This window comes from Microbacterium sp. X-17, from assembly GCF_039615055.1.
This window is the reverse complement of record NZ_JBDHNI010000010.1, coordinates 1-56,812: the sequence shown is the minus strand read 5'-3', so window position 1 is coordinate 56,812 and position 56,812 is coordinate 1. Positions and strand designations below refer to the sequence as shown.

Here is a 56,812-nt window from a genome sequence, read left to right as displayed (position 1 = left end):
ATCGACGCCAACCAGCGCTGGGACCGCGACCAGGCGATCGACTGGATCAGCGCGCTCGAGCAGTTCGACCTCGCCTGGGTCGAGGAGCCCACCAGCCCCGACGACGTACTGGCGCACGCGGCGATCGCGCGCGCTGTGGCGCCGGTGCCCATCGCCACCGGGGAGCACGGGATGAGCCGCGTGCTGTTCAAGCAGCTCCTGCAGGCCGGCGCGGCCGCGATCGTGCAGATCGACTCCACGCGCGTCGCCGGGGTGAACGAGAACATCGCGATCCTGCTGCTGGCCGCCAAGTTCGGCGTGCCGGTGTGCCCGCACGCGGGCGGTGTCGGCCTGTGCGAGGCGGTGCAGCACTTCTCGATGTTCGACTTCGTCGCCGTCTCCGGCACGCAGGAGGGCCGGATGATCGAGTACACCAAGCACCTGCACGAGCACTTCGTCACCCCCGTCGAGCTGGAGCGCGGCCGCTACCGCGCCCCGCTCGCGCCGGGCATCGGCATGGAGATGCTCCCCGAGTCCCTCTACGCGCACCGCTACGAGCCCACCCTCACCCCAACCCCGTAACCCAAGCCACGAGGGGCACGTTGTTGTCACTTTTCGACGCGAAAAGTGACAACAACGTGCCCCTCGGCGGTTGTGGGAGGGTCAGCGGCGGGGGCGGAGGGAGTACATGCCGCCGTCGACGGCGAGGATGACGCCGTTCGTGGAGGCGGAGCGCGGCGACGCGAGGTAGGCGACGGCGTCCGCGACCTCCTGCGGCCGCACCAGCCGGCCGCTCGGCTGGCGGGCCTCCAGCGCGGCGCGCTCGGCGTCCGGGTCCGCGGCGCTGTCGAGCAGGCGCCCGACCCAGGGGGTGTCCGCGGTGCCGGGCGCGACCGCGTTGACGCGGATGCCGAACGGCAGGCAGTCGGCGGCGATCGCGAGCGTCATGGCGGAGATGGCGCCCTTGGAGGCGGAGTACAGCACGCGCTGCGGGAGGCCGGCCGCCGCCGCGATCGAGCTCGTGAGCACGACGGCGGGGGAGGGCGACGCCTTCAGGTGCGGCATGGCGTGCCGGATGGTGCGGGCGGAGCCGATGACGTTCACGTTGAGGACGCGCGCCCACTCGGCGTCGTCGTTGGCCTCCACGTCGCCCTGCGCGCCGATGCCGGCGTTGGCGATCACCACGTCCAGGCGGCCGGCGTCGGCGACGACCTCCGCGATCGCGGCGCGCACGCTCTCGTCGTCGCCGATGTCGCAGCGGATGCCCGTGTGCGGCGCGGTGACCGTGGATGCGTCGAGGTCGAGCGCGTACACGCGGGCGCCGTGGCTCGCGAGCTCGTCGGCGATGGCCTTGCCGAGCCCGGATGCTCCGCCCGTGACCGCGGCCACGAGCCCTTCGAAATCGGACAACGTCGTCTCCTTACTGTTGAGCCGCAATCGCTTCCGGACTTATGTACGCGACACGCCGGGTGCGGACGTACACAACTCCGGAAGCGATGGCGGGTGGTCAGGGGGTGGGGCGGACTGTGCTGCGCTGCTCGCCGAGGCCGTCGATGCCGAGCCGGACCTCGTCGCCGGCGCCGAGGTACGGGAACCGGCCCGACAGGCCGACGCCCTCCGGGGTGCCGGTGTTGATGAGGTCGCCTGGCTCCAGGACGGTGAACTGGCTGAGCCGGTAGACGATCTCGGCGACGCCGAAGATCAGGTCGGAGGTGTTCGAGTCCTGTCGCGGCTCGCCGTTCACGCTCGACCAGATCCGCAGCCCGGAGCCGTCGCCGACCTCCGCGGTCGGCACGAGCCACGGGCCCAGCGGGTTGAAGGTCTCGAAGCTCTTGCCCTTGCTCCACTGGCCGAGCGAGCGCTGCAGCTGATACTCGCGCTCGGACACGTCGTCGGCGACCGCGAAGCCCGCGATGTGCGCCAGCGCCTCCTCGGGCGAGGACAGGTAGCGGGCGCGGGTGCCGATGACCGCCGCGAGCTCGACCTCCCAGTCGGTCGTGGTGGAGCCGGGCGGCAGCAGGATGTCGTCGTTCGGCCCGACGACGGTGTTGGGGTGCTTGTAGAACACCACGATGTCGGTCGGCGGCTCGGAGCCGGACTCGCGCGCGTGCGCCGCGTAGTTCATCCCGATGCAGATCACGGCCTGCGGACGCGCGATCGGTGCGCCGATCCGGAGACCGGTCGTGTCGACCGGGGGAAGCTCGCCGGCGAGGGCGGCGGCCTCCGCGCGGGCCAGGCCGTCGGCGGCCAGGAAGGCGCCGTCGAGGTCGGCGGTCAGCGGGCGCAGGTCCCACGTCGTCTCGCCGTCGCTGACGACCGGGAACTCCGCTCCTGGTTCGCCGAGTCGCATGAATCGCATGGGGGTCCTTTCGCCGTCTCCCGCCAGCCTATTACTATTTCCTATAGGAATCCAAGATCAGGCTCCCGGAAGGAATCCCATGCGCGTCGCCCTGCACTCCGTCCTCCGCGACGGCCACGAGGCCGCCTACGAGGAGGCGCACGTCGTCATCCCCGACGAGCTGGCCGCCTCGTTCGCCCGGCTCGGCATCCACGACTGGACGATCTGGCGCAGCGGCCGCGACCTCTTCCACCTGGTCGAGTGCGACGACTTCGCGGCGGCGATGCGCGCGCTGGACGACGACCCCGCGAACCAGCGCTGGCAGGCGTTCATCAACCAGCACGTCGACCACTTCGTCACGTCGGCCGACGGGCCCGAGGGGATGATGCTGGGCCGCGTGTGGCGGCTGGAGGAGCAGCGCCAGGGCTGAGCCCGGCCTAGCGCCGCGCCGTGCTCGCCCGCACCACCAACTCCGGCTGATACAGCACCCGCCGCGCCTCCAGCTCCGGGTCGGCGGCCTCCTCCAGCAGGATCTGCACCGCCGTCTCGCCGATCAGGTGGCTCGGCTGGCGGATGGAGGTGAGCGGCACGACCGAGGCGCCGGCGAACTGGATGTCGTCGTAGCCGACCAGCGCGATGTCGTCCGGGACTGCGAGGGTGCCGTCGATGACCAGCGTCTGCAGCAGGCCGATCGCCAGGAGGTCGTTGGCGGCGAAGACCGCGTCGGGGCGGTCGTCGGGAGCGCGGTCGGCGATGGCCTGGCCGGCGCGGCGCCCCTCCAGGACGTTGAGCGCCTCCACGTCCACGACCTCCAGGCTCACCTCGGGATGCCGCTCGACGACCGAGCGGGCCCCGGCGAGACGGTCGGCGACCTGCTGGATGGCGAGGGGGCCGCCCACGAAGGCGATGCGCGTGCGGCCGGTCTCGATCAGGTGCGTGGCGGCCATCGCGCCGCCGGCGACGTCGTCCACCGAGACGGAGCTGAAGGTGCTGTCGCTGCTGACCCGGTCGACCAGCACGGCGGGGATGCCGCGGTCCCGCATCCGTCGCAGCCGCGCCGCCGCGTCGCCGACCGGGGCGAGCAGCACGCCGCGCACGCGGAGCTCCTCGAACAGGTTGAGGTAGCCCGACTCGCGGTCCTGGCGCTCGGTGCTGTTGCCGACGATCACCGAGTAGCCGGCGTCCGCCGCCGCGTTCTCGGCGGCCGTGGCCACGTCGGTGAAGAACGGGTTCGCGCCGCTGAGGCTGATCAGCCCGATCGCCTGGCTGTGTCCGAGGCGGAGCTGGCGGGCGGCCTCGTTGCGCACATAGGAGAGCTTCTCCATCGCGAGGTGGACCCGTTCGACCGTCTCGGCCGACACGATCTCGGGCCGGTTGAGCACGTTGGACACGGTCCCCACGGACACCTGAGCCAGTGCTGCGACGTCCTTGACGCTTGCGGAAGCCATAGTGATTCCCCTCTCGCCGGTCATCGTAACGGATGCTCGGGTTGAATCGAAACAATTTTCAACTCACCACAGGATGAGAATAGTTTCATCTGTTGAGTATCCCGGTTAAAAACCTGGTCAGAGCAATATTATCAAACCGATTCGCAAAACTTGGCGACTTGAACGCACGATTCAGCGCCGGATTCCACCGCCGTTACTGAATCGACACAATTGGTTCTTGACGTAATCCTCCGCAGGACTTATCTTCATGTGAAGCGTTTCAAAACACCCCGAACACCCAGGGGCGGAAGCGTCCCGAATACAAGGAGGTATTTGATGTTCTCTCGCAGGACGACGACCAGAGTCGTCGCCACGCTCGGCGGGATCGCCATCGCGGCGCTCGCGCTCGCCGGCTGCAGCTCGTCGGGCGGAAACTCCAACGGCCCGGTGACCATCTCGCTGCTCGCCGGCGGCAACGACCCGGCCAGCACCAAGTTCGCGAACGACCTCGCGACCTCGTTCCACAAGGCCAACCCCCAGATCACGGTCAAGGTGGAGACCCGGCCGGCGGGCACGGACGGTGACAACCTCATCAAGACGCGCCTCTCCACCGGGGACATGAACGACGTGTTCCTCTACAACTCGGGCTCGCTGTTCCAGGCGCTGCACCCCGACACCCAGCTCCAGCCGCTCACCGACGAGTCCTGGGTGAAGGACATCACCGACGACTTCAAGAAGACGGTCAGCACCTCGAAGGGCACCTACGGCGCCCCGACCGGCACGACCTTCGATGGCGGCATCATGTACAACAAGAAGGTCTACGAGAAGCTCGGCCTGTCCGTGCCGAAGACCTGGAGCGACTTCATCTCCAACAGCGAGAAGATCAAGGCCGCGGGCATCGTCCCCGTCATCCAGTCCTACGGCGACACCTGGACGAGCCAGCTCTTCGTGCTCGGCGACTTCGCGAACGTGAACGCGAGCGACCCGAAGTGGGCCGACGACTACACGGCGAACAAGTCCAACGCGAAGTACTCGAAGCAGCCGGCGCTGGCGGGCTTCACGCACACGCAGGAGGTCTTCGACAAGGGCCTGATGAACAAGGACTACGCGTCGCTGACCAACGTCAACGCCCTCAAGATGCTGGCGACCGGCGAAGGCGCGCAGTACCCGATGATCACCACGGTGATCAGCAACGTGCTGCAGTCCAACCCCGACAACATCAACGACATCGGCTACTTCGCGATGCCGACCGACTCGGGCGAGCCGCACGCGACCGTCTGGGAGCCGGGCGGCGCGTACATCCCGAAGACGAGCACCGGCGACAAGCTGGCGGCCGCGAAGAAGCTGGTCGCGTTCATCAACTCGCCCACGGGCTGCGACATCCAGAACAGCGCAGGCACCCCCGCCGGACCGTTCGCGATCAGCACCTGCAAGGTCCCGGACAGCGCCCCCGCGCTGGTCAAGGATGAGCTGAAGTACCAGGACGACAAGAAGACGGGCCTCGCGCTCGAGTTCCTGTCCCCGATCAAGGGCCCGAACCTGGAGAAGATCCTGATCCAGGTCGGCTCGGGCATCTCCACCGCCCAGCAGGGCGCAGGCCTGTACGACCAGGACGTGAAGGCCCAGGCCCAGCAGCTCGGCATCAAGGGCTGGTGAGCCCGTCCGGGCCGGCGCCACGGCGCCGGCCCGGACACCACACACCCCCAGAAGACTCGACGAGGAGCAGACAATGTCGACGGCAAGCCCCGCGACCGCCAGACAGGCGGCCGACATCATCACCGAGGTGGGGGCCTCGGAGAAGAACAAGCCACGGAAGAGCCGGATGCGCTCGCACTATCCGACCTGGTTCTTCATCCCCGCGATCGTCCTCTACGTGATCTTCTTCGCGATCCCGACGATCTCGTCCTTCTACTTCTCGCTCACCCGCTGGTCGCTGTTCGACTCCCAGTTCATCGGGTTCGCGAACTACGTGCAGTTCTTCCAGGACCCGCAGCTCTACACGAGCTTCATCCACACCCTCATCTACGCCGTGCTTACCTCCGGCGCGAAGGTGATCATCGGCTTCCTGCTCGCGCTCCTGCTGACCTCCCCGGTCGTGGGCCGCGGCTATCTGCGGGCGGTCGTGTTCTTCCCGGTGCTGCTGTCGACGATCGGCGTCGGCATCCTGTGGAAGTCGCTGCTGGATCCCTTCCACGGCATGGTCAACGCGGTGCTCGGCTTCTTCGGCCTCCCGCAGCCCGGCTGGTTCACCGACCCGAACCTGGCGCTCTACACGATCGCCGGCGTCGACATCTGGAAGGGCGTCGGCATCGCGACGCTCATCTTCATGGCCGGCATGGTCGCCATCCCCACCGAGTACTACGAGGCCGCCCGCATCGACGGCGCCGGCGGCTGGAACATCCTGCGCCGCATCACCATCCCGCTGAGCCGCGGCGCGACCGCGACGGTCATCATCCTGTCGCTGATCGGCGGGCTGCGCTCGTTCGACATCATCTGGGCGACGACGGGAGGCGGCCCCGGCTTCACCAGCGACGTGCTCGCGTCGGTGATCTACAAGCAGTACCAGGCGGGCTTCTACGGCCTGTCCACGGCGGGCAACGTCGTCCTCTTCCTCGTGGTGACGCTGATCATGGTGCCGCTGTCGTACGTCCTCAACAGAAAGCAGGTGGAGCTGTGACCCGCACGAAGGTCCGCGCCTGGATCGTCGGCGTCGTCGCGATCCTCGTCTCCGTGGTCGTCTTCCTCGTCCCGTTCGCCTTCGTGGTGCTGCAGGCGTCGAAGAGCCCGGAGGACGCCTCCAGCCTCGCCTTCACCTGGCCGAAGGAGTGGCAGTTCTTCCCGAACCTGATGGCGGTGCTGCAGAGCGGCGACGGCCTGATCTGGCGGGCGTTCCTCAACTCGTTCGTCCTCACCGTCGGCTCGGTGATCCTCATGGTCGTGCTGTCGGCGATGGCCGGTTACGTCCTGGCCCGCAAGCGCAGCAAGTGGGGACCGGTCGTGAACTTCTTCGTGCTGGCCGGCCTGATCGTGCCGCCCGCGGTGGTGCCGACCATCTGGGTGCTGCAGGGCACGGGGCTCTACAAGACCATGCCGGGCATGATCCTGATCGAGACCACCTTCGGGCTGTCGTTCTGCATCCTGCTGTTCCGGGCCTTCTTCAACACGGTGCCCAAGGAGCTGGACGAGGCGGCGGTGCTGGACGGCGCGGGCCGGGTGCGGCTGTTCTTCCAGGTCATCCTGCCGCTGCTGAAGCCGGTGATCGTGACCGTGATCGTGGTGCAGTCGGTGTTCGTCTTCAACGACTTCGCCGGGCCGCTGTACTTCCTGCCCGGCTCCGACAACGCGACCGTGCAGACCACGCTCTACACCTTCTCGGGGCAGAACCTGAGCTTCTACAACCTGCTCTTCATGGACATCCTGCTCATCACCATCCCGCCGCTCGTCGCGTACATCTTCTTCAACCGGCAGATCGTCGCCGGCATGACGAGCGGCGCGATCAAGGGCTGAGCGCCTCCATCCACTGACAACGAACACCGACATCGAATACGAAACCGGAGACACGGAAACATGACTTGGCACGCCCAGATGATCGCCGCCGACCAGGCCTTCGACGGAGCCCCGCTGCTGCGCAGGGAGTTCGCACTGGAGGACGGCCACGGCGCCGTCACGCGCGCGACCCTCACGCTCACCGCCCAGGGGGTGGTGGAGGCCTGGCTGAACGGCCGTCCCGTCTCGGACGACGTCCTCACTCCCGGCTGGAGCAGCTACGAGTGGCGCCTCCGCTACGCGACCTACGACGTGACCGCGCTGGTCGAGGAGACGACCGTGCTCGGCCTCGCCCTCGGCAAGGGCTGGTTCGGCGGCCGCCTCGGCTGGTCCGGCGGCGGCTCGTACTACGGCGACGCGCAGGGCGCGTTCGCACAGCTCGAAGTGGAGTTCGCGGACGGCAGCACGCAGCTCATCGTCACCGACGACACGTGGACCAGTGGCCCGAGCGCCGTGCTGGCGAACGACCTCTACGACGGCGAGACCATCGACGCGCGCCTGCGCGACGACGCCTGGAAGAAGCCGGGATTCTCCGGTGACGGCTGGACCGGCACGCACGCGATCGAGTTCGACACGGCCAAGCTGGAGCCGTACATCGGCCCCGCTGTGAAGCGCTGGGCCGCCCTCCCCGTGCAGGAGATCAGCACCTCCCCGTCGGGCAAGACGCTGATCGACTTCGGGCAGAACCTGGTCGGCTGGATCAAGGTCCGCGTGCAGGGTCCGGCCGGGACGGAGGTGACCATCCGGCACGCGGAGGTGCTGGAGCACGGCGAGCTCGGTGTGCGTCCGCTGCGCTCGGCTCAGGCCACCGACCGCTACCTCCTCAGCGGCGGCGTGGACGAGTTCGAGCCGACGTTCACCTTCCACGGCTTCCGCTACGCCGAGGTCACCGGCTGGCCGGGCGAGCTGACGGCGGAGGACCTGACGGCCATCGCGATCGGCTCCGAGCTGACCCGCATCGGCGAGTTCAGCAGCTCCGACCCGCTGCTCAACCAGTTCCACGAGAACGTGGTGTGGGGCATGCGCGGCAACTTCGTGGATGTCCCCACCGACTGCCCGCAGCGCGACGAGCGCCTCGGCTGGACCGGCGACATCGCCGCGTTCGCGCCGACCGCCGCCTACCTCTACGACGTGGACGCGTTCCTGTCCGACTGGCTGGTGGACCTCGACCTGGAGCAGCGGCACAACGACGGGATCGTCGGCTTCGTCATCCCGGATGTGCTCAAGTACATGCCGCACCCGGAGGACTTCGGAAAGCCGAACACGACGGCGCTGTGGAGCGACGCGGCGGTCTGGGTGCCGTGGGACCTCTACGAGGCGTACGGCGACACCGCGGTGCTGGAACGCCAGTTCGACTCGATGGTCTCGCACGTCCGGCGCGTGAAGTCGCTGCTGTCGCCCGCGGGCGTCTGGGACGGCAACTTCCAGTTCGGCGACTGGCTCGACCCGGACGCCCCGCCGGAGGACCCGGCGAAGGCGAAGGCGGACAAGGGCGTCGTCGCGACGGCCTGCGCCTACCGGTCGGCGCGGATCCTCGCCGACACGGCCGCGCTGCTCGGCCGCACCGCGGAGCAGGCGGAGTTCGAGGCGCACGCAGCCGACCTCCGCGCCGCCTTCAACCGCGAGTACGTGTCGGGCGGTGTCGTGCTGAGCGACTGCACCACCGTGTACTCGCTGGCGATCGTGTTCGGGCTGCTGGACGAGGCGGACGAGGAGTTCGCGGGCGACCGGCTCGCCGAGCTCGCGGCGGAGGCCGGCTACCGCATCTCCACCGGGTTCGCCGGCACGCCGTTCATCGCGGACGCGCTGACGCAGACCGGCCACACCGACGTCGCCTACCGCCTCCTGCTGGAGAAGGAGTGCCCGTCCTGGCTCTACCCGGTCACGATGGGCGCGACCACGGTCTGGGAGCGCTGGGACTCGATGCTGCCGGACGGGACCATCAACCCCGGCGAGATGACCTCCTTCAACCACTACGCGCTCGGCGCCGTGGCGGACTGGATGCATCGGGTCGTCGGCGGACTCGCGCCGTTGACGCCCGGCTACGCGTCGGTGCTCGTCGCTCCGCAGCCGGGCGGCGGCCTCACCGAGGCGGCGACCTCGCTGGAGACCCGGCACGGCCGGGTATCGGTGCGCTGGAGCCTCGACGGCGACCTCCTCACGGTCGACGCCGAGCTCCCGGAGGGCGTCGACGGCATCCTGCGGCTGCCCGGCCGCGAGGACCAGCGGCTGAGCGGCGGGCCGGTCTCGGTCACCGCGGAGGTTCCCTCGTCCGTCGGCGCGGTGCGCTGAGACGGGGGTGAGCGACCATGCGGCGCGAGTCTCTGCTCGACGCGCGCCGCATGGTATGCTTTGAATCGATTCATGTTGAATCGATTCACAACCAATCAACGACGAGAACACAGACGACGAAGGAGTTGGCGTGGAACGGGTGTGCTTCACGATGCGGCTGAAGCCGGAGCGGGTCGCCGACTACCTGGCTGCGCACGAGACGGTCTGGCCCGAGATGCTCGACGCACTGCGCGAGACCGGCTGGTCGAACTACTCCCTTTTCGTCGACCGGGAGGAAGCGCTCGTCGTCGGTGTCCTGGAGACCGACGACTTCGAGGGCGCGATCGCCGCGATGAACGAGCGCGAGGTCAACGCGCGCTGGCAGGCCACGATGGCCGGATTCTTCGCGGAGGAGACCGCTCCGGACAGCACGATGAAGCGGCTGACCGAGTACTTCCACCTGGCTTGAGCAGAGGCAGATAGGACACGAAGACGTGAGAGTCGGAAGCAGCAAGACCACCGGATGGCGGGCCACGAGCTCCGTCGCCATGAGCAACTACATCGAGTCGGGGTCGATCATCGCGATCGCCACCAGCCTCGGGTTCTGGCAGGCGGAGTTCCACCTGACCGACGGGTTCGTCGGCATCCTCGCCGCGTTCAGCGCCAACGCGTTCGGCGCGGCCATCGGCGCCATCCTCGGCGGACCGCTCACCGACCGTCTCGGCCGCAAGTTCATCTACACCTACGACCTGCTGCTCTACATGCTCGGCGTCCTCGTCGCGGTGTTCGCCGTCAACGAGGGGATGCTGTTCGCCGCGTTCCTCATCACCGGCATCGCGGTCGGCGCGGGAGTCCCGGCCTCCTGGACCTACATCGCCGAGCAGGCGCCCGACCACGCCCGCGCCAAGCACGTCGGCATGGCGCAGCTCGCCTGGTCGATCGGCCCGCTCATCGGCTTCGCCCTCGCCGCGGCGCTCGCGCCGCTCGGCCTGCTGGGCAGCCGGATCATCTTCTTCCACCTGTTCGTCGTTGCGGGCATCGTCTGGTGGGTCCGCCAGGGCCTGCCAGAGTCGAAGCTCTGGACCGACGTCAAGACCGGCGCCGTCTCCACCGCCGCCTCGGGGCGCGGGATGCGCGCCCTGTTCTCCAAGCGGGTGAACATCACCGCGCTGCTGTTCCTGTTCGGCGTCTACGGGTTCTGGAACCTCGTCGCCGGCCAGGCGGGCATCTTCATGCCGCGCGTCTACGAGGCCGCCGGCGTGCACAGCGCGGTCGAGCAGGACCTCCTGCAGGTGCTGGTCTGGGGCTGCACTGTCGCTGCGACCTACTTCGGCTTCATGCAGCTCGCCGACCGGATGTCGCGCCGCATCCTCTACGGGATCGGCGCCGTGCTCGGCATCGTCGCCTGGTTCGTGCTCGTGTTCGCGCCTCCCGGCCTCCCGACGCTGCTGACGTTCGCGATCACCTGGGGTGTCGCCTCCGGCATCGGCGCGCAGGCGTTCTACGGGGTGTGGACGGCCGAGCTGTTCGCCACGCCGTACCGGGCGAGTGCGCAGGGCGTCCTGTTCTTCGCGGCGCGTATCGCCGTGGGCCTGCTCAGCTCGGTGTTCCCGGTGCTGCTCGCGAGCACGGGCGTGCCGACCGTCGGCCTGATCCTGATCGGCTTCCTCGCGGTCGCGCTGCTCATCGGCGTGATCTGGGCTCCGGCCACGCAGGGGAAGTCGCTTCGGCAGATCGAGGCGGAGAGATACGGCTCCCCTTCCAACGTTCGCGACGAAGCGCGCGTCTGAACTCCAACCCCATTCCGACCGAAAGGGAGACCATGACCCTCACCGACGACATCCGCTCGCAGCTCGCGCTGCAGGCGATCGAGCTGCCCTCCTGGGCGTTCGGCAACTCGGGGACGCGCTTCCGGGTGTTCGGCACGCCGGGGACGGCGCGCGACCCGTTCGAGAAGATCTCGGACGCCGCGCAGGTGCACAAGCACACCGGTCTCGCGCCGACGGTCGCCCTGCACATCCCGTGGGACAAGGTGGACTCGTACGCCGATCTCCGCACGCACGCGGAGGACAACGGTGTCGAGCTCGGCACGGTGAACTCGAACACGTTCCAGGACGACGACTACAAGTTCGGGTCGGTCACGCACTGGGACGACCGGATCCGCCAGAAGGCGATCGACCACCACTTCGAGTGCATCGACATCATGAACGAGACCGGGTCGCGTGACCTGAAGATCTGGCTGGCGGACGGCACGAACTATCCGGGTCAGGACTCGATGCGGGCCCGGCAGGACCGCCTGGCGGACAGCCTCCAGAAGATCTACGAGCGGATCGGCGAGGGCCAGCGGCTGGTGCTGGAGTACAAGTTCTTCGAGCCGTCGTTCTACCACACCGACGTCCCGGACTGGGGCACCAGCTACGTCCAGACCGCGGCGCTCGGCGAGCGGGCGATGGTGTGCCTGGACACCGGCCACCACGCGCCGGGGACGAACATCGAGTTCATCGTGATGCAGCTCCTGCGCCTCGGGAAGCTCGGGAGCTTCGACTTCAACAGCCGGTTCTACGCCGACGACGACCTCATCGTGGGCGCCGCCGACCCGTTCCAGCTGTTCCGGATCGTGTTCGAGGTCATCCGTGGCGGCGGCTACGCCAACCCGGACGTCGCGTTCATGCTCGACCAGTGCCACAACCTGGAGGCGAAGATCCCGGGTCAGATCCGCTCGGTGCTGAACGTCCAGGAGGCCACGGCCAAGGCGCTGCTGGTCGACACGGAGGCGCTCGCAGCGGCGCAGGCCGCAGGCGACGTGCTCGCCGCCAACACGGTCTTCATGGACGCGTTCAACACGGACGTGCGCGCCGACCTCGCCGCCTGGCGTGAGTCGCGCGGCCTCCCGGCCGACCCGATGGCCGCCTACAAGGCCTCCGGCTATCAGCAGAAGATCGAGACCGAGCGCGTCGGCGGCACCCAGGCCGGCTGGGGCGCCTGAGCGTCCGCACCATCCCCAGACCTCCACGCAGAAGGAACCACGCAGAATGACGAACGAGACCGTCGCGGCCCTCCTGGCCCGCTCGAACCGCCTCGGCGCCGACCCGAAGAACACGAACTACGCCGGCGGCAACACCTCCGCCAAGGGCGTGGAGACCGACCCGGTGACCGGCGAGCCGGTCGAGCTGCTGTGGGTGAAGGGCTCCGGCGGCGACCTCGGCACCCTGAAGGAGGCGGGCCTCGCGGTGCTGCGGCTGGACCGGCTGCGCGCCCTCCAGAACGTCTACCCGGGTGTGGACCGCGAGGACGAGATGGTCGCCGCGTTCGACTACACGCTGCACGGCAAGGGCGGTGCGGCCCCGTCGATCGACACCGCGATGCACGGCCTGGTGGATGCGGCGCACGTGGACCACCTGCACCCGGACTCCGGCATCGCTATTGCGACCGCCGCCGACGGGGAGGCGTTGACGGCGAAGGTGTTCGGCGGGCGCGTGGTGTGGGTTCCGTGGCGCCGTCCCGGCTTCCAGCTCGGCCTCGACATCGCCGCGATCAAGGCGGCGAACCCGGACGCGATCGGCACCGTGCTCGGCGGCCACGGCATCACGGCGTGGGGCGATACGTCGGAGGAGGCCGAGGCCAACTCGCTGTGGATCATCCAGACGGCGGCCGACTACATCGCGGCCAACGGCCGCCCCGAACCGTTCGGCGCGCGCATCGCGGCGAACGAGCCGCTCTCCGCCGCGGAGCGCCGCGCCAAGGCGGCGGCTCTCGCGCCGACCATCCGCGGGCTGGCGTCGACGGACAAGCCGCAGGTCGGCTCGTTCACCGACGACGACGTCGTGCTTGACTTCCTCGCCGCGGAGGAGCACACGCGCCTCGGCGCGCTCGGAACCTCCTGCCCCGACCACTTCCTGCGCACCAAGGTGAAGCCGCTCATCCTCGACCTCCCGGCCGACGCCTCCATCGAGGACTCGATCGCCCGCCTGACGGAACTGCACGAGCAGTACCGTGCCGAGTACACCGCGTACTACGAGCGGTATGCGACGCCCGAGTCGCCCGCGATGCGCGGCGCGGACCCGGCGATCGTGCTCATCCCGGGCGTCGGGATGTTCTCCTACGGCAAGGACAAGCAGACCGCCCGGGTGGCGGGCGAGTTCTACATCAACGCGATCAACGTGATGCGCGGCGCCGAGGCCCTCTCGACCTACGCGCCGATTTCCGACGCCGAGAAGTTCAATATCGAGTACTGGTCGCTGGAGGAGGCGAAACTCCAGCGCCTCCCCAAGCCCAAGTCGCACGCGGGCCGCATCGCGCTCGTCACGGGCGCGGCCTCCGGGATCGGCAAGGCCATCGCCACCCGGCTCGCGGCCGAGGGCGCGTGCGTCGTCATTGCAGACCTCGACCTGGAGAAGGCGCAGGCGGCGGCGGCCGAGCTCGGCGGCACGGACATCGCGATCGGGGTGGCGGCGAACGTCACCAGCGAGGCCGACATCCAGGCCGGCATCCAGGAGGCGCTGCTGCAGTTCGGCGGCCTCGACCTGATCGTCAACAACGCCGGCCTGTCCATCTCCAAGCCGCTGCTGGAGACCACCGAGGCCGACTGGGACCTCCAGCACGACGTGATGGCCAAGGGGTCGTTCCTGGTCTCGAAGGCGGCGGCGAAGGTGCTCATCGAGCAGGGCCTCGGCGGCGACATCGTCTACATCTCCTCCAAAAACTCGGTGTTCGCCGGACCCAACAACATCGCGTACTCGGCGACCAAGGCCGACCAGGCCCACCAGGTGCGCCTGCTCGCGGCCGAGCTCGGCGACTACGGGGTGAAGGTCAACGGCATCAACCCCGACGGCGTGGTCCGCGGCTCCGGGATCTTCGCCGGCGGCTGGGGCGCCAAGCGCGCCGCGGTCTACGGGGTGCCCGAGGAGGAGCTGGGCAAGTACTACGCGCAGCGCACCCTCCTGAAGCGCGAGGTGCTGCCGGAGAACGTCGCCAACGCGGTCGCGGTGCTCACCTCCAGCGACCTCGACCACACCACCGGACTCCACATCCCCGTTGACGCGGGCGTCGCGGCGGCCTTCCTGCGATGAACGCGGTGCGGGCGGGTGCGGTCGCCGCGGTCGACCTCGGGGCGACCAGCGGCCGGGTGATGCACGCCCGCGTCGGAGCGAACACCCTGGAGCTGTCCGAGGCGGCGCGCTTCCCGAACACGCCCGTGCGGGTGCAGGAGGACGGCCGCGAGGCGCTGCACTGGGATCTGACCGGACTCCATGCCCGTGTGCTGGAGGGGCTCGGCGTGGTGGCGCGCTCCGAGCCCGGCCTCCGGAGCGTCGGCGTGGACGCGTGGGCCGTCGACTACGGCCTGCTGCGCGCCGGCCGCCTGCTCGGCGAGCCGTACCACTACCGCGACGAGCGCACCGCCGCGGGCGTCGACCTCGTGCACGCGCGCGTCTCGCCGGAGGAGCTGTATCGCGAGGGCGGCCTCCAGTTCCTGCCGTTCAACTCGCTCTACCAGCTCGCCGTCGACCAGCAGTCGGGGGCGCTGGAGGCCGCGGACGGGCTCCTGCTGGTCCCGGACCTGATCACCTACTGGCTGAGCGGGCAGGCCGTCGCCGAGCGCACCAATGCCTCCACCACCGGGCTGCTGACCGCGGATGGGTCGTGGAACGACGCGCTCATCGGGCGGCTGGGCCTGCGCCGTTCGCTGTTCCCGGCACTCGTGGACGCGGGCACGACCGTGGGCTCGCTGCTGCCGTCGCTCGGCCTCCCGTTCGCCGGCGCCGGTCCGGCCGTGACCGCTGTCGGCTCGCACGACACCGCGTCCGCCGTCGTCGCCGTGCCGATGGACGCCTCCCGGGCCGCCTACATCTCCTGCGGGACGTGGGGCCTCGTCGGCGTCGAACTGGAGCGGCGGGTCGTCAGCGACGAGGGCCGGGCCGCCAACTTCACCAACGAGGGCGGCGTGGACGGCCGCGTCCGCTACCTCCACAACGTCATGGGGCTGTGGCTGCTGAGCGAGTCCATCCGCGAGTGGCAGCGGCGCGGCCTCCCGGTGAGCCTGGAGAGCCTGCTCGCCGAAGCCGCCGAGCTGCCGCGGCCGACCGAACTGTTCGACGCCGACGACCCGCGCTTCATGGCGCCGGGCGACCTCCCGTCGCGCATCGCGGACTGGTTCGCGGAGCGCGGCCTCCGTGCCCCGGCGAGGCCGGCCGGGATGGTGCGGGTGATCGTGGAGAGCCTCGCCGAGGCGTTCGCTGTGTCGGTCCGCGCCGCGTCCGAACTGTCCGGCGTCCCGGTTGAGACGGTGCACATCGTCGGCGGGGGAGCGCGCAACGCCCTGCTCTGCCAGGCGACGGCCGACCGGGCGGGCGTGCCGGTGCTCGCCGGGCCGGTGGAGGCCACTGCGCTCGGCAACGCGCTCGTGCAGGCCCGCGCGGTCGGGCTTGTGGCGGGGGACCTGGAGACCCTGCGCGCGCTCGTCGCCCGCAACTACGTGCCTGTGCGGTACGAGCCGGCGCGTATGGCCGTGCGCTGATGGAGCACCACGAGCGCGCGATCGAGCGCTACGTCGCTGACGTATCCGCCGACCCCGAGGTGCTGGCGGTCGTCGTGAGCGGGTCGGTCGCGCGCGGGGCCGAGCGGGCGGACTCCGACGTCGACCTGTACCTGGTCGTCACCGAGTCGCGCTGGGACGAGGCGTACGCCGCGCGCCGCCTGATGTTCACCAGCACGGAGGGCATCGGCTACGACGGGGGCTACTTCGACGTGAAACTGGCGACGCTCTCGTACCTGGACGACGCGGCCGAGCGCGGCGACGACCCGGTGCGGGACTCCTTCGCGTCCGCGCGGATCGTGTTCAGCCGCGTGCCCGACCTTCCAGACCGCCTGGAGCGGGTGACGCGGGTCTCGGCGGACGACTGGCGGGATCGGGTCGCGGGCTTCGTGGCGCAGTGCCGGCTCCACGGCGGCTACTTCCTGCCGCAGGCGCACGAGCACGGCGACCCGCTGCTGCTCGCGCACGCCTCGGTCCACCTGGCGACGTCGGCCGCGCGGGCGCTGCTCGCGCACAACCGGGTGTTCTTCCCCGGACCGAAGTACCTGCGGGCGCGCGTGGCGGGGCTGGCCTCGGCGCCTCCCGGGTTCGGGGCGCTGCTGGACGCGGTGATCGCGACGCCGACGCCGGCGACGGCCGCCGCGCTGCTCGAGGCCGTGGAGGCGTCGGTGGGGGAGGCGCTGCCGCGCGACGAGACGCTGTCGCGCTTCGTGCTCGACAACGAGCTCGCCTGGCGCTACCGCACGGCGCCGCCGGAGTTCTCCTGATCCCACCGCGCCCGACTCGTTCGGGGGCTTGGCGGGCGCGCGACGGTGAGCGAGGCTGTCCTTCGTGCGATCGAGCGAAGGACCGGCGAGCGGCGTGAGCGGCTCCGGCCTCCGTTCCCGGGTCTCCCGGCGCTGGGCCGGCTACGTGGTGCTGCTGGTCGTCTCCCTGATCGCGCTCACGTCGACCACCGTCGCGCGGGTCGAAATGTCCGGGCCGGGGGCGAGCATCGTGCTGCTGATCGGCTCGATCGTGGTGGGCGGCGGCCTGCTCGCGTTCGTCGTCGGGGCCTGGCTGTGGTTCCTGCCGAGCGCACGGCTCCGCGCCGCACTCGGCCGTCGCCACCCGGAGGCCGTGGTCGATGTGGCACTCCGCGAAGACTTCCGGGGGCTCATCGACGTGGACGCACTGGGCGTCGCCGAGCGGGACCTCCCGTACTTCGTGGTCATCGTCGCCGACCGCACGGGACTCGTCGTCTGGGCCGCCGCGGACCCGGGGGAGGAGCCGCGCCGCCTCACGAGCGTCCCGTGGAACCGGCTCGGGCCGCTGACCCTGTCCGCCACGCCCGACCCCTTGCCGCGCTACGTCGTGGAGACGACCGTCGACGGCGACGCGTGGCTGCAGCTCACCTTCGGAGGCATCCTCCCGCGGTCGTATCCCTGTTCGCTGGGCACGCTCAAAGCTCTGGAGGCCGTCAGAACCGGCGCCGGGACCGACGTGCGCCCGTGAACCGCACCAGGCTGCTCACGATCGCCGGCGTCTGTGGCGCCGTCGTCATCGTGCTCCTGTTCGTCCAGCTCGCCTTCCCGTCCGCTCCTCTGCTCCCCGTGGCGCTGGTCGTCGGGTTCGTCGGTGCGATCATCGCCCGAGCGCTGTGGTGGAGCGACCGTCCCTAGCCGCATCCTGGACGCCCGGACGCGCACCCGCTACGCTCGTCCACGGTTCGTGACCATTCGAGGAGGTGAGCACCGTGAACGCAACCACGTACGGGTGCTCCCCGTCTCGCCTCAGAGCGCGCGACTGACCCACCGGTCGCCGGGAGCGCCGCCCAGGCATCCCCGAAAGGCGACCATCATGCGACTCTTCACCGACGACACCACCGTGGACGGCGTCCGCCGCCGCGGCTTCCTTCTGGACGACGTCCCCGGCGTCCTCTGGACCCCTCCCACCGCCACCCCCGGCGCACCGCTGATCCTGTCCGGTCATGGCGGCGGCCTCCACAAGGAGGCGCCCGGGCTGGTGGCTCGCGCCCGGCGGCTCGTCCTCGACCTCGGCTACGCCGTCGCCGCGATCGACGCGCCGGGGCACGGCGACCGTCCGCGACCGGCGCGCGACCAGCGGTGGGTCGACGCCATGCTCGACGCCCGGGAGCGGGGCGAACCGCTCGATCCCGTCATCGCCGAGTACAACGCCTCGCTCGCGGAGCGGGCCGTGCCCGAGTGGCGGGCGACGCTCGACGCGCTCCAGCAGCTCGGCGACATCGGCGCCGGGCCGGCGGGCTACACAGGGATGACGCTGGCCTCCGCCATCGGGATCCCGCTCGCCGCCGCCGAGCCTCGCATCCGCGCCGCCACGTTCGGCGGGATCGCGGCGCACCGCTTCGTGCTCGACGCGGCGCGGGAGGTGAGCATCCCGATCGAGTTCCTGTTCCCGCTGGACGATCCGGAGATCACCCGGGAGTCCCAGCTCGAACTGTTCGACGCGTTCGCCTCCGCCGAGAAGACGCTGCTCGGGTTCCCGGGCAGCCACTTCCGGGTGCCGGCGGAGCGGCTGGACACGGGGCTCTTCCCGCGCGTGCTCGGGTGAGGTGTGCGGGGGCGCGACGTGCGTCGCGTCCCCGCACAGCGCTTGCCGGTCGACCCGCCGCAGCGTAGCTTCGCCCGAGAGGGGAGGCCGCCATGAGCGACGCCGATGCCACCGACTTCACGATCCGCCCGCTCGGCCCCTCCACCTGGGACGCCTTCGTCGCGCTCTGCGACCGGCACGGCGGCGGCGGGTTCGGCGGCTGCTACTGCACCTGGTTCCACCGCGACACCCACTCGGCGCCGGGGTCGCAGCCCGAGCGGCCGGCCGACTTCACCAAGGAGTTCAAGCACGACCTCGTGACGTCCGGCGAGGCGCACGCCGCGCTCGTCTTCGACGGCGACCGCGCGGTCGGCTGGGCGCAGTTCGGGAGCCCGGAGGAGCTGCCCGGGATCTACCACCGCAAGCAGTACCTGGAGACCGCGACGAGCCTCCCGGACTACCGCATCACCTGCATCTTCGTGGACCGCGCCTACCGCGGCCGGGGCGTCGCCCGCGTCGCGATCGCCGGCGCCCTGGAGCTGATCGCCGAGGCCGGCGGCGGGGTGGTCGAGAGCTACCCGCGCGAGACCGACAAGCGCATCTCCCCGTCGTTCCTCTACAGCATGACCCGCCAGGTCTTCGAGGACGCCGGCTTCGAGTACGACCGCCCGAAGGGCACCGTCAACTGCGTCATGCGCACGGTCGTCCCCGCCGTCCCCGCCGTCGCGAACGGAGGAGATCCGCCCCGCCGCGCCGCCCCACGACCGTGAACGGAGGACATCCCGCCCCCGCCGCCCCGAATCTCCTCCGCTACCGACGGCCGAGGCCGACGGCCGCCTGCGGCGAGCGGAGGAGATCCGGCCCAAACGGCCGCGGATATCCTCCGTTGCCTGCCGACACGCCGGCGGCGGGAGGCGGCCTCCTCCGTTGGCGACGGCCGCTCAGCTCGCGCGCGTCGCCGTGACCTCGGCCTCCTCCAGCTCCTCCCGCGCCTCCTCGCGCGGGCTGAGCACCACGCGGGGACGCAGCCCGGAGAACCGCACCCGCATCCCGCGGTACTTCACGAGGTAGAACACACCGACCAGCGCCGCCGCGAACCCGCTCGCCGCGCCGACGCCCATCGCCCAGCGCGGCCCGAACGTGTCGGCCACCCATCCGACGATCGGAGCGCCGACCGGGGTGCCGCCCATGAAGATCGCCATGTAGATCGCCATCACCCGGCCGCGGAGCACCGGGTCGGTCGTCATCTGCACGGTCCCGTTCGCGGTGGTCATCAGCGTCTGCGACGAGACGCCGATGATGATGAGCGCAAGCGCGAACAGCCAATAGGTCGGCATGACCGCGGCGACGGCACATCCGAAGCCGAAGAACGCCGCACCCGCGAAAAGCAGCGAGACCCGAGGCCGCTCACGTCGCGCCGACAGCAGCGCGCCGACCACCGAACCGATCGCCATGATGGACGAGAGCAGCCCATACTCGCCCGCGCCCTGGTGGAACACGCTCACCGACATGGTCGAGATGAAGATCGGGAAGTTGAGCCCGAACGTCCCGATCAGGAACACCATCACCAGGATCACCAGGATGTCCGGCCGCTTCCGCACGTAGCGGAAGCCGTCGATCAGCCCGCCACGCGACCGCTTGGCCCGCTCGGTCCGGTACAGCTTCTCCTTCCGCAGCAGCATCAGCGACAGCAGCACCGCCCCGAACGTCGCCGCGTTGATCAGGAACACCCACCCCGCGCCGACCGCGGCGGTCAGGAGGCCGGCGACGGCAGGCCCGAGCAGGCGCGCCATGTTGAACGACGCCGAGTTGAGCGCCACCGCGTTGGACAGGTTCGGCCCGGTCACGAGCTCCGAGACGAAGGTCTGCCGCGCGGGAGCGTCGAACGCGGCGACCACGCCGAGAAGCAGCGCGAACACGTAGACGTGCCAGAGCTGCACCACCCCGGTCATCGTCAGGATGCCGAGCCCCAGGCCCAGCAGCCCCATCATCCCCTGCGTCATCATCAAGAGCTTGCGGCGGTCGAGGTGGTCCGCCGCCCAGCCGGTCACGGGCAGGAGGATGAGCTGCGGCCCGAACTGCAGCGCCATGACGAACCCGACCGCCGCCGCGTTGTTGTGGGTGAGCTGGGTGAGGACGATCCAGTCCTGCGCCGTGCGCTGCATCCACGTGCCCACGTTGGAGACCAGCGCGCCGCCGGCCCAGATGCGGTAGTTGACCCCGGCGAGGGAACGGAACATGGCGCTCACGAGTCGGCGATCCCCCTCATGATGGCCGCGGCCTCGGCGAGGGTGTCGCGCTGCTCGGGCGTGAGCGTGCGGAGGCGCTGGTTCAGCCAGGCGTCGCGGCGGCGGCGCGTCTCGGTGACGAGCCGGAGGCCGGACTCGGTGGGGACGACGATCACCTTGCGGCCGTCGACCGCGTCGGCGGTGCGCCGGACGTAGCCGGCCTGCTCCAGGTGGTTCACCGTGCGATTCATGGAGGGCGGGGTCACGCGCTCGTGCTCGCTCAGCCTCCCGATGGTGCCGGAGCCCTCGCGGACGAGGAAGGCGAGCGTGGAGGTCTGCGTGTCGCTCAGCTCGTCGTCCTCCTTCTCGGCGCGCAGGCGCCGCGAGAGGCGCGCGACGGCGACGCGCAGCGTGCTGCTGAGGTCGTGCGTCGAGAGGCGTCCCATAGATAGTTAGCCTAACAAATTAGGCTGGCTAAATAAAACACGTTCGCCCAGGGCGTGCGGGCGCGGCGTGCCAGAATGAGCGCGTGCAGCGAGAGTTCAGCGCCGACGACGGCCTCCGCATCTTCTTCGACGTCTATCCGGCCGAGCGCCCGCGGGCCGCTGTGCAGGTGGCGCACGGGGTGGGGGAGCACGCCGGCCGCTACCGTGCGCTCGCCGAGCACCTCGTCACCGAGGGCTACACGGTCTACGCCGACGACCACCGCGGCCACGGCCGCACCGGGATGGAGCAGTGGCACGGCGACGCCACGAAGCTCGGGAGGCTCGGCCCGGGCGGCCTGCGCGGCGCCGTCCGCGACCTGCGCGCGTTCAGCCGGCTCATCCGCGACGAGAACCCGGACCTCCCGCTGGTGTTCATCGGCCACAGCTGGGGCTCGCTGATGGGCCAGATGACCCTGAACCACCACGCCGACGACTACGACGCGGCCGTGCTCACCGGCACCGCCTACCGGATGGTCGGCTCGATGAACAGCGGAGACCTGAACAGGCGGCACGCCCACCTCGGCAGCACCGGAGCCGAGTGGCTGAGCCGCGACCCCGCCGTCGCCCAGGCGTTCGTGGACGACCCGCTGTGCACGCTCGTCCCGCTGCAGAAGCTGTTCGGGATGGCCGACGCCGCCCGCCTGATCGGCCGCCCGGCGCGGCACCTGGCCCGCGACCTCCCGCTGCTCATCGCGGTCGGCGGCGACGACCCGCTGGGAGGCCCGGCCTCCGCCCGCAAGCTGGAGCGCTCGTACCGCACGCGCTCGGGCCTCAGCGACGTGACGACCATCGTCTACCCCGGCGCCCGGCACGAGGTGTTCAACGAGACCAACCGCTACGAGGTCTTCGCCGACGTCACCGCCTGGCTCGACCCCCGCGTCCCCGCCCGCACCTGATCCTGCCGCCCCGCGGGAGTTCTAGGCTGGTCCCATGCATGGTGAGTACAAGGTCCCTGGCGGCAAGCTCGTCGTGGTCGACCTGGAGGTGGAGGACGGCCTGATCGCCGGCTTCCGGCTGGCGGGCGACTTCTTCCTGGAGCCCGACTCGGCGCTGGAGGCGATCGACGCCGCCGTCAACGGCCTCCCCGCCGAGACCGACTCCAAGACCATCGCCGCCGCCGTGAAGGACGCCCTCCCCGAGGGCGCCTCGCTGCTCGGCTTCTCGCCGGAGGCCGTCGCCGTCGCCGTGCGCCGCGCGCTCGCCCGCGCCACGAGCTGGCGCGACTACGACTGGCAGATCGTCCACGCCAAGGCCGTCTCCCCGCTCATGCACCTCGCCCTGGACGAGGTGCTGACGACCGAGGTCGGTGAGGGCCGCCGCGGCCCGACCCTCCGGATCTGGGAGTGGGACCGGCCCGCCGTCGTCATCGGCAGCTTCCAGTCGGTGAAGAACGAGGTCGACCCCGTGAACGCCGAGAAGTACGGCGTCGAGGTGGTGCGCCGCATCACCGGCGGCGGCGCGATGTTCATGGAGGCCGGCTCCGTCGTCACCTACTCGATCTACGCGCCCGCCGACCTGGTGCAGGGGATGAGCTTCGCCGACAGCTACGCCTTCCTGGACGAGTGGGCCATCATCGCGCTCAAGTCGCTCGGGATCGACGCGAGCTACGTCCCGCTCAACGACATCACCAGCCCGAAGGGCAAGATCGGCGGGGCCGCGCAGAAGCGCCTCGGCTCCGGCGCCGTGCTCCATCACGTGACGATGAGCTACGACATGGACGGCCAGAAGATGACGGAGGTCCTCCGCATCGGCCGCGAGAAGATCAGCGACAAGGGCATCACCAGCGCGGCCAAGCGCGTCGACCCGCTGCGCAGCCAGACCGGGCTCACCCGCGCGGAGATCATAGAGCAGATGAAGACCACCTTCCGCAGCCTGTACGGCGCGACGGACGGCGACCTCACCGACGCGGAGTACGCGGAGGCCGAGCGGCTCGTGACGTCGAAGTTCGCGACGGAGGAGTGGCTCTACCGGGTGCCCTGACCGGCCGCCACCTTGGTTGTTCCTGTGGGTCCGCCGGGCGCACAGCGAGCCTCCGGTACCCTGGATGCCGTGAACTGGTGGGCCGTGGTCATCGTGGGCGTCATCGTCGTGGCCATCGTCATCGGCGTGAGGCTCGGCTGGATCGACCTCTCCAACAAGGCGAACCGCGGGTCCGGCACGATGAGCGGAGCCATCGGAGGCTCGTTCGACGAGGTCTTCGCCCCGACCCGCCACGAGGCCCAGCAGGAGCTCGACCGCCAGTCGTTCCTGCCCGCTCCCGCGCCGCTCCCCGGCGACGGCGGCGACGCGGCAGCCTTCGACGCCGGCAAGATCACGATCGACGTCGGGCCGGCCGGCCGAGGCCAGCGCGCCGAGGGCCGCGCGCCCTCCGAGGAGGGTCGCGCCACCACGCGCACGACCGCCTCGCACCGCGCCTGAGTGCGACCGCACCTCAGCGGCGCTGCAGCTCCCGGTACTCCGGGTGGTCGACCAGCCATCGCCGCACGTACGGGCAGGTGGCGACCAGCCGCAGCGAGGTGTTGTCGCGCACGTCGTCGAGCGCCGTCTGGACGAGCTGGGAGGCCATCCCGCGCTCGCGCTTCTCGGGGTCGACCTCCGTGTGCACGAACACGATCGCGTCGTCGCGCAGCTCGTATTCGGCGATCCCGACGACCTCGCCGTCCTTCAGCAGGGCGTAGCGGGACTGGTCGGGCTGGTTCTCGACGGTCAGCGTCATGCCGCCAGGCTACCCGCCGGACCGCCGGGCGCCGGCGCATGCGGGAGAATGGAGGACATGTCAGAGCCCGTCGCCGCCACGCCGCCGCTGTGGCTCCCCGACGGGCCCAGCACGGTCTTCCACGGCGACAACCTGGAGGTCGTCGCCGGCCTGCCCGACGGAGCCTTCCAGCTCATCTACCTCGACCCGCCGTTCAACACCGGCCGGTCGCAGGCGCGGCAGCGCACCACCGCGGTGCGGACGGAGGCCGGCGTCGGCAGCGTCATCGGCTTCAAGGGCCGCAGCTACGAGCGCATCAAGGGCGACATCCTCAGCTACGACGACCGCTTCGAGGACTACTGGGGCTTCCTGGAGCCGCGCCTGATCGAGGCGTGGCGCCTCCTCGCCGACACCGGCACCCTCTACCTGCACCTGGACTATCGCGAGTCGCACTACGCGAAGGTGCTGCTCGACGCGCTGTTCGGGCGGGAGTCGTTCCTCAATGAGATCGTCTGGGCGTACGACTACGGCGCCAAGGCGAAGAACCGCTGGCCGGCGAAGCACGACACGATCCTCGTGTACGTGAAGAACCCCGGCTCGTACTACTTCGACTCGTCCGCCGTCGACCGCGAGCCCTACATGGCGCCCGGCCTCGTCACTCCCGAGAAGGCCGAGCTCGGCAAGCTGCCCACCGACGTCTGGTGGCACACCATCGTGTCGCCGACCGGCCGCGAGAAGACCGGCTACCCGACCCAGAAGCCGGAGGGCGTCCTCCGCCGCATCGTGCAGGCGTCGAGCCGCGAGGGCGACTGGGTGCTGGACTTCTTCGCGGGCAGCGGGACGACGGGCGCGGTCGCGACGGCACTGGGCCGGCGGTTCGTGCTGGTCGACAGCAGCCCGGACGCGGTCGCGGTGATGCGTGCCCGCTTCGCCGCCGACCCCGAGGTCCGCTTCCTCGCCTGAACCACCGCCGAGGGGCACGTAAACGCCCCTAAAACGCGGTTTTTGGGGCGTTTACGTGCCCTTCGACGGGACGGGGTGCTCGATGTGGGCCTTCAGGGCACGCATGGTGCGGCGGCTCTCCCTGGCCGCCATCATCACGAACATCGGTTCCACGGCGCGGTACACGCCGTGCGTGGTGAGCTGGCCGATCCGGGTGACGCGGGTGACGCCGCCCCGGTCTTCGACGCCGTACACGATGAGCGCGTCCACGCTCCCCGACGGCTTGGCCTGGTGGAAGCGCAGCTCGTGGTCGGGGACGTCGTCGATCAGCTCGCCGCGCATCCGCCCGACCATCGTCGAGTCCACGTAGGTCGGCGGGTCCGAGACGGGGGCGGAGGGCGCCCGCGTCCCGCGGTAGACCAGCGAGTGCCCGAGCCAGGCCGGATAGGCGTCGACCGCCCGCAGGGTCGAGTAGACGTCATGGGCCGGCGCGTCGATCTGGATGGTGACGGTGAAGCTCCTCATGGCGCCCGTCCTACACCGTGTGCGCCGGGTTGCGCACTGGTCATCTCCCGGGGACGTTCCGGTTCCTTCATGGAAGTTCCCGGGGACGGTGTGGAAGGGTTGTCTTCTATGCGACCCGCGCCCCTCCGCCTGCTCCCGTTCGTGTGGGGTGCGCTCGGGACGACCGTGATGTTCGTCGCGATCTACCTCTTCTTCGTGCAGAGCTACATCGGCCAGGTGATCGACGAGCGGTCCTTCGCGGGCGCGGACGTGTGGAAGGGCGACCTGATCGACTTCGCCCACGCGTTCCTCAACGCGCTGCCCGTCGCGGCCGTGGTCGCCGGTGCGATCATCGCGGTCGTCATCGTGCTGGTGCGCCGCAACTGGCTGGTCTTCGCGATCGCGGTCGGCGCGGCCATCGCGGCGAACGTCAGCACGCAGGTGCTCAAGTACTCGGTGCTCTCCCGTCCGGAGAAGGGCGTGGACGCCGGCCTCGCGAACTCGCTGCCGTCCGGTCACACCGCGGTCGCGGCCTCGGCGGCGCTCGTCGTCTTCCTCGTCGCGTCGCCGCGCCTGCGGCCGCTCGCCGCGGTGGTCGGGTCGGTCTTCACCATCGCCGCCGGCGCCTCCACGCTGGTCGAGCAGTGGCACCGGCCGAGCGACGTCATCGCCGGAATGCTCGTCGTGGCGTTCTGGGGATGCATCGCCGGGATCGTGCTCGCCGCATTGCGCCTGCGCCCGGCCGACCCGCCGGTGCGGTCGAAGCTGTGGGCGCTGGTCTGGATCGCCGGCGCCACCGGCATCGTCGCCGCGGTGGCGCTCGTCGTCACCTACAACTCCACCCAGAACGGCACCGAGCACCTCTTCATCGCGTACGCCGGCGGCGTCTCCGCGATCGCGACGACGGGCTTCCTCCTCGCCGCCGTCAGCAACCGCCTCTACCGCGCCCTTGCCTGACCCCCGCACCTCCCCCGATCGGGGGTCGCCCGCACGATGGCTTCCCCGGGCCGGAGACCGCTAGGGTGATGCCTGCGCCGCAGGATGCCGCGCGACGGGGAGGGTGCACGTGGGGGCACGGCGCAACAGGATCGCGACACTCGTACTGGCCGTGCTGTTGTGCGCCTCGACAGCGATCGGCGTGGCGTCGCCCGCCTCCGCGCGCACTCCGCCACCCCTCATGGGCGCCACCGCCGCGACGGTGGACTGCAGCACCCTCCAGGGCGCCTACTACTCCGCGATGCAGGTGACGACGAGCGCCCAGAACCTGCAGCCCGGCGGCTCGTACACGCTGGACGTGTACACCTCGAGCTTCCTCGGCGGGCCCGCGTTGGACAACCAGATCCCTTTCACCGCGGATGCGACCGGGGCCGCCGGTATCGACACCAATCTCTCTGGTCAGTTCGTGGCGAGCGCCTACTATCTGCTGCGCATCATGCCCGTCGGGAGCACGATCGCCGTCGCCGAGAAGTCCCTCACGTCGACCGCCTGCGACAGCGGCGTCCGGTCGGTCGGTTCGCCCACGATCGGGATCACGTGCTCGGACCGCTACCAGACACCGGCGGGCGTCAACGGGACCACCTTCGAGATCGCCGCAGCGCTGAGCGGTTTCCCTGCCGGCGCGTCGTACACGCTCGCCGTCCAGAACACCTACCAGCAGCCGACAGTGACTGCGACGCCCGACGGGCACCTCAGCTTCGACGCGATCCTGAGCAACACGACCGCCACGACGCAGCCGACCGAGTCGTGGGGCCTCTGGACCACCAGCCAGGGCACGCCGGTCGCGAGCGGCACGCTGACGATGACCGACACCTGCCCGCCGCTCACGAAGTCCACGAAGCGCGCCGCCCTCACGCACGACGGGGATGTGACCGGAGACGGCTACGGCGACCTCCTGGCGGTCGACGTGGACGGGCGACTCTGGCTCTACACCAACGGCATCCGCAGCAACCCCAACCACCTTCCCTTCAGCGCCGGACGCGTCATCGGCTACGGATGGCTGAACAACGGACCGATCCAGGAAGTCAGGCAAGGCGACGTGACGGGCGACGGGTACACCGACCTCGTCGGCATCCGCTCCGACGGCGCACTTGTCGCCTATTACAACAACATCAACATCAACGCCGGACGGGTGCCGTACTCGGCGTCCACCGTGATCGGCAGCGGCTGGCTGCCCTTCATGCGCTTCGCGCTGGCGGACGTCAACGGCGACGGGTACGCCGACATCATCGCCGTCAAGTCGGACGGCAGCGCGTACTACTACCAGAACCACTTCGCGACCGACCCGCTCCACCGGCCGTTCACGTCCGGCGTGCCCATCGCCGGTCAGCCGTTCGGGCAGTACGGCTCGATCGGAGGCGCGGACGTCAACGCCGACGGGTATTCCGACATCCTGAACGACGGCATGAGCATCAATCCGTCCCGGGTGCCCGCCGGCTCGCCCGCGCCGTACACATCGCCGTACGACGCCGTCAATCTGAGTACGATCGGCTACGACGTGCGGGACGTCTCGGGCGGATGGTCGGCAGGCGACTACGAAGGGCGAGGATCGGCGGGGACGGTGTATGCCGGTCCGGGCAACAATGGTCAGCTGATCTACGTGAAAGACCCCGGCGCGTCGTCGACAGCGGCGGTCATCGGTAGCGGATGGCAGACGTTCGCCTTCCTCATCCACTGACCTCCGGCCGGCGACGAGGGCGACGCACTAGGAGCTCTGCCGGACCACCAGCTCGGTCGGCAGCAGCGTGATCCGCTCGACCGGCTCGCCGGCGAGGCGGCGCACGAGCACGCGCGCCATCGCCTCACCCAGCCCGATGGACGGCTGGTGCACAGTGGTGAGCGGCGGCGTCGCGGTGAGCCCGAAGTTGTCGTCGTCGAAGCCGACCACCGCGATGTCGCCCGGGATGCTGAGCCCCGCCTCGTGGATGGCCGAGTACGCGCCGGCCGCCATCTGGTCGTTCGCCGCGAAGAGGCCGTCGATCGGGCGCCCGGTCGCGAGCAGCCGGCGCATGGCCTCCATGCCCGAGTACGGCGAGAAGTCGCCGTACTCGACCAGCGTGTGGTCCAGTCCGTGCGCCTCCAGCGCCCGGCGCCAGCCTGTGTAGCGGTCGAGGCCGGCGGGCATGTCCTGCGGGCCGGTGATGAGCGCGATGTTCCGGCGGCCGCGCGCGATCAGGTGCTCCGCGGCCCCTGCCGAGCCTGCGACGTTGTCCACGTCCACGAAGTACGACTCGTGCTGGGCCTCGCTCACCGGCCGGCCGCCGAACACGATCGGCAGCGTGGAGCCGAGCTGCGCGTACGAGTGGTCGCCGGAGTGGTGGGAGACCACGAGCGCGCCGTCCACGTTGCCGCCCATCAGGTAGCGGCGGGTCTTGTCGGGGTTGGTCTCGGACGAGATGACCATGTTGAGCGTGAACTCGGTGTCCGCCAGGCTGAGCGCGACGCCCTGCACGATGGACGCGAAGAACGGGTCGGCGAACACCTTGGCCGTCGACTCCGGAACCACCAGCGCGATCACCTGCGTGCGACGGGAGGCCAGCGAGCGTGCGGCGCGGTTCGGCACGTAGTTGAGGTCGGAGATGGCGCGCGTCACGGCCTCCACGACCTCCGGCGTCACCCGGGTGGAGCCGTTCACGACGCGGGACACGGTCGCCCGGGAGACGCCCGCGCGCGCGGCCACGGCCTCCAGGGTCGGCACGCTGCGACCGTCCACCTGCTCCGTCGTCATGGGGTCCTCTCCTCGGGCCGCTCGGGCGTCGGGGCGCCGGTCGACGCCCGACCTATGTTAGGCGCGTGCCGCGGCAGGTCCAGTGGGCGCGCCCACGACCTCGGCGGTGCGGGCGGCATCCGTGATGCGGGCCTCCGTGATGACGCGCGCGTACGCCCGTCCGGAGTCCTTCACCGTGCGCTCCAGCGTGTCGTAGTCGACGTGCACGATCCCGAACCGCTTCGCGTACCCCCAGGCCCACTCGAAGTTGTCGAGCAGCGACCAGACGAAGTACCCGCGCACGTCCGCGCCCTCCGCGATTGCCTCCCGGACCGCGTCCAGGTGACCGAGGATGTACGCCTCGCGCTCCAGGTCGCGGATGCGCCCGTCCTCATCCACGACGTCGTCGTAGGCGGCGCCGTTCTCGGTGATGTAGAGCGGAGGCAGCGCCGGGTACTCGGCCGTCAGCCGCACCAGCAGGTCCCGGAGGCCATTCGGGTTGACCTCCCAGCCCATCGCCGTGGTCGGCAGGTCGCGGGACGGGAACGTGACGAACTCGCTGCCGACGAACGGCGACGACTTGGGCCGGTCGGTCGGCACCGGCGCGTGCACGGTGTCCGCCGGGAGGGGCCGGCCGCTGACGTTGTCGTCGTGGTAGTGGTTCACCCCGAGGAAGTCGATCGGCTGCCGGATGACGCCGAGGTCGCCGTCGTGCACCAGCTCCTCGAAGCGGTGCTCGCGGAGGTCCTCCAGCACGTCGGCGGGATACGTCCCCTCGAGCAGCGGGTCGAGGTACATCCGGTTCCACAGCCCGTCGATGCGGCGGGCGGCGTCCAGGTCGCGGGCGTCCTCCGGGTCGTCGGGGATCGCGTTGGTGAGGTTGAGCGTGATGCCGACGCGCAGCGCCTCGGCGCGCCCCTCGTGGTCCCCGGCCAGGTCGCGGATGGCCGCGGCGGCGAGGCCGTGCGCGAGGTGCTGGTGGTGGAGGGCGGCCAGCGCCGCGCGCGGCTCCCGGCGGCCCGGCGCGTGCTCGCCCGCCGCGTACGCGATCAGGGAGGAGCAGAGCGGCTCGTTGAACGTCGTCCAGTGCGTCACCCGGTCGCCGAGCGCGTCGTACACGGTCACCGCGTAGTCGCGGAAGCGGTACGCCGTCTCGCGGTTCGCCCAGCCGCCGCGCTCCTCCAGGGCCTGCGGGAGGTCCCAGTGGTAGAGCGTCAGCCAGGGCAGGATGTCCGCCTCCAGCAGCTCGTCGACCAGCCGGCTGTAGAAGTCCAGCCCGGCCCGGTTGACCGACCGGTCGCCCGGCTTCACCCGCGCCCAGGAGGTGGAGAAGCGGTACGACTGGAGGCCGAGCTCCTTCATCAGTGCGACGTCCTGCGGAACGCGGTGGTAGTGGTCGATCGCGTGCTCGGGGGTGTCGCCGCCGGCGATCGCGCCGGGGACCCGGGCGAACGCGTCCCAGATCGAGTCCTCCTTGCCGTCCTCGTGCGCGGCGCCCTCGATCTGGGCGGCGGCGGTCGCGGAGCCCCAGAGGAACCCGGCGGGCCAGGCGGTGGCGTCGTCGGTCATGTGTTCTTAGCCTTTCACCGCGCCCGCCATGATGCCGGAGACAAGCTGCCGGCCGGCGAGCACGAAGAGGATGAGCAGGGGGATGGTCGCGAGCACCGCGCCCGCGAGCACGATCGAGTAGTCGACGTACTTCGCGGACTGGAGCTGGCTCAGCGCGACCTGCAGGGTCGGGTTCTGCGGGGCGACGAGCAGCGGCCAGAGGTAGTCCGTCCACGCGGTCATGAACGTGAACAGCCCGAGGATCGCCATCGCCGGCCGCGCCGCGGGGACGCCGACGTGCCAGAAGGTCCGGATCATGTTCGCGCCGTCGACCCGCGCAGCCTCGATGAGCTCCTCCGGGATGACGTCCACGAGGTACTGCCGCATGAAGAACACGCCGAACGCCGTGACCAGGGTCGGCACGATCACCGCGCCCAGGGTCCCGGTCCAGCCGAACTGCTTCATCACCATGAACAGCGGGATGATGCCGAGCTGGGTCGGCACGGCCAGGGTGCCGATGACGAAGACCAGCAGCCCCTCCCGGCCGCGGAATCGCAGCTTCGCGAACGCGTACCCGGCGAGCGTCGAGAAGGCGACGACGGACGCCGTGATGACGGTGGAGACGATGATCGAGTTGCCGAGCGCCTGCCAGAACGGCACCGTGTCGAGCACGGCGCCGACGTTCTTCCAGAACTGGCCGCCCGGCAGCAGCGGCGGCCAGGTGGAGGTCAGCACGGTGCTGTCGCTCGATCCGGCGACGAACGACCACCACAGCGGGTAGGCGCCGCCGACGAAGATCGCGAGCAGGATGCCGTAGGTGAGGAAGCCGGGTCGCCTGTCGATGCCGAGCGCACGGCGGCGCGGGGCGCGCTGCGCGGCGGGGGTGCGGGTGGCGGTGGTCATACGTTCTTCTCCTCGCTCGCCGCGGCCAGCGCCAGCGCGCCCTCGGCGGAAGTGGAAGTGGGCTCTGCGGCCGCCCGGCTCCGCGCGAGCCGCTTGGCAGTCCGCGACCGGTGCACGCGCGCCTCGGTGGAGGCGATCCGGCGCGAGATCAGGAAGTTCAGCACGCCGAACGCCACGATGATGAGGAACAGCATCCACGCGATCGCGGACGCCCTCCCGAAGTTCTGGCGGTTGAACGCCATGTCCCACAGGTAGAGCACGGTGGTCTGGTACTGCCGCTGCGGGCCCCCCGGAACCGCGCTCGACGGGTTGAACAGCTTGGGCTCGGTGAAGATCTGGAGGCCGCCGATGGTCGCCGTGATGATGACGAAGATCATGGTCGGGCGGATGCTCGGCAGTGTGATCGAGAAGAACCGGCGGAACGATCCCGCGCCGTCCAGCGCCGCCGACTCGTGGATGTCGCGCGGCACCGCCTGCATCGCCGCGAGCAGGATCAGCGCGTTGTAGCCGGTCCAGCGCCAGTTGACCATCGTCGCGATCGCGACGTGCGAGGGGAAGGTCTCGGTCTTCCACATGACGGGGTGGAGGCCGACGGACTGGAGGATGTTGTTGATGAGCCCGTACTTCTCGTCGAACGCGCTCGAGAAGATCAGCGTGACGGCGACCGGGGTGACGACGTAGGGGAGCAGGACGCTCATCCGCCAGAACGTCTTGGTCCGGAGGTTCTGGTCGAGCATCGCGGCGATGAACACCGCGGCGATGAGCTGTGGGATGGCGGAGAGCAGGAAGATGCTGACCGTGTTGAAGAGCGAGTTCCAGAAGAACGGGTCCTTCAGCTCGGTGACGTAATTGGCGAAGCCGACCCACTGGCCCGGCCCGGTGAGCAGGTTCCAGTTGTTGAGCGAGACGACGAACGTGTAAATCAGCGGGAACAGGCCGACGAGGGCGAAGAGCACGAAGAACGGCGCGACGTAGAGGTACGGCGACGCATTGACGTCGAAGCGGCTGAGCTTCTGCCTGAACGTGAGCGCCCGGTCGTCGCGGTCGCGCGGGGGCGTCGCGGGGGCGGCCTCCGGGGTGCGGGTGACGGTGGTCATGCGGTTCTCCGTGGGGGAGGGGAGCGGATGGTTCGGGTGGAGTGCTCGGGCCCCGCCGCCGACAGCAGCGGGGCCCGAGTGGTGAGGTGTGTTACTTGTTGACGACGAGCTGGTTCAGCAGCGTCATCGCGTTGGCCCAGGCCTGGTCGCCGTTCGCCTTGCCCGAGTCGAGCTGCTGAACGGAGGGTCCGAAGACCTGGGACTGGATGACCGAGTCGTCCGGTCCCTTGTACTGGGCGACGACGCCCTTCGCGCGCTCCGCCAGGATCTGGCCGACGGGGGCGTTGTTGAAGAACTTCGTCAGGTCGCTCGCGCCGGTGACACCCGGGTCGGACTGAGCCTCAGTGACCGAGGGGAAGGTGCCCGCCGCCTGGAAGGTGGCGACCTGCGACTTGGCCGAGGTGAGCCATGCGGCCAGGGCCGCGGCCTCCTTCGGGTGCTTGGACTGCTTCGGGACCGTCAGGAACGAGCCGCCCCAGTTGGCCGCGCCGCCCGGGAAGACGTTCGCGAAGTCCCAGCCGGTGGAGGCGTCGCCGCCGCCGGCCTTGACCTGGCCCTGCACGACGCCGAGCATCCAGCCCGGGCAGACGAACGTGGCGAAGGAGCCGTCGGTGAAGGCCTTGCCCTTGCCCCAGTCCCACTGGGTCTGGTTGGAGGAGAGGCCTGCCGCTGCGCCGCCGGCCAGCTTGCTCCACAGCGCCTTGAGGTCGCTGTTGTTCTCGATGTTGAGCTTGCCGTCCTTGGTGTAGTACCCCTCGGGCTGCTGGTTCACCATCGCGTTCCAGATGAAGCCGGACTGGTCGTAGAACGCCTTGCCGGTGGCCGCCTTGTACTGCTCGCCCACCTTGAAGAAGTCGTCCCACGTCGCGTTGTCGCCGCCGAACAGCTTGGCGACGGACTCGCGGTCGCTGGGCAGGCCCGCCGCGGCGAAGAGCTTGCCGTTGTAGCAGAGGCCCTCCGGACCGATGTCGGTGCCGTAGCCGATGATGCGGCCGCTCTTGTCGGTGGCCTGCTTCAGCTTCCAGTCGACCCAGCGGCTCTTGATGTCGTTGGCACCGTAGTCCTTGAGGTCGTTGAACTGGTCGGAGACCTGCATGACCTTGGACAGCCAGCCCTCCTCGACCGCCTGGACATCGGGGAGCCCGCTGCCGGCGGCCTCCTTGGTCTGCCAGTCGGTCAGGGCGTTGTCACCGGTGTCGATGTTGGTCGCCTTGATCTTGATCCCCGGGTGCTCCTTCTCGTACTGCGAGTAGAGCTTGTCGAAGCCCATCGTGCCGAACGTCGTGACGGTCAGCGTGATGGGGTTCGAGCTGGTTCCTGCGTCGCTGCCGCTCGCTGAGCAGCCAGTCGCGAGGAGGGCGAACGAGGCCGTGGCGGCGACTGCCGCAGCGACCTTGGTGCGTCGTGAAAGCTTCACGGATCACTCCCTTGTGCGTGTGTGTGCGTGGTCTGGCGTGACCCAGTGAGAGCGCTCTCTTGAAGGCCGTGAGAGCGCTCTCACGGGTTGGATGAGAATGTAGATCGACGGGAACGCACTTGTCAAGTGCGGGTGTGATCGCGCTCTCATCGTTGAAAACACGGGATTTGTTGGGCGGGCCGCGAAATGCGCGGGATTCCGCGTGCCCGCGGTTCGTGGCGTGATAGAACCGTGACCTTGGATGCGTGTTCTTTAGATAGACTGACCTACCTAATCAGAGGAGGCGCCGATGGCGGGGTCCGCGCGCAACACCGGGGTGCGCACGGGTGCGGCCCGGCGCCGCCTCCTCGAAGCGGCCGCCCGCAGGTTCTACGCCGACGGCATCGCCGCCACCGGGATCGACACGATCACCGCCGACGCCGCCGTCGCGAAGATGAGCCTCTACAACAACTTCGCCTCCAAATCGGCGCTGGTCTCCGCCGTGCTGGAGGCCCGCCACGCCGAATGGCTCGCGCTCTACGCCCGTCGCGCACGCCGGACGCGGGACCCGCTCACGCGCGTCCTCGCCGTCTTCGACGCCTACCTCGACCAGGCCGCGCTCGCACCCGAGTCGGGCTATCGCGGCAGCGGCCTCCTGAACGCGGCCGCCGAACTGCCGCTCGGCGACCCCGGCCGCGACGTCGTGCGCCGCCACCTCGCGGAGGTGGACGCCATCCTGGCGGCGGCCCTCCGCGAGCTCACCGACCGCCCCCGCGCCGAGCGGATCGCGCATCACCTCTCGTACCTGCTGAACGGCGCCCTCGTCCGCGCTGGCCTGGAGGCCGACCGCCGCCGCCTCCGCGACGCCCGCGCCCTGGCAGTAGACCTGCTCACCCCCCTCTGACGCCACCCGCCCTCGCACATTCGGCACGAATGGCGCGTTTGGTGCGCGCATTCGCGCCATTCGGCACGAATGTGCGGGCCTGGTGCGGTGGCGGGTGGGGAGGCAGACTGGACGCGCTTCGGGAGACGAGGGGAGGTGCGCGGGATGCCGGTCATCATCCTCGTCGGCTTCGCCGCCGTGGCGCTCTGGTCGCTCGTCGCGCACCGGTTCGAGCGGTTCGGGATCGCCGGCCCCGCCGCGCTCGCGCTGCTCGGCTCGATCGTCGTGCTCGTGGATGTGAAGGGCTTCACCGAGGCCATCGACAGCGACGTCGCCCAGCACGTGGTCGAGCTGATCCTCGCCGTGCTCCTCTTCGTCGACGCGTGCGAGGTGCGCGGCGGCATCTTCGGCGGCCAGGGCCGCAGTCTCGCGCGGCTCGTGCTGATCGCCCTCCCGCTGTCGCTCGCGCTCGTCGTGGTGACCGGCGCCTGGCTGCTCCCCGCGCTCAACGTCTTCGTGCTGATCGTCATCGCCTGCATCGTGATGCCCACCGACTTCGCGCCCGCGACCGCCCTGCTGCGGTCGGGGCGCGTCCCCGCCCGGGTGCGCCAGATCCTCAACGTGGAGAGCGGTTACAACGACGGTCTCATCTCGCCGTTGTTCGCCATGTCGGTCGCCATCGCCGTCGCCCTCCCGAGCATCCTCAAGGTCGCGAACACCGGCGCTCAGCTCTCCGGCGCCAGCGAGAAGGAGGTCGAGAAGAACCTGTCGGAGGCCGTCTACGCCTTCTTCGGCGCGATCCCCGCGACCGCCGTCGCGATCGTCGTCGGCATCGTGATCGGCGGCGTGCTCGGCCTGCTGACCCGCTGGGCCTCCGACCGCGGCTGGGCGAACGCGTCCGGCATCCGCTTCGTGATGCTCATCGCGCCGCTGCTGACCTACGGCATCGCGACGCTCCACGACCTGGCCGCGAACGGCTTCGTCGCCGCGTTCGTCGCGGGCGTGATGTTCCGCGTCACGCGCACGCGCCGCCGCGAGTTGAGCGCGGTCCCGGAGGACGAGCTGCTGCTGGTCGAGGAGGCCAGCAAGGTCGCCTCCGACTTCGTCTGGTTCATCCTCGGCGGGATGACCACCGCGGTGATCGTGGAGGGCATCGACTGGCGCGTGCTCGTCATCGCCGTGCTGGCGCTCACCCTGTTCCGCGCCGTGCCCGTCTACGCTTCGATGCTCGGCTCGCCGGTGACCTGGCGGGAGCGCACCTACCTCGGGCTGATCGGCCCGCGCGGCACGGCCTCCATCGTGTTCGGCCTGCTCGCCTACAACCACCTCCCGGACAGCGACAGCGGCGACGTGCTGAGCGTGACCGTGCTGACGGTGGTGGGGAGCATCGTGCTGCACGGCGTGGTGACGCCGCTCGTGCTGCGCCGCATCCCGCCGCAGCCCGCGAGCGCAGACGGCGGAACGGCCGCCGCCCGGATGGGCGACGGCCGTCCCGTCGGTGAGGTGGACTGAGCCGCTACCGGTGTCAGTCGACCGCCGGCCGCGGTCGCTGCGCGGCGACCGAGGCGGTGTCGATCACCGGCTCGATGAGCGCGCCGGTCTCGCCGGCCACGCGGCTGGCGATCAGGCCGAGGTCGGTCTCCTCGAGCTCGCCGCGGGCGGCGGCGTCGGAGTCGGCGGAGGCCATCGCGCCCACCGGCACCGGCTGACGCTCGCCGGCCTCGGCGCTCTCGCGGGCGGCTGCCTCTTCCGCACTGGCGTCCGCGGCCTCCTGCAGCGCCGACTTGGCGCGCAGCGGCGGGGTGCGGAAGAACAGCGACAGGATGAACGCGACCAGGACCACGAACATCGCGACCCAGTACACCTGCACGGCCGAGTTGTTGAACGCCACCAGGAACGGCTTGGACAGCCGCGGGTCGGCGGTGTTCAGGAACGACGTGTCGTTGATGTCCGAACTGCTGTTCGCGCCGTTGCCCTTCTTGAGCTGCGTCTGCATGACGGGCACGAGGGTGTCCACGTAGGCGGAGCGGGCCGAGGCGTCGGAGAAGTCCAGCGTCACGGTGCCGTCGCTCGCGACCTTCGCGTACGGGGCCTGCGCCTCGATCTTGGTCGCGGCGGCCTGGATGGCCTGCTGCTGCGCCGCGGCCGTCGCCTGGGCCTGAGCCTGGGCGGGGATGTGGCCGGCGGCGACCTGCGAGGCCACGGCCTGGGACGCGGCGGCCTTGGCGCCGTCGACCGCCTTCTGCAGCGCCTGCTGCGTCGCCGTGTTCGCCTTGCTCGTGATCGGCGTGTAGATCTTCTCCATGATCTGCTTGTTCTCGGGGGCCGAGGCGACCGAGGGGGTCAGCGCGGCGTCGAGGGCGCTGGTCAGCGTCGGCTTGTCGGTGAGCGCGGTCTGGATGTTCGTCGGGAACACCGTGAACAGCAGCGACAGCAGCACGGCCGTGCCGAGCGTTCCACCGATCTGGCGGAAGAACGTGGAGGCGCTGGTCGCCACACCCATGTCGCGGAGGCCGACCGAGTTCTGGCTGGCGATGGTCAGCGTCTGCATGAGCTGGCCGAGGCCGAGGCCGATCAGCAGCATCGCGCCGGCGATGAACCAGTACGAGTCGCCGAACTTCAGGAACGTCAGGTAGAAGAATCCGCCCGCGAGCATCGCGGTGCCGATGATCGGGAACTGACGGTAGTGACCGGTGCGCGCGATGATCTGGCCGGAGGCGATGGAGGAGACCATCAGGCCGAGGATCATCGGCAGGAGCTGGAGGCCGGACTCGGTCGGGGTGGAGCCGAGCACGATCTGCAGGTAGAGCGGGAGGGTCAGCATCGCGCCGAACATGCCGAAGCCGACCAGCACGCCGATGACGGTCGCCATCGAGAAGGTGCTGGAGCGGAACAGCTTGAGCGGGATGAGCGCGTCGTCCTTCATGGCCCGCTCGATGAAGATGAAGGCGATGATGCCGATGGCGCCGATCACGTAGCAGCTGATGGACGAGGCGGAGCCCCAGCCCCACTCGCGGCCCTGCTCGGCGACGAGCAGCAGCGGGACGAGCGCGACGATGACGCCGGCGGCGCCCCACCAGTCGATGCGCGCCGCGCCGCGGTCGTGCTTCGGCAGGTGCAGGAAGCGCAGCACCATGAACAGCGCGGCGATGCCGATCGGCACGTTGATGAGGAACACCCAGCGCCAGCCGGCGATCCAGAGGATCTCGTTCGCGCCGGCGAACAGGCCGCCGATCAGCGGGCCGATGAGGCTGGAGATGCCGAAGACGGCGAGGAAGTAGCCCTGGTATTTGGCGCGCTCGCGCGGCGCGAGCATGTCGCCCATGATCGCGAGCGGCATCGACATCAGGCCGCCGGCGCCGAGGCCCTGGATGGCGCGGAACGCAGCGAGCTCCAGCATCGACGTCGAGAACGACGCCAGGATCGAGCCGACGATGAAGATGCCGATGGCGATGATGAACAGCGGCCGGCGTCCGAAGATGTCGGAGAGCTTGCCGTAGATCGGCGTCGAGATCGTCGAGAGGATGAGGTAGCCCGTGGTGACCCACGCCTGCTGGCTGAGGCCGTGCAGGTCGTCGCCGATCGTGCGGATCGCGGTTCCGACGACCGTCTGGTCGAGGGCCGACAGGAACATGCCGGCCATCAGGCCGAAGATCACGAACAGGATCTGGCGATGCGACATGATCGGCTTGGGTGCGGCCACTGCCGCGCTGGTCTGACTGGACATCTGTCTCCGTGTCGAGAGTCGTGTGAGGGGACGCCCGTCACTGTGAGAGCGTCACACCGGTGTGGGGCAAAATATTTTTGCGGAGAGTGCAAAGTTACACCCAGTGCGAGTCTTTCGGCAACGCGAGACTACGCCCCGAACCGCCCCGTTCGCCACGGGCGAACGTCGGGGTGAACTCCGCGGGATGATGCGGCCGGCTGTGGATTCCCGCAGCTCTCACAGCGGCGTTTGTGCCCCATCCAGGTGTCGCATAGGTGACCGGCGTAACGTGGAAGAGGTGGTACCCGTCACCCTCCGAATCCCCCTCTAAGGTCGTATGAGTCCTCTCAGCCGTTCCCGTCGCCTGTTCGCCGTCGCCGCGGCAGTCGCCGCCGCAACCCTCCTGTTCACGGGATGCGCGGGCGAGCCATCCCCGGTGACGAAGGCCATCGCGAAGGCGGCCCCGGTGGCGCAGCCGAAGAACGCGACCGTCTCGGCCATCGTGCCGGCGTCGGGGAGCGTGTCGGGCGGCACCGCGACCATCACCGGCACGAACCTCGACAAGGTCGCCTCGGTGCAGATCGGCGGCCAAGCGGCTCCGGTCACCCAGCCCGGCAGCGACAAGATCGTCGTGACCGTGCCCCAGGCGGCGAACTTCGCGGCCGGGGCGGCGCCGGTCGTCGTCACCGCGGCGGACGGCAGGGCCATCCCCAGCGCCGGCGCGACCTTCACCTACCAGGTGCAGACCCCGGTGGACCAGCAGCTCGCCTACGCGATGGCGCACTGGAACGACTACAACACGGCCCAGTACGGCGACCTCAACCCGGTCGGCGGCGACTGCGCCAACTTCGTCAGCCAGACCCTGATCGCCCGGGGCTGGAAGATGAACTCCGACTGGTACAACCACGACGCGGCGTCCGACTGGAGCCCGGCGTGGGGCTACGTGCCGGCGATGGACGATTACTTCCGCCAGAACGCGACGAAGCTCGGCCTGACGGAGTACCCGCTCGACCAGCGCGACAAGATCAAGGTCGGCGACATCGTGATGTTCGACTGGAACAACAACGACTCGCTCGACCACGTCCAGATCGTCTCGGCGGTGAGCAGCGCGAACGGCAAGATCACCATCGAGATGGCGGGCCACAACACGGACACCGACTACCGCGACCTCGACCACACGATCACGGTCGACCACCCGGGTGCGACCGGTCACTTCTGGAGTCTCTCAAAGTAGGAGGCCCCGTCCGGGTCAGACCGGGAATGCGCTGACAGGAACGCCGCGAAAAGGCGTTTATGCTCGTGGCGTGAATCCGACCGGTCCCCGTCGTCGTGTCGCGGCCGTGGCGGTCGCGACGATCGTGCTGCTCGCTGTCACGGCGTGCTCCGCCGCCGACCACCCGTCCCGCAAGCCGGCCCCCTCCAAGACCGCCGCGCACGCGTCCCGGCCCGTCCCCACCTCCACGCCCACACCGACCGTCGCCGGCTTCGACAAGCACGCCCAGTCGATCGACGACCCGGCCAGCACCTGGGTGGTCGTCAACAAGCCGCGCCCGCTCAACCCGCTCGCGTACGCGCCGCCCTCGCTGGTCTACCCGGAGGTCACCTACGTCAACCGCCAGCCGATGCGGCCCGAGGTGGCGGAGGCGCTGGTCGCGATGTTCCACGCGGGCAAGGCGGAGGCCGGCCTCGACTTCTCCGTGCAGAGCGCCTACCGGTCCTTCGAGTCGCAGACCAACGTCTACAACGACGACGCCGCGCGCAACGGAGCGGCGTACGCCGACACGGACACCGCGCGCCCGGGCCACAGCGAGCACCAGACCGGCCTCGCCGTCGACATCAGCGCCGTCCCGGCCACATGCTCCCTCGACGCCTGCTTCGCCCACACGCCGCAGGGGGAGTGGCTGGCCGCGAACGCCTGGCGCTTCGGCTTCCTGCTGCGGTACCCGGCCGACAAGGTCGCGGTAACCGGCTTCACCTTCGAGCCGTGGCACTTCCGGTACGTCGGCGTCCCGCTCGCCACCCAGCTCAAGTCCACGAACGTCACGACCCTGGAGGAGTTCTTCGGCGTGCCGGGCGGGACCGAGTACCACTAGTCCGCGAACGGCCGCGAGCAGGTGACCTGCGCCGCGGTCTGACCGTGCACGTTCTCCGGCAGCTCCACCGCGGGGCCTGCGGCGTCCCCGGTGCCGGGCTCTGCGGGCGCGGGCGCCTCCTGCGCCGTCTCCACCGTCTCCGACCCCAGCCCGGTGTCTCCGGTCAGGGTGACCGAGCGGTCCTCGCGCAGCGCCGACATCAGCAGCTCCGCCTCCTCGACGGTCGGCGCGACACCGTCGCCCTCGTAGTGGTTCGGGTACTGCACGAAGACGATCTTCGCCGGATCGACATCCTTCAGGGCCATGCTCAGTGACGCGATCGTGGTGACGTTCTTGAGACTCTCGGAGAGCTGGATGTTGTCCGCAGCAGCCTTCGCGAGCCCGTAGACCTTCACCGGGTTGGCCAGGGTGTCCGCGCTCTTGATCGTGCGGACGAGCGACGACAGGAACACCTGCTGGTTGCTGATGCGGGACAGGTCGGAGCCGTCGCCCACGCCGTATCGCGTGCGGAGGAACGCGAGCGCCTGCTGGCCCTGGAGCTCGTTGTCCCCGGCCTTCACCTCCAGACCGGTGTGAGGGTCGACGATGTCTCCCGCGACGCACACGGGGACGCCGCCCACGGCGTTCGACATCTCGATCACGCCGTCGAACTCGATCACCCCGGCGTAGTCGATCTGCAGCCCGGTGAGCTTGGTGACCGTCAGGACCGTACACGCGAGTCCGCCGTAGCTGAGCGAGGTGTTGAGCTTCTGGCTGCTCATCGCCTTGAACGAGCCGCCGTCCGGATTCGGGCAGGAGGGGATCGGCACATAAAGGTCGCGCGGGAGGGTGACCACCGTCGCGTTGCGGTGGTCGGCCGAGACGCGCAGCAGCATTGTCACGTCGTTGCGCTCCCCTTCCCGTTCGAGCAGGTCGTACGCCGGGTTCCCGCCGCCGCTGTCGCTGCCCGCGAGGAGCACGGTGAACGCCCCGTCGACCGCGCCGACCCGCGGCGGCAGGGCCTTGCCTGCGGCGTCGACGAGCTGGACCCCCTCCTTCGCGTTCACGGTCGTGAACACGTCGAGGACGGCGAAGCCGGCCAGGGCTGCGGCGCTCACGGCGACGACGGCGACGGCTCGGACGGCCAGTGCGCCGAGCGACGCGGCCAGGGTGCGGGGCTTCAGGCGTCCGTGCCGGGCGATCGGCGCACCGAGCGACCTCTCGCCGGCACGGGCCTGCGCGCGGGTCTGGATGCCGGGCGTCGGGTCGGAGTGCATCGGATCAGGCTAGCCGCCGATCCTGAATGTAGGACGTAAGCACTGTGCAGGCTAGATTTCATCCGATTATTACCATTCGCAACGCGAGGACGTCACCCTGGACTCCGGTAGACACCTCAGTACAGTTGTCCCTATGGTCGTCGACGCGCAGGCGGTGCAGCAGACAGAGAGCGCGCGGCAACGCGCACTGGCCGGCCTCCGGGTCGTGGACAGCGGTCCGGAGGCGCGATTCGACCGGATCGCCCGGCTCGCGCAGCAGCTGTTCGCCGTCCCGATGGTGAGCGTCACCCTCCTCGACGGCGGCCGGCAGTGGCGCAAGTCGCACATCGGGCTGACCACCGAGGCCCCGCGCGAGAAGGCGTTCTGCGACGTCACGGCCCGGCAGGACTCGGCGCTGATCGTCTTCGACGCGACCGCGGACGAGCGCTTCGCGGACAACCCGTTCGTCGTCGGCGACCCGCACCTCCGCTTCTACGCGGGCGAGCCGCTGCACGCGCCGGGCGGCGAGGCCGTCGGCACCCTGTGCGTGCTGGACACGGAGCCCCACGCCGTCACGCCCGAGCAGGAGCGCATCCTCCGCGACCTCGCGGACTGGGTGGAGGACGAGCTCAGCCGCGACGACGAGCTCGACCGGGCGGCGATCGCCCAGAAGGGCCTGCTCCCGCGCCGCAAGCCCCGAGCGCCCGGTTTCGACGTCGCGGCGGCCTGCGAGCCGTCGCGCTGCGTCTCCGGCGACTTCTACGACTGGTACGACGTCGGTGACGACTTCTGCGTCACGGTCGGGGATGTGATGGGCAAGGGGCTGGCCGCGGCCATCGTGGGCGCCTCCGTCCGCACCGCGCTGCGCAGCACCATGGACTTCTCCGACCTGGAGGACTCCGTGGACGCCGCCTCCCGGCTGGTGGAGGAGGACCTCGACCAGCTCGCCACGTTCGTCACCCTCTTCCATGCCAAGGTGCACACCGACGGCGCGGTCGACTACGTCGACGCCGGCCACGGGCTCGCGGTGATCGTCCGCGACCGGGGGCCGATGGAGCGGCTGCAGAGCAGTGCGCTCCCGCTCGGCCTTCCCGCCCCGGAGCCGCGGACACCCGACCGGGTGATCCTCGGCCCCAACGACTCCCTGGTCTGCGTGAGCGACGGCGTGCTGGACGCGCTCGGCGGCGACCGCGCCTTCCCGGTGCTGGAGGCCATCGTGCGGGGCAATGTCACCCCGGGCGGCGCGGTCTCGCGCATCCTCAGCGCCGCGCGCGGGGGCGTGCCGATCGACGACGTGACCGCCGTGATCGTGCGCCGGAGCACTTGGTGAATCGCGGGCTGCTCCGCCTCGTCTGCGTCCTCGCGGTCCTGGCCGGCCTCGACTACGTGGTGTGGCGGTGGCTGGCGTCGGTCAACTGGTCGGCCTGGTGGATCGCGGTGCCGCTCGTGATCGCGGAGACCTACAGCCTGGTCGACACCGTCTTCTTCGCCCTCACCATGTGGCGCGTGAAGGTGCGCACCGGCCCGGACGCGCCGCCCGCCGGCACCGTCGACGTCTTCATCACCACGTACGACGAGCCGGTCGACCTCGTGCTGACGACCGCGCGCGCGGCGAAGGCCATCCGCTACCCGCACAGCACGTGGATCCTCGACGACGGCGACCGCCCGGAGATGCGCGCCGCGGCGGAGCGCGAGGGGCTCGGCTACGTCACCCGCTCCGACGACTGGGTGGACAAGCCGCGCCACGCCAAGGCGGGCAACCTCAACAACGCGCTGTTCCAGACCGACGGCGAGTTCCTCCTCATCCTCGACGCCGACCAGATCGCCGAGCCGCAGATCCTGGACAGCACGCTCGGCTACTTCGCCGACCCGAATGTCGCGCTCGTCCAGACGCCGCAGTTCTTCTCGAACGTGGACGAGGCCGACCCGCTGGGCAACCAGGCGCCGCTGTTCTACGGCCCCATCCAGCAGGGCAAGGACGGCTGGAACGCCGCCTTCTTCTGCGGTTCGAACGCCGTGCTCCGCCGCGACGCGCTGATGGAGCTGGGCATCGTCGGCTACGTGCGCGACGTGGAGCAGACGGTGCGGCTCTCCCTCCGCTCGGCCGACCGCATGCTCGCGAAGGCGGAGCGCTCCGCCCGCTCCGACCCGGACGCCGCGCGCCTCATCTCCGAGGTCCGCGGACACGTGGAGGACGCCAATGCCCGCCTGCGCGCCGGCGAGAGCGTCGGCGAGGTGACCTACCGGCTCCAGAAGCAGGTGGACGACGTGTCGCGGTCGGCGGTCCGCAGCGACGTCGCCGCGATGGAGGCGGACCTGCGCGCGATCGCCGCCCTCCCGGTGCAGGCCGACTCCGAGCTGGGCGCGTTCGTCGTGGACGAGGTCGCGCTCGACCGGCTCGCCGAGCGGGACTGGTCGCCGCTCGGCGCGATCGACTCCGTGCAGCGCATCGCGGACACCCTCGCCGTCGACCGGCCAGGCCAGGCGCAGCCGGTCATGCCGATGGCGACCATCTCGGTCACCGAGGACATGGCGACGGCCATGCAGCTCCACGCGGGCGGCTGGCGCAGCGTCTACCACCACGAGATCCTCGCCTGGGGGCTCGCGCCGGAGGACCTGGGGACGATGCTCGGCCAGCGGCTGCGCTGGGCGCAGGGCACCCTTCAGGTGATGCTGAAGGACAACCCGCTGGTCAAGCGCGGGCTCACCGCGGGCCAGCGGCTGATGTACTTCGCGACGATGTGGAGCTACCTCTCCGGCTTCGCGTCGGTCGTCTACCTGGCGGCGCCGGTCATCTACCTGCTCACCGGGATCATGCCGGTGACCGCGTGGAGCGTCGAGTTCTTCGCGCGCTTCCTCCCGTATTTCATCCTGAGCCAGCTGATGTTCCTGGTCGCGGCCCGCGGGCTGAAGACTTGGCGCGGCCAGCAGTACGCCCTGGCGCTGTTCCCGCTGTGGATCCGGGCGTGCTGGACGGCGGCCGCGAACGTCTGGTTCGGCCGCAAGCTGGGCTTCGTCGTCACCCCCAAGGAGCGCAGCGGCCGGGCGCCCATCCCGTGGCGGCAGATCTGGCCGCAGCTCACGGCGATGGCGGTGCTCGTGATCGCCGCGGTCGTCGGTGTCCTGCGTGTCATCGCCGGAACCGCGGACGGGCTGGGCACGCTGGTGAACACCGTCTGGGTGATCTACGACCTGGTCGTGCTCGCCGTCATCCCGCGCGCGGCCCTGTACCGCGGACCGGCCGCTCACGCGGCCAGGAAGGAGCCCCGCCTCCGATGAACATCACCACGACCATCCGGGAGGACGGCGTCGCCGTGCTCGCCGCGAACGGCCGGATCAACCTGGTCACCGCCCCGACCGTGCGCCGCGAGGTGCAGCGGGTGGTGGACGAGGGTCACGCCCGGCTCACGCTCGACCTCAGCGAGGTGGAGTTCATCGACTCCTCGGGCCTCGGCGCGCTGGTGAGCGGGCTGAAGACCACGCGGACGGCGGGCGGCGACCTGCGCCTGGCCGCGGCGTCCGAGCAGGTCGCGAGCGTTCTGCGACTGACCAACCTGGACCGCATCCTGCGCGTGTACCCGGCGACCGACGACGCGTACCGTGACTGACGCGTTCCGCGAGGCGTTCCTCGCACCGGCGGACGCCGAGGCGATCGAGCGCGTCCACGCGCTGTTCGAGGAGCTCGCCGAGCGCCGGCCCGACCTCCCGGCCGAACGGCGCGGCGCGTTCGAACTGGCCGTCGTGGAGGTCGTCACCAACGTCATCCAGCACGGCCGCGAGGGCACCCGCACCCGCGTGGAGCTGGAGGTCGGGCACACCCCGGACGGCATCCGCGCCGTCGTCACCGACGACGCCGAGCCCGCCGACATCGACCTGACCTCGACGGCCATGCCCGACCCGGAGGACTTCGGGGAGTCGGGCCGGGGCCTCGCGCTCATCGCCCTGCTGGTGGACGAGTTCACGCACGAGCCGCTGCCGCACGGCAACCGCTGGACGCTGGCCTCGGGCGGCTAGCCGCGGCTCATGCGCCGAGGGCGTCGCCCACGATGCGCTTGGCCTCCTCCTGCACCTCGCGGAGGTCGTCCTCGCCCGCGAAGCTCTCGGCGTAGATCTTGTAGACGTTCTCGGTGCCGCTCGGGCGGGCGGCGAACCACGCCTTCGCCGTCTCGACCTTCACGCCGCCGAGCGGTGCGTCGTTGCCGGGCGCGCGGCTCAGCTTCGCCGTGATCGGCTCGCCGGCGAGCTCGGTCGCGGCGATCGCGTCGCCGTCGAGCTTGCCCAGCGCGGCCTTCTGCTCCGGGCTGGCCGGGGCGTCCACCCGCTGGTAGACCGGGTCGCCGAACCGCTCGGTCAGCTCGCGGTACAGCTGGGAGGGCGACTTGCCGGTCACGGCGCGGATCTCGCTGGCGAGCAGAGCGAGCAGGATGCCGTCCTTGTCGGTCGTCCAGGCCGAGCCGTCGAAGCGCAGGAAGCTCGCGCCGGCGCTCTCCTCGCCGCCGAAGCCGACCGAGCCGTCGATCAGACCGGGGACGAACCACTTGAAGCCGACCGGGACCTCCCACAGCCGCCGGCCCAGGGATTCCGCCACCCGGTCGATGATCGAGGACGACACCAGGGTCTTGCCGACAGCGGCGTCCTTCCGCCAGCCCGTCCGCGTGGTGAACAGGTAGTCGATCGCCACCGCCAGGTAGTGGTTCGGATTCATCAGGCCGCCGTCCGGCGTCACGATGCCGTGCCGGTCGGCGTCGGCGTCGTTGCCGGTCAGGATGTCGAAGTCGCCGGCGCGCGCGACGACCGACGCCATCGCCGAGGGGCTCGACGGGTCCATCCGGATCTTGCCGTCCCAGTCCAGCGTCATGAAGCCCCAGGCCGGGTCGACCTCCGGGTTCACGACCGTGAGGTCGAGCCCGTAGGTGTCGGCGATGGCCTGCCAGTAGTGGACGCTCGCGCCGCCGAGCGGGTCGGCGCCGATGCGGATGCCGCTCTCCTTGATCGCCTGCAGGTCGATGATGTTCGCGAGGTCGGCCACGTACGCGCCGCGGAAATCGTACGTCTCGACGCCGCTCGGCTCGGCCATCCGCACGTCGCGCATCCCGTCCGCGATGATCTCGTTCGCCCGCTTGGCGATCCAGCTCGTCGCGTCGGTGTCGGCCGGTCCGCCGTGCGGCGGGTTGTACTTGAAGCCGCCGTCCCGCGGCGGGTTGTGGCTCGGGGTGACCACGATGCCGTCCGCCTGGTCGGCGTGACCGGCCTTGTTGTAGGCGATGATCGCGTGCGAGACGGCCGGGGTCGGCACCCAGTCGTCGAACTCGTCCACGAGCACGCGCACCTCGTTGCCGACCAGCACCGCCAGCGCCGTGGTGGTGGCGAACTCGCTGAGCAGGTGGGTGTCGGCGCCGATGAACAGCGGGCCGGTGATCCCCTGCGCGTTGCGGTACTCCACGATCGCCTGCGTCGTCGCGGCGATGTGGTCCTCGTTGAAGGCGGTGTCGAGGGCCGACCCGCGGTGACCGGAGGTGCCGAACACGACGCGCTGCTCCGGGATGCTCACATCGGGCTTCAGCTCGTAGTACGCGCGCCGGAGGGCGTCGACGTCGATGAGGTCGGAGGGCTGCGCGGGGGTGCCTGCTCGTTCGTCCATGCGACTACTCTTCCACGGCGGCGGGGAAGGGGCGAGGGTTGGGGCGGGCCGCCCGTCGCTAAGCTGATGGCCATGTCCTCCGCCCCCGCCGACCCCACCGCCGAGCTGACCGCGTCCGTCGACGAGGTCTACAGCTTCCTCGGGCCGTCCGGCACCTTCACGGAGGCCGCGCTCGCGCAGGTCCCGGAGGCGCGCGGCAAGAGCTGGCGGGCCGTCAACAACGTGGGGGAGGCGCTCGCCGACGTGGTCTCCGGGCGCAGCGTCGCCGCCATGATCGCGATCGAGAACTCGATCGAGGGCGGCGTCTCCGTCGCGCAGGACGCGCTCGCGACCGTCCCCGGGCTGCGGATCGTGGGCGAGTACCTCGTGCCGGTGAACTTCGTGCTCGTCGCCCGCCCGGGGACGACGCTGGCCGACGTGCGCACGATCAACGCCCATCCCGTCGCCTACGCGCAGTGCCACCAATGGCTCGACGCCCACCTCCCCGCGCACGGGCACCTGCCCGCGTCCAGCAACGTCGCCGCCGCGGCCTCCCTTTTCGACGGGAGCACCGCGGACGCCGCCATCGCCCCGCCCGGGATCGTCGACCACCACGACGTGACCGTGCTCGCCGAGAACATCGGCGACAACCCGAACGCCGTGACCCGGTTCGTCCTCGTCAGCACCTCGCGCAGCGTGCCGGAGCCGACCGGGGCCGACAAGACCAGCCTGATCGCCGAGCTTCCGGACGACCGTCCCGGCTCGCTGCTCGACCTCCTGGAGCAGTTCTCCACCCGCGGCATCAACCTGAGCCTCATCGAGTCGCGGCCCATCGGCGACGCCCTCGGCCGCTACCGGTTCGTCATCGACGCGGACGGCCACATCCACGACGAGCGGGTGGCGGACGCCCTGCTCGGCCTCCGCCGGTTCAGCCCGTCGGTGATCTTCCTCGGCTCGTATCCGCGGGCGGACGGGGTGCGCGTCGACTTCGACCAGCGCTACCGCGACGAGGTCTTCACCGAGGCGCGCGCCTGGCTCGGCACGCTGGTGGACGACCACGGTGCCGCTGCGGACGACCGCGGGTAAGCTGCGCAGCAGGGAGCGCTCCCATCCGATGCCGCTCCCATCCGATGCGCGGGAGGTCGGGATGATCGTGGACGACGAGCAGAAGGACGTCGCGCGCGGCATCGACCCCCGCTATGACCCGCAGTTCCAGCGCGGCTATCGTCCGCAGCCGGGCGAGCGGGCCAGGACCCGCCTCCGTGCGGCGCCGACGATGGCGACGGAGGACGACCGCGGCGACGAGGAGGACCGCGCGCCGATCGAGGCGGCCGCGCTGAGCATCGCGCCGGTCGACGTGCCGCGGGTGACCCCGGCGGTGCAGCCACCCGCCGAGGCCGGTCCCGAGCGCGCGTACGCGGCCCCGTCCCCCGCCGCCGGCATCCTCGACCGGCTCGACCTCTCGCCCCGCCGCAATCCGGTGATGCTCGCGCTCTGGCTCGTGTCCGGCGGTTTCGTCGTGCTGGGCATCGTGCTCTACTCGGTCTCGGTGAGCCTGTCGTACACCGGCTCCACCCCCTCGACCGACGTCGGCTCGCTCGTGATCTCGCAGCTCGGCTGGATGCTCGCCGGCCCGCTGATCACGGTCGGCCTGCTCACCCTGGTGGCGCTGCTGTTCCTGACGGCGCTGGCCGGGCGCGGGCCGAAGCGGGCGCCGTACCCGGAGGGTGAGGGCGAGCTGCCGGACGACGAGCGGTAGATCGGCCGCTCAGCGCGGCACCCGCACCCGCAGCCCCAGCGGGTCGACCGCGATCCCCAGCCGGATGACCTCCCCGAACCCGTCGCCGTCGATCTCGAAGGGCTCCGGCACGTCGAGCTCGACCGCCACCGCCGCCCCGCGCAGGTAGCTGAGGCGCGTGCGGATCGCGCGGTCGGTGAAGCGGATGATCCGCCGGCCGAGCGAGCTCCGGTGGAGCACCCGGTTCTCCCAGGTGACCTTGCGCCAGATCGTCAGCCAGCCGAACACCGTCACGGGCTGCAGGATGGCGATGTCGATCAGGCCGTCGTCCACCTCGCTGTCCGGGATGAGCTGCATGTTGCCAGGGAGGGCGCCGCAGTTGGCGAACAGGATGGTGCTGACATGCGCCGTGCGCTCCGGCTCGTCGTCGATCCCGAACCGGACCCGGACCTTCCGTGAGCGGGGCCACGACCGGAAGGCAGACTCGACGTAGGCGAGCCAGCCGACGCGGCGCTTGAGCTCCGGGCGCGTGGTCTCGATCATCCGGGCGTCGAAGCCGATGCCGGCCATGACCAGGAAGGCGTGCTCGCTGCTCGTCCCGTCGGGCCGGCCGGCGGTGGCGACGCCGAGGTCGATGCGGCGGGTGACGCCGTCGAACGCGACGGCGACGGCCTCCTCCAGTCCGGCGAACGGGACGCCGATGTTGCGGGCGAGGAGGTTGCCGGTGCCCCCCGGGAGCAGGCCGAGCGTCGCGTCCTGGTCGCGCAGCGCCTCCGCGACCGCGCGGACGGTGCCGTCGCCGCCGGCCGCGAGCACGAGGGTGGCGCCGCGTTCGAGCGCCTGCCGGGTCTGGCCCTGGCCGCCGTCCTCCGGCGTCGTCTCCAGCCAGAGCAGCTCGATGTCGCCCGTCTCGGCCGCGCGCGCCTCCACCGCCGCCCGCACCCTCGGCACGTCCACCCGCACGGGGTTGTAGACGACGGCGACCGTCGTGCCGCTCGTCCCCTCCCGATCGTCCACGGGTTCACGCTACTGGACGGCGATAAGCTGGGGCAGTGATCGATCCCGTCCTTCTGCGCGAGAGCCCCGATGTCGTCCGCCGTTCCCAGGAGGCCAGAGGCGACTCCGTGCAGCTCGTCGACGAGGCCCTGCAGGCCGACATCGAGCGCCGGGCGGCCATCACCGCGTTCGAGGAGCTGCGCGCCGAGCAGAACGCGTTCGGCAAGCAGGTCGCGCAGGCCCCCAAGGACCAGAAGCAGGCGCTCGTCGCCCAGGCGCAGGCGCTCGCCGGCCGGGTGAAGGAGGCGCAGCAGACCGCCAACACCGCGGAGGCGCACTTCTCCTCGGTGCTGCGGCGCATCGGCAACCCGATCGTGGACGGCGTCCCGAGCGGCGGCGAGGACGACTTCATCGTCCTCAAGGAGGTCGGCGGCGTCCCGGAGTTCGACTTCGAGCCGCGCGACCACCTGGAGCTCGGCGAGCTGCTCGGCGCGATCGACATGGCCCGCGGCGCCAAGGTCGCCGGGGCCCGGTTCTCGTTCCTGCGCGGCATCGGCGCGCGGCTGGAGATCGCCCTGATGAACATGGCGCTCGACAAGGCGGTGTCGAACGGCTTCGTGCCGATGATCACGCCGACCCTGGTGAAGCCGGAGGTGATGCAGGGCACCGGCTTCCTGGGCTCGCACGCCGACGAGGTCTACCACCTGGCCGACGACGACCTCTACCTCACCGGCACCAGCGAGGTCGCGCTCGCCGGCTACCACTCCGACGAGATCCTCGACGTGACCGAGCCGCTGCGCTACGCCGGCTGGTCCACCTGCTACCGGCGCGAGGCCGGCTCGGCGGGCAAGGACACCCGCGGCATCATCCGGGTGCACCAGTTCAACAAGCTGGAGATGTTCGTGTTCACCCTGCCGGAGAACGCGGAGGCCGAGCACGCCCGCCTCCTCGCCTGGCAGGAGGAGATGATGCAGGCCCTCGGGCTCAGCTACCGCGTCATCGACACCGCCGCGGGCGACCTCGGCTCCAGCGCGGCGCGCAAGTACGACGTGGAGGCGTGGATCCCGACGCAGGGGCGCTACCGCGAGCTGACGTCGACCTCCAACTGCACGACGTTCCAGGCCCGCCGCCTGGAGATCCGCTACCGCACCGAGTCGGGCAAGACCGCGCCGGTCGCGACGCTGAACGGCACGCTCGCGACGACCCGCTGGCTGGTCGCCATCCTGGAGACGCACCAGCGCGCGGACGGGTCGGTGCTGGTCCCGGAGGCGCTGCGGCCCTACTTGGGCGGCCTGGAAGTCCTGGAGCCGATCGCGCAGTGAGCACCGTGGCCGGGAGCGACCGCCTGCTGATCGCGCTCGACGTGGACGGCACCCTCATCCACGAGGACGAGTCCGTCGGCGAGGCGGTGCTGGCGGCCGTCACGCGGGTCCGGGAGGCCGGGCACGAGGTGATGCTGGCCACCGGCCGCAGCTGGGAGACCGCCCGCCCGATCCACGAGAAGTTCGGCCTGACCAGCCGGTTCGTGGTGTGCGCGAACGGGGCCCTGACGATGATGCGCGACGAAACCGTCGAAGGCGGTTATCGGCGCGAGTTCATCGAGACCTTCGACCCGACCGAGGTGCTGCGCACCATCCGGCCGCACCTGCCCTCCGGCAGCTTCATGGTGGAGGACCCGACCGGCTTCCGCCGCTACACCGAGGGCATGACCGACTGGGAGCTGGTGAACGCCGAGCAGGTCGGGTTCGACGAGCTCACCGAGCATCCCGCGACCCGCGTCGTGGTGGTGTCGCCGCAGCACGACGAGGAGGAGTTCCTCGCGATCGTGGAGCGGATGGGCCTCCAGCGGGTGAGCTACTCGATCGGCTGGACCGCGTGGCTCGACATCTCCCCGGACGGCGTGAACAAGGCGACGGCGATGGAGCGGGTGCGGCACGCGCTCGACATCCCGGCCGCCCGGCTGGTTGCCGTCGGCGACGGCCGCAACGACCTGGAGCTGCTGGAGTGGGCCGCGGCGGAGGGCCGCGGCGCCGCGATGGGGCAGGCGCCGGACGAGGTCAAGGCCATCGCGTCGGAGGTCACCGGGACTGTGACGGACGACGGCCTCGCGGCGGTGCTCGACTCGCTCTGAACGGGGATTTTCACCCTGGACTGGGGCTTTCTCGCCCAGATCATTGCCAGCCGGCTGTGTCAGACTTGTGAACGGTGTGTGCCTTCTCAGGCGCCGCCCTGACGACGTCCGACGAGAGGGAGTGAATGAACGAGACGCCGACCCGCGCCCAGGCGCGAGCGCAGGAGAAGTCGGCCGGCCCCACGGTGGCACGGCACGGACGCCTCAAGCGGCATCACCCGTTCAAGACGGTCGCCGCCCTCCTCGTCGGCCTGCTCGCCGTCGTCGGCATCAGCACCGCCGGCGTCGCGGCCTACGCGACGTACGACGTGGCCTCCAGCTTGAAGCCGGCGGTCAAGCTGGTCGACGCGAAGGGCAAGGTCGTCACGCCCGGCATCGGCGCGATGGACGGCGCGTTCAACGTCCTCCTCGCCGGGTCCGACTCGGGCGGCGGCAACAAGAGCTACGGCGACCGCGGCGAGAACCTCAACGACGTCACGATGCTGCTGCACGTGTCGGCCGACCACAAGAACGCCACCGTCGTCAGCTTCCCGCGCGACATGTACGTGCCGATCCCGTCCTGCCCGGACGGCAAGGGCGGCAGCTACGACGCGATGAGCCGGCAGAAGATCAACAACTCGCTCAGCTACGGCGGACTGGCCTGCACGGTCCTCACGGTCGAGAAGCTGACCGGGCTCGACATCCCGTACGCGGGCGTCATCCAGTTCGACGGCGTGATCGAGATGTCCAACGCGGTCGGCGGCGTGAACGTCTGCGTCGCGGGCGACATCAAGGACCCGTACACCGGCCTCGACGTGAAGGCCGGCGAGAACACCCTCCAGGGCGCTCCTGCGCTGGCGTTCCTCCGCACCCGCCACGGCGTCGGGGACGGCTCGGACCTCGGCCGGATCAGCAACCAGCAGGTGTTCCTGTCGTCGCTGGTCCGCACGATCAAGAGCGCCGACACCCTCGCGAACCCGGTGAAGGTGTACGCGCTCGCCAAGGCCGCGACGAGCAACATCTCGCTGTCGGAGAGCCTCAACAACCCGACCACCATCGCCTCGATGGCGATGGCGCTGAAGAACATCGACGTCTCGAAGGTCGTGTTCGTGCAGTACCCGAACCACTACGAGGGCGACGGAGTGGCCCCGACCAAGGATGCCGCGAGCACCCTGATGACGGCGCTGCAGGACGACAAGCCGGTCACCCTGACCGGCGACACCGGCGTCGGCTCGGAGGCGGCGCCCGGCGCGACGCAGGCCCCGGCGGCGCCCTCCGCCCCGGCCACCCAGGCTCCCGCGGCTCCGGCTCCGACCGACACATCGACCGCGGCCGCGGGCGACGGCTCGTCCGTCCAGCTCCCGTCCGACGTGCACGGCCAGACCGCCGCACAGGTCACCTGCTCGAAGCCGTTCCAGGACTGACCGGCTCGCGTGCGCCTGGCGGGAATGAACCGTCGTGGTGCACACTTGAATCCTGTGGAGGTCGCCCCTCCGCTCACAGTTCCATCGTGTAACTACCTCGCGCCGGCTCGCCCGGCGGACCAAGGCGGCACTTGAAGCCCGCGGTCCGCCGCGGTGAAGACAGAAGGCCAGGCATGACACGATCCGACACGACCCGCGCGGGCGTGACCCACGAGCCGGAGCGCCCGACCACGCTGGTCCGCGCCGCCGGGTTCTCCTACTTCCCTGTCGCGCTGCTGGCGCGGCTCCCGTACGCCATGATGGTCGTCGGCGTGCTGACCCTCGTCGTCTCGGCGCGCGGCGAGCTGTCGCTCGGCGGCCTGACCTCCGCGATGGTCGGCCTCGGCACCGCGATCTTCGGCCCGCTGATCGGCGCCGCCGCGGACCGGATCGGCCAGCGCGGCGTCGTGCTCGCCGCCGGAATCGCGAACAGCGTTGTGCTGTTGGCGATGGCGTGGGTGGTCTTCAGCCCGGCGCCCGACGCGCTCGTCCTGCTGGTCGCCTTCCTGATCGGCGCCACCGCCCCGCAGGTGTCGCCGATGTCGCGCAGCCGCCTGGTCGGCATCATCGCGAGCCGCCTCCCCGGCGACCGGCACGCCGCGGTCCTCAACGGGACGATGGCGTATGAGTCGGCCGCGGACGAGGTCGTGTTCGTCTTCGGCCCGTTCATCGTCGGCCTCCTGGCGACCACGCTGAACCCGGCCGCCCCGATCATCGGCGCCGCCGTGCTCACCGTGCTCTTCGTGACCGCGTTCGCCCTGCACCGCACCGGCGGCGTGCGGCCGACCGAGGCGGACGGCCTCCCGGTGCGCCAGGCGCCCGCCCGCGAGCTGTTCCGTCCCGGCCTGATCGCGGTCACGGTCGGCGTGCTCGGGATGGGCCTGTTCTTCGGCTCGATGCTCACCGCGCTGACCTCGTTCCTGTCGGACTTCGGCCACCCGGAGCAGGCCGGCCTGGTCTACGGCGTGATGGGCGTCGGCTCGGCCGCGCTCGCGCTCGGGGTCGCCTGGTTCCCGCTCCGGTTCGCGCTGCGCTGGCGCTGGCTGACGTTCGCCGGCATCCTGGCGCTGTCGACGGCCGCCCTCCCGTTCGCGACGACGGTCCCCGGGATGGTCCTGGTGCTGCTCGTCGCGGGCTTCGGCGTGGGCCCGACGCTCGTGACGCAGTACAGCTTCGGCGCCGAACGCAGCCCGATCGGCCGCTCGGCGACGGTGATGACGATCCTCGGCTCGGCCGTGATCGTCGGCCAGTCGGCGTCGTCGGCGCTGGTCGGCGCGCTGGCGCAGAGCGCGGGCACGCACGCCGCCATGTTCGCCCCGGTCGCGTCCGCCCTGATCGTCCTGGCCGCGGGCGTGGCGAACGTGTTCATCACCGGCCGACGGCCGTCCCCCACCCGCGTTCGCTAGAATCGGGCGACGCCGGTCCGCCGGCGCCGGGAGGGCTGTCCGAGCGGCCGATGGAGCCAGTCTTGAAAACTGGTGGGCAGAAATGTCTCGTGGGTTCGAATCCCACGCCCTCCGCCATGTGATGAGTCGGGACATGTGTTCCAGATGAGTCGCGACATTGGTTACTCAGAGAGAGCCCGGCCATCGGCCGGGCTCCTTCTGTTGGTTGCGCCAGTAGCTGCGGGTGGGGTCGATGGTGTGGGTGGAGAGCACCTCGCCGGTGTGTAGGGCGATGACGGTGATGGTGGCGTCGTCGGCGAGGGCGAGGACGCGGGTGCCGCGGTGGTCGGCGCCGATGCCGAGGTGGTGCATGCGGCCGGCGCGGCGGAGGCTGATTTTGCCGTGCTGGTCGACGTGGTCGTAGCGGATCCGGTAGTGGCCAGGGGTGCGGGGTTCAGCGGGGAGGGCCTTCGGGGTTGCCCGGTAGGCCTGCCCGGGTGTTGATCGGTTCAGGGCGCGGTGGGGGCGTTGCTCGTTGTAGTGGTCGCGAAAGGTTTCGAGCTGGGCTTGCATCTCGGCGAGGTCGTGGGCGGCGGGGCGGGCTGCGAGCCACCGTTTCTGCGTTTGGTGGAAGCGTTCGATCTTGCCCTGGGTTTGCGGGTGGCCTGGTGAGCCGTTCTTCTGGGTGACGCCCAGGAGCGGGAGCAGGTATTCGAAGGCGTTGCGGCCGCCGCCGAAGCGGGCGGTATAAACGCGTCCGTTGTCGGTCAGGGTGGAGGCCGGGACGCCGTAGTTCTCGGTTGTGTTCAAGAAGATGGCGACGACATCGTCTCCGGTGACCGGGCGGTGGGCGGTGCAGGCCAGCAGGTAGCGGGAGTGGTCGTCCAGCCAGTTCAGGATCTCGATATCGGTGCCGTCGGCCAGGCGCCAGTGGGTGAAGTCGGACTGCCAGGTCTCGTTTGGTTGCGCGGCTTGGAAGCGGATATAGGAGGAGCGTGGTCGTTTGCGCGGCTCGGGCACCACGAGCCCGGCCTCGTGGAGGATGCGCCGGATGGTCGAGGTGGATGGTGCGGGTAGGCCCTCGTGCTCGAGGTGCCATGCGATGGTGGCCGGGCCGGCATCCAACCCGTTCCCGATCAGCTCTTGCCGCAGCTGCACGACCCGCTCCCTGACTTCGGGGGCGGTCTGCTGCGGGCTGGTATGTGGTGCCCGAGAGCGCGGCTCGACCGCGTCCAAGCCGCCCTGGCGATAACGGGCAAGGAGTCGATGTAGATGCTGGCGGCTCATCCCATACTCAGCCGACGCCGCGGCGACGGTGAGCTGCTTGGAAACGACCTTCAAAACGGCGACCCGGTTCTTCGACACGAGAGCGACTGTCGCCTATGACGCGACTCATGTGTCACCTATCAACTGTCGCCTATGTCGTGAACCCAGACACC

53 protein-coding genes and 1 tRNA gene (1 of these 54 cut by a window edge) are annotated in these 56,812 nt (G+C 70.3%); 37 read left to right on the top strand and 17 right to left on the bottom strand.

The window, feature by feature from the left end; all coding sequences use genetic code 11:
• A protein-coding gene (locus ABCS02_RS32795) for an enolase C-terminal domain-like protein (protein WP_345839916.1) crosses the window boundary here: on the top strand, positions 1-561 show its end. The gene continues 738 nt to the left of window position 1, outside the view; 561 of the gene's 1,299 nt are visible here — the last part of the coding sequence; its start codon lies beyond the left edge, outside the window; it ends in the stop codon at positions 559-561.
• A gap of 81 nt (positions 562-642) precedes the next feature.
• On the opposite strand, the gene ABCS02_RS32790 is transcribed toward ABCS02_RS32795, so the two are convergent.
• Positions 643-1,389: an SDR family oxidoreductase gene (locus tag ABCS02_RS32790; protein ID WP_345839915.1), complete on the bottom strand. Its 747-nt coding sequence runs from the start codon at positions 1,387-1,389 to the stop codon at positions 643-645.
• Positions 1,390-1,486: 97 nt separating this feature from the next.
• Complete coding sequence (locus tag ABCS02_RS32785) at positions 1,487-2,338, bottom strand: fumarylacetoacetate hydrolase family protein (protein WP_345839914.1); 852 nt, start codon at positions 2,336-2,338, stop codon at positions 1,487-1,489.
• A 79-nt stretch (positions 2,339-2,417) separates the two neighbouring features.
• Here ABCS02_RS32785 and ABCS02_RS32780 point away from each other — a divergent pair, with 79 nt between their 5' ends.
• Positions 2,418-2,747 (top strand): L-rhamnose mutarotase, encoded by a 330-nt coding sequence (locus ABCS02_RS32780; RefSeq protein ID WP_345839913.1) that lies wholly within the window; start codon positions 2,418-2,420, stop codon positions 2,745-2,747.
• Between the two features lie 7 nt (positions 2,748-2,754).
• Here ABCS02_RS32780 and ABCS02_RS32775 read toward each other — a convergent pair whose 3' ends face one another.
• Positions 2,755-3,765 carry a LacI family DNA-binding transcriptional regulator gene (locus tag ABCS02_RS32775; protein WP_345839912.1) on the bottom strand — a complete coding sequence of 337 codons (1,011 nt, stop codon included), beginning with the start codon at positions 3,763-3,765 and terminating at the stop codon, positions 2,755-2,757.
• Between the two features lie 315 nt (positions 3,766-4,080).
• Between ABCS02_RS32775 and ABCS02_RS32770 the strand changes: the two genes are divergently transcribed.
• From ABCS02_RS32770 to ABCS02_RS32705, 14 genes are all read left to right on the top strand, one after another.
• Positions 4,081-5,400: an extracellular solute-binding protein gene (locus ABCS02_RS32770; RefSeq protein WP_345839911.1), complete on the top strand. Its 1,320-nt coding sequence runs from the start codon at positions 4,081-4,083 to the stop codon at positions 5,398-5,400.
• Positions 5,401-5,473: 73 nt separating this feature from the next.
• Entirely contained in the window at positions 5,474-6,421 is a 948-nt protein-coding gene (locus ABCS02_RS32765) for a sugar ABC transporter permease (protein ID WP_345839910.1), read from the top strand.
• Positions 6,418-7,251 (top strand): carbohydrate ABC transporter permease, encoded by an 834-nt coding sequence (locus ABCS02_RS32760; RefSeq protein WP_345839909.1) that lies wholly within the window; start codon positions 6,418-6,420, stop codon positions 7,249-7,251. The genes ABCS02_RS32765 and ABCS02_RS32760 overlap by 4 nt, the downstream gene beginning before the upstream one ends.
• Positions 7,252-7,311: 60 nt before the next feature.
• A complete protein-coding gene (locus ABCS02_RS32755; RefSeq protein WP_345839908.1) occupies positions 7,312-9,582 on the top strand; it encodes a family 78 glycoside hydrolase catalytic domain in 2,271 nt (756 codons plus the stop codon).
• 130 nt (positions 9,583-9,712) lie between these two features.
• Entirely contained in the window at positions 9,713-10,030 is a 318-nt protein-coding gene (locus tag ABCS02_RS32750; RefSeq protein ID WP_345839907.1) for an L-rhamnose mutarotase, read from the top strand.
• 25 nt (positions 10,031-10,055) lie between these two features.
• On the top strand, positions 10,056-11,351 hold the full coding sequence (locus tag ABCS02_RS32745) for an MFS transporter (protein WP_345839906.1): 1,296 nt from the start codon (positions 10,056-10,058) through the stop codon (positions 11,349-11,351).
• A gap of 32 nt (positions 11,352-11,383) precedes the next feature.
• On the top strand, positions 11,384-12,547 hold the full coding sequence (rhaI, locus tag ABCS02_RS32740; RefSeq protein WP_345839905.1) for an L-rhamnose isomerase: 1,164 nt from the start codon (positions 11,384-11,386) through the stop codon (positions 12,545-12,547).
• A gap of 46 nt (positions 12,548-12,593) precedes the next feature.
• On the top strand, positions 12,594-14,630 hold the full coding sequence (locus tag ABCS02_RS32735; protein ID WP_345839904.1) for a bifunctional aldolase/short-chain dehydrogenase: 2,037 nt from the start codon (positions 12,594-12,596) through the stop codon (positions 14,628-14,630).
• Positions 14,627-16,075, top strand: a complete 1,449-nt coding sequence (locus ABCS02_RS32730) for a rhamnulokinase family protein (RefSeq protein WP_345839903.1) — start codon at positions 14,627-14,629, stop codon at positions 16,073-16,075. The genes ABCS02_RS32735 and ABCS02_RS32730 overlap by 4 nt, the downstream gene beginning before the upstream one ends.
• On the top strand, positions 16,075-16,860 hold the full coding sequence (locus tag ABCS02_RS32725; protein WP_345839902.1) for a nucleotidyltransferase domain-containing protein: 786 nt from the start codon (positions 16,075-16,077) through the stop codon (positions 16,858-16,860). The genes ABCS02_RS32730 and ABCS02_RS32725 overlap by 1 nt, the downstream gene beginning before the upstream one ends.
• A 64-nt stretch (positions 16,861-16,924) precedes the next feature.
• Entirely contained in the window at positions 16,925-17,587 is a 663-nt protein-coding gene (locus tag ABCS02_RS32720; protein WP_345839901.1) for a hypothetical protein, read from the top strand.
• Positions 17,584-17,754 carry a hypothetical protein gene (locus ABCS02_RS32715; protein ID WP_345839900.1) on the top strand — a complete coding sequence of 57 codons (171 nt, stop codon included), beginning with the start codon at positions 17,584-17,586 and terminating at the stop codon, positions 17,752-17,754. The genes ABCS02_RS32720 and ABCS02_RS32715 overlap by 4 nt, the downstream gene beginning before the upstream one ends.
• Before the next feature lie 178 nt (positions 17,755-17,932).
• Positions 17,933-18,664: an alpha/beta hydrolase gene (locus ABCS02_RS32710; RefSeq protein ID WP_345839899.1), complete on the top strand. Its 732-nt coding sequence runs from the start codon at positions 17,933-17,935 to the stop codon at positions 18,662-18,664.
• 92 nt (positions 18,665-18,756) lie between these two features.
• The gene (locus ABCS02_RS32705; RefSeq protein WP_345839898.1) at positions 18,757-19,413 is read left to right on the top strand and encodes a GNAT family N-acetyltransferase; all 657 of its coding nucleotides are present in this window, start codon (positions 18,757-18,759) and stop codon (positions 19,411-19,413) included.
• A 171-nt stretch (positions 19,414-19,584) separates the two neighbouring features.
• On the opposite strand, the gene ABCS02_RS32700 is transcribed toward ABCS02_RS32705, so the two are convergent.
• Positions 19,585-20,883 carry an MFS transporter gene (locus ABCS02_RS32700; RefSeq protein ID WP_345839968.1) on the bottom strand — a complete coding sequence of 433 codons (1,299 nt, stop codon included), beginning with the start codon at positions 20,881-20,883 and terminating at the stop codon, positions 19,585-19,587.
• A 5-nt stretch (positions 20,884-20,888) separates the two neighbouring features.
• A complete protein-coding gene (locus tag ABCS02_RS32695; RefSeq protein ID WP_345839897.1) occupies positions 20,889-21,317 on the bottom strand; it encodes a MarR family transcriptional regulator in 429 nt (142 codons plus the stop codon).
• An 83-nt stretch (positions 21,318-21,400) separates the two neighbouring features.
• Between ABCS02_RS32695 and ABCS02_RS32690 the strand changes: the two genes are divergently transcribed.
• The 3 genes from ABCS02_RS32690 (at position 21,401) to ABCS02_RS32680 (ending at position 23,774) form a co-directional block, all read left to right on the top strand.
• Entirely contained in the window at positions 21,401-22,252 is an 852-nt protein-coding gene (locus ABCS02_RS32690; RefSeq protein ID WP_345839896.1) for an alpha/beta hydrolase, read from the top strand.
• Between the two features lie 34 nt (positions 22,253-22,286).
• On the top strand, positions 22,287-23,336 hold the full coding sequence (locus ABCS02_RS32685; protein WP_345839895.1) for a biotin/lipoate A/B protein ligase family protein: 1,050 nt from the start codon (positions 22,287-22,289) through the stop codon (positions 23,334-23,336).
• 69 nt (positions 23,337-23,405) lie between these two features.
• Positions 23,406-23,774 carry a hypothetical protein gene (locus tag ABCS02_RS32680; RefSeq protein WP_345839894.1) on the top strand — a complete coding sequence of 123 codons (369 nt, stop codon included), beginning with the start codon at positions 23,406-23,408 and terminating at the stop codon, positions 23,772-23,774.
• A gap of 13 nt (positions 23,775-23,787) precedes the next feature.
• Here ABCS02_RS32680 and ABCS02_RS32675 read toward each other — a convergent pair whose 3' ends face one another.
• Complete coding sequence (locus tag ABCS02_RS32675; RefSeq protein WP_345839893.1) at positions 23,788-24,072, bottom strand: GNAT family N-acetyltransferase; 285 nt, start codon at positions 24,070-24,072, stop codon at positions 23,788-23,790.
• Between the two features lie 57 nt (positions 24,073-24,129).
• Between ABCS02_RS32675 and ABCS02_RS32670 the strand changes: the two genes are divergently transcribed.
• Positions 24,130-25,014: a site-specific DNA-methyltransferase gene (locus ABCS02_RS32670; protein WP_345839892.1), complete on the top strand. Its 885-nt coding sequence runs from the start codon at positions 24,130-24,132 to the stop codon at positions 25,012-25,014.
• Between the two features lie 51 nt (positions 25,015-25,065).
• Here the strand turns inward: ABCS02_RS32670 and ABCS02_RS32665 are convergent, their stop codons facing one another.
• Positions 25,066-25,518, bottom strand: coding sequence for an SRPBCC family protein (locus tag ABCS02_RS32665; protein ID WP_345839891.1), 453 nt, complete (start codon positions 25,516-25,518; stop codon positions 25,066-25,068).
• A gap of 108 nt (positions 25,519-25,626) precedes the next feature.
• On the opposite strand from ABCS02_RS32665, the gene ABCS02_RS32660 reads away from it, so the two are divergent.
• Both ABCS02_RS32660 and ABCS02_RS32655 read left to right on the top strand, forming a co-directional pair.
• Positions 25,627-26,454: a phosphatase PAP2 family protein gene (locus ABCS02_RS32660; RefSeq protein WP_345839890.1), complete on the top strand. Its 828-nt coding sequence runs from the start codon at positions 25,627-25,629 to the stop codon at positions 26,452-26,454.
• Between the two features lie 109 nt (positions 26,455-26,563).
• Complete coding sequence (locus ABCS02_RS32655) at positions 26,564-28,171, top strand: VCBS repeat-containing protein (protein WP_345839889.1); 1,608 nt, start codon at positions 26,564-26,566, stop codon at positions 28,169-28,171.
• A 27-nt stretch (positions 28,172-28,198) separates the two neighbouring features.
• Here the strand turns inward: ABCS02_RS32655 and ABCS02_RS32650 are convergent, their stop codons facing one another.
• From ABCS02_RS32650 to ABCS02_RS32630, 5 genes are all read right to left on the bottom strand, one after another.
• Positions 28,199-29,221 (bottom strand): LacI family DNA-binding transcriptional regulator, encoded by a 1,023-nt coding sequence (locus tag ABCS02_RS32650; RefSeq protein WP_345839888.1) that lies wholly within the window; start codon positions 29,219-29,221, stop codon positions 28,199-28,201.
• A 57-nt stretch (positions 29,222-29,278) separates the two neighbouring features.
• The gene (locus tag ABCS02_RS32645) at positions 29,279-30,769 is read right to left on the bottom strand and encodes a GH1 family beta-glucosidase (RefSeq protein WP_345839887.1); all 1,491 of its coding nucleotides are present in this window, start codon (positions 30,767-30,769) and stop codon (positions 29,279-29,281) included.
• A 6-nt stretch (positions 30,770-30,775) separates the two neighbouring features.
• Positions 30,776-31,651: a carbohydrate ABC transporter permease gene (locus tag ABCS02_RS32640; protein ID WP_345839886.1), complete on the bottom strand. Its 876-nt coding sequence runs from the start codon at positions 31,649-31,651 to the stop codon at positions 30,776-30,778.
• Complete coding sequence (locus ABCS02_RS32635; RefSeq protein WP_345839885.1) at positions 31,648-32,748, bottom strand: sugar ABC transporter permease; 1,101 nt, start codon at positions 32,746-32,748, stop codon at positions 31,648-31,650. The genes ABCS02_RS32640 and ABCS02_RS32635 overlap by 4 nt, the downstream gene beginning before the upstream one ends.
• A gap of 91 nt (positions 32,749-32,839) precedes the next feature.
• Positions 32,840-34,165: an ABC transporter substrate-binding protein gene (locus ABCS02_RS32630; RefSeq protein ID WP_345839884.1), complete on the bottom strand. Its 1,326-nt coding sequence runs from the start codon at positions 34,163-34,165 to the stop codon at positions 32,840-32,842.
• A gap of 289 nt (positions 34,166-34,454) precedes the next feature.
• Here ABCS02_RS32630 and ABCS02_RS32625 point away from each other — a divergent pair, with 289 nt between their 5' ends.
• Positions 34,455-35,048, top strand: coding sequence for a TetR/AcrR family transcriptional regulator (locus ABCS02_RS32625; protein WP_345839883.1), 594 nt, complete (start codon positions 34,455-34,457; stop codon positions 35,046-35,048).
• Between the two features lie 144 nt (positions 35,049-35,192).
• Positions 35,193-36,539: a cation:proton antiporter gene (locus ABCS02_RS32620; protein WP_345839882.1), complete on the top strand. Its 1,347-nt coding sequence runs from the start codon at positions 35,193-35,195 to the stop codon at positions 36,537-36,539.
• A gap of 13 nt (positions 36,540-36,552) precedes the next feature.
• Here ABCS02_RS32620 and ABCS02_RS32615 read toward each other — a convergent pair whose 3' ends face one another.
• A complete protein-coding gene (locus ABCS02_RS32615; RefSeq protein ID WP_345839881.1) occupies positions 36,553-38,754 on the bottom strand; it encodes an MDR family MFS transporter in 2,202 nt (733 codons plus the stop codon).
• Between the two features lie 415 nt (positions 38,755-39,169).
• On the opposite strand from ABCS02_RS32615, the gene ABCS02_RS32610 reads away from it, so the two are divergent.
• Positions 39,170-39,967 carry a DUF1287 domain-containing protein gene (locus ABCS02_RS32610; protein WP_345839880.1) on the top strand — a complete coding sequence of 266 codons (798 nt, stop codon included), beginning with the start codon at positions 39,170-39,172 and terminating at the stop codon, positions 39,965-39,967.
• Between the two features lie 70 nt (positions 39,968-40,037).
• Positions 40,038-40,826 (top strand): M15 family metallopeptidase, encoded by a 789-nt coding sequence (locus tag ABCS02_RS32605; RefSeq protein ID WP_345839879.1) that lies wholly within the window; start codon positions 40,038-40,040, stop codon positions 40,824-40,826.
• Here ABCS02_RS32605 and ABCS02_RS32600 read toward each other — a convergent pair.
• Positions 40,823-42,082, bottom strand: coding sequence for an LCP family protein (locus tag ABCS02_RS32600; protein WP_345839878.1), 1,260 nt, complete (start codon positions 42,080-42,082; stop codon positions 40,823-40,825). The genes ABCS02_RS32605 and ABCS02_RS32600 overlap by 4 nt on opposite strands.
• Positions 42,083-42,215: 133 nt before the next feature.
• Here ABCS02_RS32600 and ABCS02_RS32595 point away from each other — a divergent pair, with 133 nt between their 5' ends.
• Genes ABCS02_RS32595 through ABCS02_RS32580 form a run of 4 tightly spaced genes read left to right on the top strand, consistent with a single transcriptional unit; the run spans position 42,216 to position 46,075 of the window.
• Positions 42,216-43,391, top strand: a complete 1,176-nt coding sequence (locus ABCS02_RS32595; protein ID WP_345839877.1) for a SpoIIE family protein phosphatase — start codon at positions 42,216-42,218, stop codon at positions 43,389-43,391.
• Positions 43,388-45,340 (top strand): glycosyltransferase family 2 protein, encoded by a 1,953-nt coding sequence (locus tag ABCS02_RS32590; protein WP_345839876.1) that lies wholly within the window; start codon positions 43,388-43,390, stop codon positions 45,338-45,340. The genes ABCS02_RS32595 and ABCS02_RS32590 overlap by 4 nt, the downstream gene beginning before the upstream one ends.
• Positions 45,337-45,669, top strand: coding sequence for an STAS domain-containing protein (locus ABCS02_RS32585; protein WP_345839875.1), 333 nt, complete (start codon positions 45,337-45,339; stop codon positions 45,667-45,669). The genes ABCS02_RS32590 and ABCS02_RS32585 overlap by 4 nt, the downstream gene beginning before the upstream one ends.
• Positions 45,662-46,075, top strand: coding sequence for an ATP-binding protein (locus ABCS02_RS32580; RefSeq protein WP_345839874.1), 414 nt, complete (start codon positions 45,662-45,664; stop codon positions 46,073-46,075). Before ABCS02_RS32585 ends, ABCS02_RS32580 begins: the two co-directional genes overlap by 8 nt.
• Positions 46,076-46,082: 7 nt before the next feature.
• Here ABCS02_RS32580 and pgm read toward each other — a convergent pair whose 3' ends face one another.
• Positions 46,083-47,702, bottom strand: a complete 1,620-nt coding sequence (gene pgm / locus ABCS02_RS32575) for a phosphoglucomutase (alpha-D-glucose-1,6-bisphosphate-dependent) (RefSeq protein WP_345839873.1) — start codon at positions 47,700-47,702, stop codon at positions 46,083-46,085.
• A gap of 72 nt (positions 47,703-47,774) precedes the next feature.
• Between pgm and pheA the strand changes: the two genes are divergently transcribed.
• Positions 47,775-48,767, top strand: coding sequence for a prephenate dehydratase (pheA, locus tag ABCS02_RS32570; RefSeq protein WP_345839872.1), 993 nt, complete (start codon positions 47,775-47,777; stop codon positions 48,765-48,767).
• 28 nt (positions 48,768-48,795) lie between these two features.
• Positions 48,796-49,440, top strand: a complete 645-nt coding sequence (locus tag ABCS02_RS32565; protein WP_345839871.1) for a hypothetical protein — start codon at positions 48,796-48,798, stop codon at positions 49,438-49,440.
• A gap of 9 nt (positions 49,441-49,449) precedes the next feature.
• Here the strand turns inward: ABCS02_RS32565 and ABCS02_RS32560 are convergent, their stop codons facing one another.
• Positions 49,450-50,436 (bottom strand): diacylglycerol kinase family protein, encoded by a 987-nt coding sequence (locus ABCS02_RS32560; protein WP_345839870.1) that lies wholly within the window; start codon positions 50,434-50,436, stop codon positions 49,450-49,452.
• Positions 50,437-50,471: 35 nt separating this feature from the next.
• On the opposite strand from ABCS02_RS32560, the gene serS reads away from it, so the two are divergent.
• From serS to ABCS02_RS32535, 5 genes are all read left to right on the top strand, one after another.
• Positions 50,472-51,737, top strand: a complete 1,266-nt coding sequence (serS, locus tag ABCS02_RS32555) for a serine--tRNA ligase (RefSeq protein ID WP_345839869.1) — start codon at positions 50,472-50,474, stop codon at positions 51,735-51,737.
• 5 nt (positions 51,738-51,742) lie between these two features.
• Entirely contained in the window at positions 51,743-52,546 is an 804-nt protein-coding gene (locus ABCS02_RS32550) for an HAD family hydrolase (protein ID WP_345839967.1), read from the top strand.
• A 125-nt stretch (positions 52,547-52,671) separates the two neighbouring features.
• Positions 52,672-53,949, top strand: a complete 1,278-nt coding sequence (locus ABCS02_RS32545; RefSeq protein WP_345839868.1) for an LCP family protein — start codon at positions 52,672-52,674, stop codon at positions 53,947-53,949.
• Positions 53,950-54,122: 173 nt separating this feature from the next.
• Positions 54,123-55,394 carry an MFS transporter gene (locus ABCS02_RS32540; RefSeq protein WP_345839867.1) on the top strand — a complete coding sequence of 424 codons (1,272 nt, stop codon included), beginning with the start codon at positions 54,123-54,125 and terminating at the stop codon, positions 55,392-55,394.
• A gap of 29 nt (positions 55,395-55,423) precedes the next feature.
• A tRNA-Ser gene (locus ABCS02_RS32535) sits at positions 55,424-55,511 on the top strand.
• Positions 55,512-55,559: 48 nt separating this feature from the next.
• On the opposite strand, the gene ABCS02_RS32530 is transcribed toward ABCS02_RS32535, so the two are convergent.
• Positions 55,560-56,738, bottom strand: coding sequence for an IS481 family transposase (locus tag ABCS02_RS32530; protein ID WP_345839547.1), 1,179 nt, complete (start codon positions 56,736-56,738; stop codon positions 55,560-55,562).
• Positions 56,739-56,812 lie beyond the last annotated feature (74 nt).

Excerpts from the sequence above, each read along its gene's own strand:
- ABCS02_RS32785 (WP_345839914.1), bottom strand. The coding sequence starts at position 2,338 with ATGCGATTCATGCGACTCGGCGAACCAGGAGCGGAGTTCCCGGTCGTC.
- ABCS02_RS32780 (WP_345839913.1), top strand. The coding sequence starts at position 2,418 with ATGCGCGTCGCCCTGCACTCCGTCCTCCGCGACGGCCACGAGGCCGCC.
- ABCS02_RS32775 (WP_345839912.1), bottom strand. The coding sequence starts at position 3,765 with ATGGCTTCCGCAAGCGTCAAGGACGTCGCAGCACTGGCTCAGGTGTCC.
- ABCS02_RS32770 (WP_345839911.1), top strand. The coding sequence starts at position 4,081 with ATGTTCTCTCGCAGGACGACGACCAGAGTCGTCGCCACGCTCGGCGGG.
- ABCS02_RS32765 (WP_345839910.1), top strand. The coding sequence starts at position 5,474 with ATGTCGACGGCAAGCCCCGCGACCGCCAGACAGGCGGCCGACATCATC.
- ABCS02_RS32755 (WP_345839908.1), top strand. The coding sequence starts at position 7,312 with ATGACTTGGCACGCCCAGATGATCGCCGCCGACCAGGCCTTCGACGGA.
- rhaI (WP_345839905.1), top strand. The coding sequence starts at position 11,384 with ATGACCCTCACCGACGACATCCGCTCGCAGCTCGCGCTGCAGGCGATC.
- ABCS02_RS32735 (WP_345839904.1), top strand. The coding sequence starts at position 12,594 with ATGACGAACGAGACCGTCGCGGCCCTCCTGGCCCGCTCGAACCGCCTC.
- ABCS02_RS32730 (WP_345839903.1), top strand. The coding sequence starts at position 14,627 with ATGAACGCGGTGCGGGCGGGTGCGGTCGCCGCGGTCGACCTCGGGGCG.
- ABCS02_RS32725 (WP_345839902.1), top strand. The coding sequence starts at position 16,075 with ATGGAGCACCACGAGCGCGCGATCGAGCGCTACGTCGCTGACGTATCC.
- ABCS02_RS32710 (WP_345839899.1), top strand. The coding sequence starts at position 17,933 with ATGCGACTCTTCACCGACGACACCACCGTGGACGGCGTCCGCCGCCGC.
- ABCS02_RS32705 (WP_345839898.1), top strand. The coding sequence starts at position 18,757 with ATGAGCGACGCCGATGCCACCGACTTCACGATCCGCCCGCTCGGCCCC.
- ABCS02_RS32700 (WP_345839968.1), bottom strand. The coding sequence starts at position 20,883 with ATGTTCCGTTCCCTCGCCGGGGTCAACTACCGCATCTGGGCCGGCGGC.
- ABCS02_RS32695 (WP_345839897.1), bottom strand. The coding sequence starts at position 21,317 with ATGGGACGCCTCTCGACGCACGACCTCAGCAGCACGCTGCGCGTCGCC.
- ABCS02_RS32685 (WP_345839895.1), top strand. The coding sequence starts at position 22,287 with ATGCATGGTGAGTACAAGGTCCCTGGCGGCAAGCTCGTCGTGGTCGAC.
- ABCS02_RS32675 (WP_345839893.1), bottom strand. The coding sequence starts at position 24,072 with ATGACGCTGACCGTCGAGAACCAGCCCGACCAGTCCCGCTACGCCCTG.
- ABCS02_RS32670 (WP_345839892.1), top strand. The coding sequence starts at position 24,130 with ATGTCAGAGCCCGTCGCCGCCACGCCGCCGCTGTGGCTCCCCGACGGG.
- ABCS02_RS32665 (WP_345839891.1), bottom strand. The coding sequence starts at position 25,518 with ATGAGGAGCTTCACCGTCACCATCCAGATCGACGCGCCGGCCCATGAC.
- ABCS02_RS32660 (WP_345839890.1), top strand. The coding sequence starts at position 25,627 with ATGCGACCCGCGCCCCTCCGCCTGCTCCCGTTCGTGTGGGGTGCGCTC.
- ABCS02_RS32650 (WP_345839888.1), bottom strand. The coding sequence starts at position 29,221 with ATGACGACGGAGCAGGTGGACGGTCGCAGCGTGCCGACCCTGGAGGCC.
- ABCS02_RS32645 (WP_345839887.1), bottom strand. The coding sequence starts at position 30,769 with ATGACCGACGACGCCACCGCCTGGCCCGCCGGGTTCCTCTGGGGCTCC.
- ABCS02_RS32640 (WP_345839886.1), bottom strand. The coding sequence starts at position 31,651 with ATGACCACCGCCACCCGCACCCCCGCCGCGCAGCGCGCCCCGCGCCGC.
- ABCS02_RS32635 (WP_345839885.1), bottom strand. The coding sequence starts at position 32,748 with ATGACCACCGTCACCCGCACCCCGGAGGCCGCCCCCGCGACGCCCCCG.
- ABCS02_RS32625 (WP_345839883.1), top strand. The coding sequence starts at position 34,455 with ATGGCGGGGTCCGCGCGCAACACCGGGGTGCGCACGGGTGCGGCCCGG.
- ABCS02_RS32620 (WP_345839882.1), top strand. The coding sequence starts at position 35,193 with ATGCCGGTCATCATCCTCGTCGGCTTCGCCGCCGTGGCGCTCTGGTCG.
- ABCS02_RS32615 (WP_345839881.1), bottom strand. The coding sequence starts at position 38,754 with ATGTCCAGTCAGACCAGCGCGGCAGTGGCCGCACCCAAGCCGATCATG.
- ABCS02_RS32600 (WP_345839878.1), bottom strand. The coding sequence starts at position 42,082 with ATGCACTCCGACCCGACGCCCGGCATCCAGACCCGCGCGCAGGCCCGT.
- ABCS02_RS32595 (WP_345839877.1), top strand. The coding sequence starts at position 42,216 with ATGGTCGTCGACGCGCAGGCGGTGCAGCAGACAGAGAGCGCGCGGCAA.
- ABCS02_RS32585 (WP_345839875.1), top strand. The coding sequence starts at position 45,337 with ATGAACATCACCACGACCATCCGGGAGGACGGCGTCGCCGTGCTCGCC.
- pgm (WP_345839873.1), bottom strand. The coding sequence starts at position 47,702 with ATGGACGAACGAGCAGGCACCCCCGCGCAGCCCTCCGACCTCATCGAC.
- pheA (WP_345839872.1), top strand. The coding sequence starts at position 47,775 with ATGTCCTCCGCCCCCGCCGACCCCACCGCCGAGCTGACCGCGTCCGTC.
- ABCS02_RS32565 (WP_345839871.1), top strand. The coding sequence starts at position 48,796 with ATGCCGCTCCCATCCGATGCGCGGGAGGTCGGGATGATCGTGGACGAC.
- ABCS02_RS32545 (WP_345839868.1), top strand. The coding sequence starts at position 52,672 with ATGAACGAGACGCCGACCCGCGCCCAGGCGCGAGCGCAGGAGAAGTCG.
- ABCS02_RS32540 (WP_345839867.1), top strand. The coding sequence starts at position 54,123 with ATGACACGATCCGACACGACCCGCGCGGGCGTGACCCACGAGCCGGAG.